The organism is Patescibacteria group bacterium (assembly GCA_041664365.1).
In the GTDB taxonomy this organism is placed as follows: domain Bacteria; phylum Patescibacteriota; class Patescibacteriia; order UM-FILTER-42-10; family UM-FILTER-42-10; genus JAHJEX01.
Genome location: JBAYKW010000004.1, coordinates 56341 through 99538, shown reverse-complemented (window position 1 = coordinate 99538; position 43198 = coordinate 56341). Strand labels below are relative to the sequence as shown.

Sequence of the window (43198 nt, the reverse complement as noted above, 5' to 3'; positions counted from 1 at the left end):
CGCCTTCGGCGGGACTCGTTGTCCGGGGTGCCAATCAATCCTGCGTATACTTGGATTGATTGTCGCTCGGCTTTGCCTCGCTCGCACCCGTTCGAATGCTTTTCTCAAAGAGACTGCGTACTACCTAATCGGTAGTCCGCACTCTCTTGGCGGAGAGAGAGGGATTCGAACCCTCGCGCCGGGAATAAACCCGACCTACAGGTTTAGCAAACCCGCCCCTTCAACCTCTTGGGTATCTCTCCATGTAGTTTTTTAATTTCTCTTTTAACGTGCTTTTACCTTTTCCTGACTTCAGAAATAATTCCTCTCTTAATGCATCTGTTTTATCTGCAAATACTTCATAGTAAATCAATTTCCATGGTCTATAACCCTTAGTCGACTTTGTTTTCCCTTCTGAATGCTCTTTCAATCGATTTTCTAAATCCGAGGTAAAACCTTTATACAAACGGCCATCTACTTTACTTTGAATTATATAAACATAATACATGTCTATTTTCTTTTAGCTAGCCCCTTTCGGCCCAAGGCCGACCAGCCTCGGGCTGGCAACCTCTTGGGTATCTCTCCGTGTGCTAAATATAGAAATATGATGTGCGAATCGAGTGGCGGAGGAGGAGGGATTCGTTTCCTGGGTAGCGGCAGATTTGCCACCGGCAATTCTGCCGGCGTTCCCTGAACTTTGTTCAGGATCACTGCTACCATTCGAATCCTATCCAATTTGCCAATTTTAATGCCTTGTTTTTTAAATGAAGCATGCTAGATTTGGCGGAGGAGGAGGGATTCGAACCCCCGAGACCCTTTCAGGTCTAACAGTTTTCAAGACTGTCCCATTCGACCGCTCTGGCACTCCTCCGTTTCAATTTTGAAATATGTTTTGGGAATAACAGTTTTTATCGTCTTTTATGGAACCACGCTCGCCTCGGCGAAGCTGGGTTGTTAGGCGGTAACTAGATTATCCATTCGTCCCGGGCACGTCGGTCCCGTGTGCGGGACATCTTCGTGCCCGTCTCGCGGTTCGCAAGCCAAGCAGTTGGCTTGCTTTTCTCCGCTCGACCCGCTCTGGCACTCCTCCATATTTTTGACTAATCTACTCTAACACTATTCGTTATATTTATCAACCCCGTTAGAGAAATTTCTCTAACGGGGTCAACTCCTTGGTAAATTTACTATTTCACCTCCTTTGGCCAGGACAATTGCTCTAACTGAACTGGAACCAGCTGCTTTAAGCGCCAACGCTGCCTCATTTAGAGTTGCCCCGGTTGTTAGAACATCATCAACGAGCAGAATATTTTTTCCTATCACTTGCCTCGAATCCGGACAAGTAAATGAGTTTTTCATGTTTTTCAGTCGGTCCTCTTTATTGAGTGTCATTTGTGATCTGGTATTTTTTGTTCTTTGAAGAATCTTTGTGTTGATTTCGACATTCATGATTTTTGCGATTTGTATCCCAATCAGCTCCGACTGATTAAACCCTCTCTCCGCGAGACGTTTTTTATGCAGGGGGATCGGAACAATTATGGAATTATTATTAATGAGATTAGTTTTATTTTGTTTGAAATACTTGATTAATAAAAGTTCAAATGCATTGATGGTACTTGTGGCAAAATTATATTTCAAATTATGCAATATATCTTGAAACAGGGGATTCTGATATGAAGTAACTGCAGTAATAGAAAGCAACTGTGATGAATTCTGACATGCCGAGCACATATTTTTACCTTCAATTTTTTTATTACACCATAAACAAATATTATTGGGAAAAAATGGAATTAAATCCGCGCATTTTTCACAAAGCCAAACACCTTCAATACCACAACCAAAACAATTTGCAGGAAAGATTAATTCAATGATACTCTGTAATAAATTTTTGTAATAATTCATATAATAACAAAAACCAGGCAAAAGGACGCCCGGTTATGATGTAATTTATTATAAACTATTTAATCTTCCAGTACAACTTCTTTTTGCTTTGTTTTTACTTTAATCGACTCACCCTTTCGTACATCATTTTTAAGTATTTTATCAGCAAGCGGGTTCTCGACAAATTCCTGGATTACGCGCCTTACTTCGCGGGCCCCTTTTTCCGGTATGTAACTTTTATTGGTCAGTAAGTCTATAGCTGTTTTGGAAAGCTCCATTTCAATTCCCTGTTCCCGCAATCTGTCTTTTAATCCGATTATCTGCAGTTCTACAATTTTTCTGATGGAATTTTTATCCAGCGGTTTAAATACTGATATCTTATCGATCCTGTTTAAAAATTCCGGTTTAAACTTTTTTTCCAGTTCTTTCAGTACCTGTTGTTTCAATGACTCATAATTAAGTTGAGATTCTTTTGCCTCGGATTCAAATCCAATCACGCCCTGGTTCAATAAAGGCAGTCCAATATTTGACGTGAGTATGATGATTGTGTTTTTGAAGTTGATTTTCTTTCCTACCGCATCGGTCAAGTGACCGTCTTCCAGAACTTGAAGTAGCAGATTAAAAATCTCCGGATGCGCTTTTTCTATTTCATCAAAAAGTACAACCGAATACGGTTTCCTGCGTACTGCCTCGGTAAGCTTGCCGCCGTCTTTGTATCCCACATAACCGGCCGGCGCACCGATTAATTTCGATGCCTGAAAACTCTCCGAATATTCCGACATATCGATCCTGATCAGAGAATCATCACTGCCAAATACAGTTCTGGCTATTGTTTTAGCTGTTTCGGTTTTACCGACTCCGGTCGGTCCTAAGAAGATGAATGATCCGAGTGGGCGGTCCGGATGGCTTAAACCAGCGCGGGATCTTTTAATGAATCCGCAGATATCATTAATTACTTCAGACTGTCCGATGATGTGCTGGCTTATCTCTGCTTCCAGATTAATAATTCTTTCTTTTTCTTCAACACTTAACTCGGTCAAAGGAATTTTTGTAATATTACTGATAACTTCAACAATGTCTTTTTCTGTAATTCTCCCTAAGGGTTTCTGGTTAAGCGCTGCTTGTTTCTTTTTTAATTCTTCTAAATCTTTAACCAGTGATATTTCTTTATTACGGATGCTCATTGCTTCCTCAAACCTTTCCCGCAGTACGGCTTCTTCTTTATCGTTATGGCAATTGCGCAAATCTTCTTCTACAGCGTTTAATTCCTGTGTAATTGGGTCCAATTTCTGGTGGATTCGGAATTTAGACGCTGATTCGTCTATTAAATCAATCGCTTTATCCGGGAGAAATTTATCCTGCATGTAGCGTTCGCTCATCTTGATTGCCGCTACCAGCGCTTCGTCTGTTATCGTAACCCGATGATATTTTTCATAATTCTTTCTTATTCCCTTCAGTACTTCCAGCGTTTCTTTAAAAGACGGTTCTTCAACGAGAATCGGCTGAAATCTTCGCTCCAGCGCAGCGTCTGATTCGATGTGCTTTCGATATTCGTCCAGCGTGGTTGCTCCGATACACCGTATTTCTCCTTTGGCCAACGCCGGTTTAAGTATATTCGCGGCATCCATAGAACCCGATGTAGTTCCGGCGCCAATAATCATATGAACTTCATCAATGAACAGAATAATATTTGGATCGGCTTTTATCTCGTCAATGATTTGTTTAATTCTTCCTTCAAATTCCCCCCGGTAAATTGTACCGGCAACAACCAGGCTTAAATCAAGACTTAAAACTTTTTTATTCTGCAGAATGACCGGTACATTGCCTTCTGAAATCCGCTTAGCAAGTCCTTCGGCGATAGCAGTCTTTCCGGTACCGGGTTCGCCGATCAGAACCGGGTTGTTTTTTGTGCGTCTCGCTAAAACATGGATCAGCCGGCTGATTTCTTCTTCTCTGCCGATTACCGGGTCAATGTTCTTTTGCACATCTTTGTTTGTCAGATCGGTACAGAAAAATTCCAGGGCAGATGCGGACAGATTTTCTTTCTCATCATTTTCTCCGGCTAATTTTAGTTCTTTATTGATTTCAAAAATTCGTGTGATATCCGGGAATTTTGATGTGCTTTTTAATACTGTATTTAAATGCTGAGTTAATTCATCTACTTTTATATTTGATTCAGCAAACATTTTTTCAATCTCGCCATTCTTTATCTCTATTAAAGCATGTAATAGATGTTCGGTACCGACATATTTATGCTGATGTTGGGAAGAAATAAGCGCGGATTTTTCCAACACTCTTTTACTAACTTCAGAAAATCTAGGTGTTAAATTTGACAAACCTTTTACAGAATCAATCGGATCAATTTTAGTGTGTGAGGAATTGATTATATCCATTGTCTTTTGCCGGAAACCGACTTTTGCTAAAACTTCAGAACCGATACTGCCTCTTTGCTGCAATAGTCCGTTCAAAAGGTCGATCGGATCAACAATTTCGCGCTTTGACTGCAATGCTAACTCAGCCGCGGTTTTAAGCGTGTTTTTGAGGTTAGTTGTAAATTTATTTATAATATTTGGATTCATGTAGTTGGATTGATTATGCCATCGCACGGAGAGCTGATATTCTTTCCTCAATCGGCGGGTGAGTGGAAAACAATTTTGCCAGACCTTTGCGTGCTTTTTGACCGAAAGGGTTAGAAATATACAAATGCGCGGTTGAATTATTTGCCCTCAACATTGGATCAATATTTTGATCATTAATCTTTTGCAGGGCATTTGCCAATCCGGCCGGATATCTGGTCAGGAGCGAGCCGGAGGCATCCGCCAGGAATTCTCTTTTTCTGGAAACGGCCAGTTTGATCAGTTGCCCGATGATTGGAGCAAAAATTAGTAATACAATCCCAATAACCATAATAATCAGTTGTATTTGACCTCCGCCTTCCCGAGAACTTTTTCTTCCGCCAAAAAAACTCATTCGAAAAAACCAGTTTGATAATAATGCAATAATCCCGACGCAAATAATAACCAGGGTCATCAGGCGAATATCATAGTTTTTAATATGTGATAATTCATGGGCCAACACTCCTTCTAGTTCTTCATTTTCCAGTTTCTCAATAGCGCCAGTGGTTACGGCGATAGAAGCATGTTCCGGATCCCGACCGGTGGCAAAAGCATTGATCGCGCTGTCTGAAATGATATGGACTTTTGGTATCGGAATTCCCGCAGTAATGCATAAATTCTCCACCATGCGATAAACGTAGGGGCTTTCCTCTTTTGTTACCTGCTTTGCTCCCGAAGTCCACAGAGCGACTTTATCGCCGGAAAAATAACCGTACAATGATGTTACAACTGCAAATATTACCGCCAGAAATAATCCTCCGTATCCCATGTCGGTAACAGCGCCAAATGCCCAACCAACCAGCCCGACGATAACGATAAACAGAGCAATTAATACTGCAGATTTTCTTTTATTGGAGTCGATTTGATTATACATTTTTTAGGCAATTGAAGCGCGGAAGACTATCCCGCGCTTCGTTCTGAATTATGATTTAGACTAGAATTTTACCTGGACATTTTCTTTTTGTGCCGCATCCTCAATCTCAAAAAATTCTCTGTTTTTGAAACCTAGCATATTGCCGACCATATTGGTAGGGAATACCTGCAGTTTTGTATTGAAGTCGCGGACATTGCCGTTGTAAAATCTTCTTGAAGCCTGGATTTTGTTTTCTGTGTCAGAAAGTTCATCTTGGAGTTTGGCAAAATTCTGATTCGCTTTCAAATCAGGATAATTCTCAGCAACAGCAAATAGCGATTTTAAAGTACCGGACAGCATATTCTCCGCTTTACCTTGTTCTTCCGGAGTTGTTGCCTGCATTGCATTACTGCGTGCCTGGGTGACTTTTTCAAAAAGTTCCTTTTCATGTGTCGCATAACCTTTAACCGCCTCAACAAGGTTGGGGATTAGGTCATACCTTCTTTTTAATTGAACGTCGATATCCGACCAAGCTTCGTCAGTCCTGTTTTTTAATTTAATAAGACCGTTGTAGGTGGCAACAAACCATAAGCCGACGACGGCAAGCAAACCTACTACGACCCATAACAATATATCCATATATTTTCCTTTCTTTAATTATTGATAGTTATTGTCCTGTTGAAAGAACCGTAATTTGATATGATCTAATGTTTGTCTTTCCAAAAATGTTTTCACTGGCATCAGCTATTATGTTATCTCCAATCATTATATCATTCAACCCAATTACCTTTTCACGGGCATTTTCCTGCTCGCCATTAACCTCGTCCGGATCAAAAGGGGGGATTGATAAATCAATTTTACGAAAAATTGTATCATCCGCTGTATTGATTGTAACAGTTTTATCAGTTATTGTTTCATTTGTATACACTTTTGCAGTGATATATAGCATATTTCCTTCAATTTTGACGACCGGACCTTGGTAAAGCCTTATTTCGTTAGCATCATCCACCCCGACACCGTTATTAACCGAAAACCCAGTATTTTCAAGTGATTTATGGGTTCCTTGATAATAACCCCAATTATATCCAACGGCAAGTGTAATGATTACAGCACAAACCGTTACAATTACTGTGGCCATGGCTCCATTTTGATTTTGTTGGCTATTCTGACTGCTGGGTATGGGTTTTTTTATTGACATTTCTTTTTACTTGTGTTAGAATAATGTGTAGAGACTTGGCTAATTCCAAATTATATTATATAATGTTATTAAACCTTTTGTCAAAGAATAGCAATTGACTTAAGAAACGAAGTTTTTACTTCAAATTAAACAAAAATGAAGATAAAAAGCAAAAAAATACTGAAAACAGCTTCCCTGAAGGTAAGTAAGGTAGCTGTTTTTTGCTTAATTATTGGTGTTTTTGCATTTTTTGGTGGAATAATGGCACCAAAATTTGTTTTTTCCGCTGTTTGGCAGAATCCAACGGTAACACCACCAAATTATCCTGCTGATTTACAGCCACCATTGAATACTTCTCCTTCTACTCAAGAGAAAAAGGGAGGACTATATGTAGCTACACAAGATGGCGCGTTGGTAATTGGTACTGCTCTCGATCCCGGAACAAATAAGTTATATGTTGACGGGACTACCACATTGGATGGTGATGTCCTTATGAATAGCAACCTATCTGTTTCAAATACAGCAAATGTTTCTAATTTAATTGCCGGTGACGCAACGATTTCAAATAGTTTGAATGTAAATAGTGGACTGCTCCGAACAGTAAATGATCAAATATTTATTAATACTGCATCTGGTCCTGGCAAGCTAAATATTACATCTGCCAACCAGTCGGCAATTGTAGCATACGGTTCAACCGAAGGCGCTATTATAACTGCAACTAACGTCGGAGCATCCGGCGGCGGGGGAGTCGATGCTACCGGTTTTGATTATGGAATTGCTGGGAGTTCAACTAATGGCTACGGAGTACTTGCCGATGCGGGGTCCGGTGGAATAGCCGGACTATATGCCAAGGCAAGTAATTCTGCTTATGGTGCTGTTGGGCGCGGACTGTATGGAGTTGTCGGTTTTGATAATACTGAGAATATTGATAATCCGGTCTTCAACGGCCCGGCGGGAACATTGGCAGCATTGTTTGAAGGATCAGTTGAAATTGTGCCAAGTGCTGGAGGGAATGCTGATTTTACTGTTGACACCAGCACATTTGTTGTTAATTCCTCCACTAACAGGATTGGCATTGGAACAATCAGTCCGTCGGTCAGATTGCACACGTTGGGCGTTGATAATCAGTCAGCGATTTATGCCCAGGCTGGTACAAATACCATATGGCAGAATCATGGCGGACCAACCGAAACAGTTTCCGGCGTGTATGGCGAAGGCGGAACAATAACATACAACGGCGCGGGTACCGGATGGAATTTTGGTGTTTTTGGTAAAGCAGGTAATCCGGGAACCGGCCGAACAGTCGGAATCATGGGCGTTGATTTTACTGGTGCTCCCAACTCTTATGCCGGCTATTTTGAAGGTAAAGTGGAAGTTGTCGGACAAATGTCAGTAACGGGTTCTGCGGATATTGGTGACACTTTGACAGTAACAGGAGATATTGTCGGCTACGGTGACTTAAATTTGATTGGCACAAATAGTGACATTAATATGACCGGCACTGACAGTGATATTACAATGACTGGCGGGATAAACGCTGGCGGTGACATAACACACTATGGAAAATTAATAATGACCGGAGGACTCCCGGCGTTAGCGGGTGGTGTTGCAACTGACTGTAACGTTGAGCCGGAAAATTATGCCGAGGGGACATTGTTTGTTTGTTATTGGTGTCCATCCCTAGTAACACAGCGGATGCATGCAGTAATGGCCAGGATGGACGGTAAATGGATAAATATCGGATATACTAAAGGTTCACTTTGCAGTATTCCATATGATCCTGAAGTTCCCCGTGATTCATTACCATAAACAGTTAACATGAAAAGAGTCCTTAAACAGATTAATAAAACAGCGATTGTCAGTGTTGCCGTTGTCCTAGTCAGCGCTTTTCTTGCTTTAGGTTTTAATATGGTAATTGCCGTAACGTGGCAGGACCCGACGGCAGTTGCTCCGAATTTGGGAAGTCTGGAACCACCTTTGAATACTTCTCTGCTTGCCCAGGAGAAAACCGGCGGGCTATATATTGCTACTCAGGAAGGTGGATTTAGAGTCGGGTCTGGCGTAGCAGGGGCAGAAAAATTCTACGTACTCGGTGATTCCTATATCAGCAACAATACCAGTATCAGCGGAAATTTAAATGTAGTTTCTGTAGCCGATTTTTCTGCAGCTAACGCGGGGGATGTGTCGGTAGGTAGTAGCTTAGACATCAGCAATGGATTAATAGAAGTAGATGATGTTTTGGATAAGGTTTTGATCAATAATGCATTGCCACTGGGACTGTTATCTATACAATCCGGTCCAGATCAGAATGTAACCGCAACAAGTGATTTTACGGGCGGTAATGCACTTTATATAATCAATCAGAATCTGACAGACGGTGGTGGTTTATCCGGAGTTGGAAAGAATTATGGGGTTTATGCCAGTTCAACCGGCCCATCCGGTATAGCAGTGCTGGGAGACGGAACAAGCCTGGTCAGTTCAACTGGTGGTGGTTTATATGCCAAGGGGAGAGATAGCGTTTACGGTTTGATTGGCAGGGGTCTATATGGAATAGTTGGACTTGATAATACCGAAGATGCAAATAATCCGGTGTTTGTCGGTTCCGGAAATACAGTAGCAGGATTGTTTGAAGGTTCAGTTGATATCATCTCAAGCACAGGTGGTAATAGTGATTTGGTAATTGATGGTAATAACTTCGTCGTCAGAGCTCTGACAAATAAGGTTGGTTTAAGTACGGATAGTCCGGCCACCAGGTTACACGTTGTAGGTGAGGATAATATCTCGTCAGTTTATGGAGTGGCTGGGGCGAATGGTTCCTTATCGGAATTTAGCACACCAACACAAACAGTAGCGGGTGTATATGGTGAAAGCGGAACTGTTACATATGCTGGCACCGGTACAGGATGGAATTTTGGTGTTTATGGTAAGGCGGGTGATCCGGGCAACAGTAGATCAGTAGGGATTATGGGTGTTGAAAGTGGCGTAGCTGGTGATACATATGCCGGATGGTTTGATGGGAATGTTGAGATTGAAGGCAATGCTTCTACAACTTCAATTCTAGATGTTTCCGGTACACTGACTGCAGATTTAAATATTAATGGTTCAGGTAATCTTAATCTCATAGGAGCGGAGAGCGATATTAATCTAACTGGAATAGACAGTGGAATTTTTCTTACCGACCAAGTGAATACGGACGGGGAAATCGAATATATGGGCAAGCTGAATATGTACGGTGGGTTGCCGGTGTATGGAACAAATGATACAACCTGCAACGTCGCTCCCTCCGAATTTAACGAGGGCACAATATACACCTGCAACTGGTGTCCTGTACCGGGAGGACAGCGTTATTTTGCAATTATGGTTCGGATGAATAAGTCTTGGGTGAATATTGGGTACGGTAAGAGTGCAGAATTCGTATGTTTTGGAGAGCCCTATATCCCCGAGCCAACACTTGTACCTCAGAATAACGGCCCAGATGGTGGCTAAGATATTTTTACTGCATTTAAAAAGATTTAATTATATAAATTATAATGAAAAAAATATTTTCCAGAATAAGTAAAACGGCAATGATCAGTTTCTGTGTCGCTATTGTCAGCATTATTGTCGGTTTAGGAATCAATATCGTATATGCCGCCTGGACGGCTCCTATAGGGACCCCACCGGCAGGGACTATTGCTGCCCCCATTAATACCTCCGCTGCGGATCAGTATAAAGTCGGTAGTCTCCGGCTGGGTAGTGCGGCATCGCCGAGTCCTTATAAGTTGTATGTGGAAGGGGACACTTTTTCTCAAGGAAACATTGTGCCTGATACTGCTGGTAATTATTCTCTTGGATCAGGAACATATTTAGCATCAGATACCTGGAGTCAGCTTTGGTTAAAATCAGATACGGCTAATTTCACCAACGGAATTCACTTTGATAATTCTCCTATCGACACCGGTATAAACTATAACAAAACCGATCATCGGTTTAACTTTATTAAAGGTGGAACCATTGCATATATTGGCAGTGACGGTACTTTTTATTCGGATGGGGATATTAATGCGATGAAAGGAATGAACATTGATTCCAACACTTTAACGGTTGATGCGACAAATAATAGAGTAGGTGTTGGTACTGCATCTCCAACATATGCCTTGGATGTTGAAAATGGGGATGCCAGTATTTCAAATGGCAGGGTGATTATTGGTTCAGGAACATTCCCAAATAATAATTCAACACTATATGTCGGTACATCAGGAACTCCCGTATCAACCCTAGGAGCTATTGAAGCATATAGTAATGGGTCTCTATCAACGATTTATGGGTACTATACTGGTGGGTCGGCAGGTAAAGCAGGTGTTGAAGGAGTATCAGTCTCAGGATACGGTGTAAAAGGAACGACAAGTTCAGTTAGTAAGGCTGGTGTTGCCGGCTTTAATGATGGCTATTCATTTAACAATAGCGAGGATATAGCGCCGGGAGTAATTGGAAAAAATACGGTAGATTTTGGTGCGGACACTTACGACCATGCCCAGTCGGCCGGTGTCTTAGGTGAAAGTTCCGGAACAGATCTTTCCCAAGGTTATGTGGATACATACGGTGTTTATGCAAAAGCTGGAACAGCAAGTGCGAATTCCCCGGCGGAATCTATTAAGACCTACGGACTTTTTGCTATTGAGGGTACAGAAATAAATGGTGGAGTGAGCTATGCGGGATATTTTTCCGGTGACGTGCATGTTACGGGTGATCTTACAACCAGTTACGGATCAAATGTAGGTATTGGTACAACCAGTTTAACAGATGCTCTGCGTGTCAGGGGAAATTTGCGAGTAGATAATGAAAATACCAGCACTGCTTATTTACAGATTGATTCAACGACAGCCGCGCCTGCCGCTGCTGATTGTGACGTTGCGGATGAAGTGGGCAGGATGGTGCTTGATGCGACAGGTAACAAATTATATGTTTGTGATGATACGGGATGGAAGTCAGTAGCAATCTAATGTCTACTGTTTAGCGTTAATTAGTTATGCAAAAACACAAAAAAAAATTAATAATCCTGAGTTCCGTAGTTATTTTTTCTGTGTTTGTTTTTCTAGCGGTCTTTAACATAAATAAAGTTGTTGCTGCTCAACCGCCTTGGGACGAGACAAACGTAACCGGCTGGAGTTGGTCGGGGATTTCAACCGATAACGGGTTCGGTGTGCCTGAATTTAGTCACATCGGCTGGTTCAGCAACAACTGCTATAACTATTTTGACTCAGGATTAACCAGCCGTTGCGGAACACGTTACGGTGTTCAAGTTGATCCCGTGACAGGTGAACTTTCGGGTTACAGTTGGAACGGAATAATGGATGATTCAGGTGCAGTAACTGGTGTGGGTTGGTTAGACTTTGCTCCTCAACCTTTTCCCGGACCACCGTACTATTCGGCAAGGATCGAACCAGTTGGCACAGGTTTCGCAGGACAAATTTCCGGCTGGGCGCGGATAAAATCAATCAAGGACGCGGGAGAGGAATTGGGTTATGAAGACTGGGGCTGGATTCTTATGGGACCGGCGCCCGCCAATAACCGCCAGTTTGGAGTAGAGATTAATTTTAACTATGATGATGGTGCACATGGAGGGCAAAATTGTGTACAAGCAAATTATTCCTGCCCACTTTCCGGCTATGCCTGGGCGGGAGGATATTTACCGGGCGATCAATTACCGAGCGATACTTATGAAAATGTTACTACTGGTTTGGGGTGGATAAATTTTGGTCCGGAATATCCTTTAGGAACATCTCTATCATCATATGATTCTGTATCTGGAGATTTAGGTGGGTATGCTTGGGTAGGAAATAATGAAAGTCTTGGTGTCAATATCGGTTGGATAGCCTTAAATTGTTCAACAACAGGAAATGATTGTGGAACCTCTGATTTCAAGGTAAATGCAGATTCTGCGACAGGTGATGTTTCCGGATATGCCTGGATCGGAGAATCAAATGGTGGTATCCCAATCGGCCGGATAGATTTTGACCCAAATCCGTATCCGGCAATTCCCAATCACTCGGCTAAAGTTTTATTAACAGATCAGGCTAAGGATGAATATAATACCCAAGGCTTTGGTACTTATGAAACAGGAGATGCGGTAGGGTGGGCAAGGTTAGTTTCATTACAAAAAGAGGGTGTAAAAGGGCATTTTGAAAACTGGGGCTGGGTTAAACTTCATGCTACTTCTGAAGACGCATTAGCTGGTGTGGATTATGGTGTTTCTATGCAGATTGTTTCAGGAATTTTTGAGGGAGAGGGTTGGTCAGGTGGGGGAACGGTATGTATAGAAGAGGGCTCCCCGTGCTATAATAACTCTGTGGGTTTGGGGTGGATTTCTTTCGATGATTTCGGCGTGGGAGAATATGTTCCGTCATCCTATATCGCACCGTTTTTAGAGACAGTCCAGGGGGATATTTATTCAACAACCGGTGTCGGATCGAATAGTATATTTGATCCTTCAACAAACCCGTTAACTAGAAATTTCTACAATTCGACCTTTTTAATACAGACAGCTGGCACTATTCAGCGTTACACCAGTGAAAATAATTATTTATTGCCATCAGATGATGGTTTGCGTCCGCCGTATGATCCTCTGATTCCGCCACTCGCTAGCAACAAATATACCAATGTGATGGGTAAACTGGATGTGGTCGGGATTACTACTGTTCCACCAGTTGTGCCACTAATAAATACAAATAAATTCGGGAATATTGTTGAAACTTCAAATAAAGAAACCATTTCTGAATATGCCTTATGGGAATCTGATGCGGTAGAATTAGCAGGCAAGGTTTATCATTTTAGTGGCAATCTCACCGTGGATGTGCCCATAGTGATCAAAAGGGGTAATCCAGATGATCAACTAAATGGCTCAAATGCCTCTGGTACGATCGTGGTAGATGGAGATTTGAATATTGAGCGGGACATTTCTTATTATGAACTGTTGGTAAACGAACATTATACTGAACTGAATGATATTCCTTCGGTGGTATGGATAGTTAAAGGCAATGTTAATATCAGTCCGAATGTAAAAAATGTAGCGGGAAATTTTGTAGTAGTAGGTAGCGATATTGAACCGGACGGCGTATTAGATAACGGGACAGGCGGATTCTATACCGGCGCCGGGGACGATAATTTGGTGATCAGCGGATTAGTAGTGGCGCACGAACTATTCCTTCAGAGATCCGGGATTGGGACTTTGGATGATATTCAGGCTTCAGAGCGCATATTCTATGACGGCAGGATTATTATTAATACTCCGCCGGGAGTCGGGGACTTTGCCAAAGCGCTACCCGTGGTTCGTGAAGTGGCACCAATAGAAATAACCACCCCTTAAACAAAATCGAAAAATACAGTAAAATATATATAAATCTATGGCACTATTCAACTCAAAAAAAAGTTATATCGGAATTGATCTGGGAACATCCAGTATTAAAGTTGTTGAATTAGAAAGCGAAAAAGGTAAGCCGAAGTTGATAACCTATGGTTTCGCTGAACAATCAACAGATATCATTAAAAGTGATTCTCAGGAAACACAAAAGGAAATAGTCACCGCGCTGAAAGCAATCATTTCGCAGGCAAAAGTTACCACCCTCAAGGCAGTCGCGGCATTGCCTAGTTTTGCGGTATTCAGTTCGATCATCAGTTTGCCGTCCATGTCAAAAAAAGACTTGGTAGCTGCGGTAAGGTGGGAAGCGAAAAAGTTTGTTCCGATGCCGCTTGAGGAAATGATATTGGATTGGAAGGTTTTAAATGCTGATAAAAAGATGATGGAGGAGGATGCTGATGACAAGGACAAGAAAAAGACGATAAATACAATCGATGCGTCTGGTGGATCAAAAAATATCAGAATACTATTGACGGCTGCTCCAAAAACCCTGGTTAAAAGATATGTCGATATCTTTAAGCAAGCGAATCTGCAACTCGTTAGTCTGGAAACTGAATCATTCGCCCTGGAACGTTCATTAATCGGTAATGATCGATCGGCAACAATGGTCGTGGATATTGGTGCCATCGCTTGTGACATCAGTGTAATTGTTGATGGCATTCCTATTTTAAATCGCAGTGTTGATATTGGAGGTAATACAATTACCAAGGCAATCGCAAATAGCTTGAATGTAAATTTAGACCGCGCCGAACAGTTTAAGAGAGACTTCGGTATCTCAGCCGGCGGTGATGCTTCGCAAGGACAGATTCCTAGAACGATTGAGTTTATTGTCAGTTCTATCATCAACGAAATAAAATTCGTACTCGGGTTATATCAGAATCAAGGTGAAAGGGCGATAGAAAAAGTTGTATTAGCCGGCGGATCAGCTTTTCTGCCGAATCTGACAACTTATTTGGAAAAGGCGCTTAATATAAAAGTTTTCATCGGGGATCCGTGGGCACGGGTTGTCTATCCGGTGGATTTAAAACCGGTACTGCAAGAACTCGGTCCGAGATTTGCTGTTTCAATAGGCCTAGCAATGAGAGAAATTATATAAATTAATATATGGGTGACATAAATCTGCTGAGAGATAAAGATTCGGTGCAGGAAAGGTCTAGAAAAAAGACCGGTGCTGTTGGTATTGAAATGACCCGGCCGAAAAAAGAAAAAGACGATACCGGTAAACAGGTAAAAAAGGGCGGTTTGGTTGAGTTTTTTGGAAAAATATTCAAAAGACAAAAAAAGGAAAGAATAATTTCCCAGAAGGTGATCAAAAAGGATGAAAAAGTAGGCAAAGTAAATTATGAAAGAATTAAAGAATATAAGCCGGAAAAAGTTGAAGATAATTTTCAGGTTGAAATGGAAAAGAATGTTGCCCCAGTGAAGAAAATAGTAAATAGTGAACCGACGCCGGTATTTTTAGAAAAACGGGAACAGAGGATTAATAAACAGAATGTGATACTGGAAAAATCCGGGGATGTAAAAACAGAAAAAGAGGAAGTAAAAAAACCTCGGAAGAAGTTTTTTACCTGGTCAGCTCCAAATGAAAACGCTGCCATGAAAAAAAATGTTTTGGTTGCCAAAAAAGGTGATTTGAAAATGAATGCTTCTGAAAATGCAGATAAATTAGTGCCTTTGGAAGAAAAAATACAGGCATTGGACGTAAACCTGATTCCGGAGGATGTTTTGGGGAAACTTGAGCCGAAGGCAAAACTCAAACAGATGGGGATTGGCGTGGGCATAGTTGTCGTACTGGTTGGGCTGGTTTATGGATATATGATGTATCGGGAATCAAAAATTGAGGGAGATATTGAAGAACTGACTATTCAAATTGACGGTATAGATCAGGAAATAAAAAGTTTGGGAAATGTCAGAAATGACGCGGAAACTTTGAGAAACCAAATTGATTCCATATCGAAGATTCTTGATGACCATATTTACTGGTCGCAATTATTGGCTTATCTGGAAAAATACACTCTGCCAAATGTTTATTATAAAAGTTTGTCAGCAACTCAATCCGGAGTGGTTACACTTTCGGCATCTGCCATAGATCTGGCGACTCTCGCTGACCAGTACATAGTATTCCAGAATGCAACAGATTTTGTGGAGAAGGTAACAATTGACAGCGCAATTTCAGCCGCAACCGAAGTTGATGATTTAAATGTTCAGAACTCGGTAGATTTTAACATCTCTTTAAAAGTTATTCCGGATATTTTCTTTCTTAAAGAAAACTTACCAATATGAGTTATTCATTTAAAAACACAGTATTAGTTTTTATCAACAAATATTTTAAATATATTCAAGTTGCTGTTATTGTTATTCTTCTGATATCAAGCGTTTATCTCATATTGTTGCCGAAATACAGACAAATCAGCGGTGAGGGTTATCTTGATTATGAAAATAAACAGCTGACGCTAGATGCTAAAAAGAAGCAGTTAGTAGAATTGAATGAATTAAAAAATGATCTTTCGCAAATTTCTACAGCGGAAACAGAACGTTTAGGAAAAATATTGCCGTCATCAAGTCAAATCCCGGATATTTTCCTGCAAATGGAAAGTTTGGCGCTGGAAAGCGGTTTAACAGTAAATAGCGTGAGTATCAAAGATAGCGGTGCTGCGCAGAATGCCGCAAGTTCAAACCAAACAGCACCAAACGGTAAAAGTGCTGTTACAAACAAACTGGGAGCCATCAAAACAATAACAGTATCATTATCAGTTAAAGGTGATACGACATATGAGTCGTTGAAAATTCTTCTGGATAATATTGAAAATAACATGCGGATTGTCGATCTTGATTCGCTTTCATTCGTACCGCCGCTGGATGAGGAGGAGGGGTCGTTTTCTCTCAATCTCAATACCTATTACTTGGAGTAATCACACTAAAATATGCTAGTTCAAAAAAAATCACAGAAAAAAAATTTTATTCTTGCCGGATCGCTGGTTCTACTGATTGTAGTAACACTGTTTGTTTTGCTGAAGGGTTCGGGCGGGTCAAATACTGATAATATGAATGACGGATTAGTTAATGGAGGTGACATTATCACTCCGATCACCATCGATATCGACAGCACATTTTTCGGAAAAAAGGATGTTGTCGGATTGAGGGACAGAAGCGGGCAAAGTTATACGGAGCAGTCATCAAGTACACCCACTGATTATCAAGTCACGCCTGCACCAAAAGGAGCATACATATTGAATCCGCAAGTCGGTCAAAAATTGATAATGTACTGGGATTTTGATGACAGATATGTCGCTGTTAAGATATTCCGCTCAGAAAAGCAGGAAGAACTAGGTGAACTGATCGCGGATGTTTCAGATAAAAACTATTATCAGGATACTGATATTAAAAACGGATTATATTATTTTTACACACTCATTTCCGTGGGTGCTAATGGACAGGAATCAGATGATGTGGCCAGATTGACCGGCAGTCCAAGCGATATTTTTGCTCCACAGAAACCGCAGGGGGTAGCAGCGGTTGATATTGAAAACGGAACACAGGTAAAAATATCCTGGGTTGATCCGAGAGATACTGACTTTGCTTATGTCCGGATATATCGGTCGCAAATTGAAGGTGACCTGGGCACTATTATATTAGATAAAGCTGTTGAGGATAATAACTATACGGATGCGAGTGTCATAGAGAATGTTGAATATTTTTATACTATTACGTCAGTGGATACGTCCGGCAATGAGTCTGAAAAATCATTACTGCCTTTGGGTGGGAATAAAAATCCATTTCAACCATCATTCTAATTAAAAATAAAGAGTATTAATGCCGACAAACACTACAAATCAGGGCACAACACTCGATCCTTTGGTGGAGGCTCTACTTGAGGGACGATACATCAGTCAGACACAATACGCGGATGTTCAAAAAAAGAGTTCAATATCCGGGCTATCTGAGATTGATGTTATATCTGAAGAGAATCTTGTTCCTGATGAAGAATTTGCTAAAGTGAAAAGCAGAATTTACGGTGTCCCGTTCATGGATCTGTTCGGTAAGATGATCCGTTCAGAGATTTTAAATATCATTTCACAGGAACTGGCGCAAAACTACCAGATGGTTGCTTTTGATAAAAAGGACAACGAAGTCAGTATTGCCATGCTTCAACCAAATGATTTCAAGGCGCTTGAGGCGACGGAATTTCTGGCAAGGAAAAATCAATACAAGATAAAATATTATGTCACTTCCAAAGGAGCTCTAAACCACGTTATCAAACAATACGCGACTTTATCTGAAGAAGTAGAACAAGCTCTGCAAGGGACGGAGGCGGAAGCTAGGGCTGCTGAAGAAGGAATAGAGCTGGAAGAAAAAGGGCTGGAAGAAGTTATTAAAAAGGCGCCGGTTTCTAAGATGGTTTCAGTAATTTTACGGCACGCCGTAGAGGGTAGGGCATCTGACGTGCATATTGAGCCGGTGGGTAATGAAACCCGTGTACGTTACCGTATTGACGGGGTGCTGCACACTTCGTTGATTCTACCTAAACACGTCCATCCTTCAGTAGTGGCCCGTATTAAAGTATTATCAAATTTAAAAATTGACGAAACACGCATTCCGCAGGACGGTCGTTTCCGCATGAATATTGACGGCAAGGATATTGACTATCGTGTATCAACACTGCCACTCATCAACTACGAAAAGGTAGTTATGCGTATTCTGGATACAACTGAAGGCAGTAAGAAGCTTGAAGATTTGGGTTTTGACGGCAGAAACGCGGAAGTAATGAGGGAAAACATTATTAAAAGCCACGGAATGTTTCTGGTAACCGGTCCGACCGGTTCCGGAAAATCGACAACCCTGTATTCAATTCTGACAGTTATGAATCAGGAGGGAGTGAATATTGTAACATTAGAAGACCCGGTAGAATACTATTTGGCCGGAATTAACCAGTCCCAGATTAATGCGGAAGTTGGACTGACCTTTGCCAGGGGACTGAGGGCAATTTTACGTCAGGATCCTGATGTTATCATGGTCGGAGAAATCCGTGACAATGAGACGGCGGAACTTGCTGTGCATGCCAGTTTGACCGGACATATTGTTTTGTCCACATTACATACGAATGACGCTTTCGGCGCTGTGCCGAGATTGATTGATATGAAGATTGAACCTTTTCTTGTAGCATCATCGACAAATGTTATTATTGCCCAGCGGCTTGTCCGGAAAATCTGCAATTATTGCCCGACTGAGATGAATGTTCCGGAAGCATTTGAAAATGAAATCTGGTCAGAATTGGAAAAAATTCCTAAGTCAGCTATTCCGAAAGATTTAATTATTGCACGACCGCTGAAATTTTATAAAGGACAAGGGTGCGCCCGGTGTGAGCATACGGGTTATAAGAGTCGTGTGGCGATATCCGAAGTTCTGGAAATAAATGAACAGTTGGAAAAAATAATTATGGCGGGAAGCAATACGGATGAAATAAAAGCTGAGTTTAAGAAACAGGGGATGATTTCAATGAAAGAGGATGGTATTATTAAAGCACTGCAGGGAAAAACAACGATCCAGGAAGTTTGGAATGTTACCAGGGAATAATAATTTATAAATTAGAATAAATTAATAGAAAAAATATGCAAATATCCGGCGATGAATCTAGTAAAAAGAAAATTGTTTTAGTGGAGGACGATTCTTTTTTGGCGGGAATGTATGTTTCTAAACTAAATTTGGAAAATTTTGAAGTGAAACTGGCGGAAAACGGTGAGGACGGATTAAAAACAGCTACCGATGAAATGCCGGATTTGATACTTCTGGATATACTTTTACCGAGAATGGATGGTTTTGAAGTGCTGAAGAAGTTGAAAAAGAACCCGGCGACGGCCGATATCCCGGTTATCCTTCTGACGAATTTAGGACAAAAAAAGGATGTTGACCGAGGAATGGCCTTGGGTGCGGTTGATTATCTGATCAAAGCGCATTTTATGCCTAATGAAGTCATTGCCAAAATAAAGAAAATTCTTAAAGTCTAAAATTCTTGCAACAACCAGACCCCACCCTTAGAACAAACGAACAGATAGAAATAAACAGGATTTTAACATCAGTGGCAGAATATAATGCCTCTGATCTTCATCTGTCTGTCGGCAATGTTCCTACGGTCAGAATAGACGGGGAATTGACCCCGTTGCGTGAGGAACAGGTGATCACTCCGGAATTTTTAGAGAAACTGACACTTTTTTTATTGGATGAAAAGCAGAGGGCGGAGCTCGAAAAGGAAAGAGAGATAATTTTTTCATACAATTTTCAAAATCGGATCCGTTTTAAAGTTAATCTTTTTTATCAGGAGGGATATTTATCTGCATCGCTCCGGCTGATAAATTCGGATATCAAAACACTTGCAGAGCTCGGGTTGCCCCGCGCGGTTGAGCAAGTTACTAAACTGAACAAAGGACTGGTTATCGTTTGTGGACCTTTTGGATCAGGTCGTACATCTACACTTGCGGCGATTTTGAATGAAATAAACAACACTAGAGATGAGCATATTCTGACGATTGAGAAGCCGATTGAGTATGTTTTCATGGATAACCGGTGTATAGTGGAACAGAGGGAGGTCGGAAGGGATACCCATTCGTTTGAAAAGGCCCTGCAGTCCGCTTTTCAGGAAGATGTCGATGTAATTGTGGTAAGTGACCTGAAACACAAGAATGTCGTAAAAAGCGTATTTGATCTTGCGGAAGGAGGAAGGCTGGTATTTGCCGGTATGGATACGGACTCTTCAATCAAGACAATAGAAAAACTGATTAATAGTTTCGATGCGCCGGAACAGCATCAGGCAAGAGTACAACTTTCTGAAGTGCTGGCAGGAATTATTGTACAGAGATTGATGCCGAGGGTCGGTGGCGGGAGAATCTTGGTGGCGGAAGTGCTGATACCGACACCGCCGGTCAGATCTGTTATCAGAGAAGGCAATCTGCTACAGCTAAATAACGTGCTCCAGACTTCCAGAGAGGACGGTATGATTTCCCTAGACCGGTCGCTGGCGGAACTGGTTCGAACCGGTGAAATACTGGCGGATAGTGCCATGCAATACGCTGTTGATAAAAATAATTTCCAAATGTTTGTGCAAAGATAACCAATATAAATATGGCAGTATACGATTATAAAGCGAAGGATTTAGAAGGAAACTCCGTTACCGGAGCAGTCGAGGCTTCATCGGAAGTAGTGGCTGTAGATATGTTGAAAGATAAGGAATTAATCGTCCTTTCTTTAAGTGAACGCAGAAAACGGACGCTTTTCCAATCTAGCCTGGGTTTTCTGAACAGAGTCCCGAGAAAAGAAGTGGTAATTTTTGCCAGGCAGTTAGCCGTAATGATTTCTGCCACCGTTCCGATCGTGAAGGCTTTGACTATTCTGACAAAACAGACAGATAATATTACTTTTAAAATTATCGTATCGGAAATTGCGGATGAAGTGGACGGCGGTGCAAGGTTGTCGGATACGTTAGGAAGATACCCCCAGGTATTTGACGATTTTTTCGTTTACATGATCAAATCAGGCGAAACAACCGGTAAGCTGGATGAAACATTAAACTATCTTGCGGACCAGAAAGAAAAGGATTACGATCTCACATCAAAAATCAAAGGTGCGATGATTTACCCGTTATTTATTTTAGGCGCTTTGTTGGTGGTCGGTGTAGTAATGATGATTTTCGTTATTCCGCAGTTGACAGCGGTGCTGGAGGAGGCAGGAGCAGAATTACCTTGGGCGACTAAAATGCTGATTGCAACCAGTGATTTTCTCAAAACTTACTGGTGGACTTTGATTATTATTTCTGTCGGAGGAATATTTGCGTATCGTGTTATTTATCGGACAGCAAAAGGCAAGAGCATTATTGATAAAGCAAAACTGAATGTTCCTGTCTTCGGCAATATTTATAAGAAAATCTATATTACCAGATTTGCCCGCAGTTTTTCCAACCTGATCACAAGCGGTATCCCCTTATCCAGGGCGCTCGGAATTGTCGCTGATGTTATCGGTAATCACACCTATAAAGAGATTACATTAGAAACTATTAAAGAGGTAGAAGACGGAAATTCAGTATCCACGGTGTTTTTGAAACATAAGGAAGTGCCAATCATGCTTTCCCAGATGATGAGTGTCGGGGAGCAGACCGGACGGCTGGATAAAATTCTGGCAAAACTCGCCGACTTTTATGCCAAAGAAGTGGAAAACTTGGTAGCCAATATGGTCAGCCTGATTGAGCCTTTGATTATCGTATTATTGGGCGGAGCAGTCGCGGTACTGGTTGTATCAATATTATTGCCACTATATAGCTTATCATCGGCAATTTAGAGTATTTTTGCTTTCTCTATTTACAATTGATAAAAATTCTGCTATAATAGATGAGTATCAGTCAAATATCGATAATTTTGACAAAACTGCAAAATTATAGTAATATATTAATATATAAAGGTTTTATTAGATTAATAAAATCAAAAAGAAAGGAAGGGAGGTGAACAAACAAATGAGAAACAAAAAAGGTTTTACATTGATTGAGTTGTTAGTTGTTATCGCAATTATTGGTCTTCTGGCCACAATCGCGGTAGTAGCATTGAACAGCGCAAGAACAAGTTCACGAGACGCCAAGAGAATTGCTGATGTAAGGCAAGTCCAAACAGGATTGGAACTTTATTATAACGCAAAGAGTGTATATCCTGTATCAGCAACTGTAGTACCAGTCGATTCATTAGATACACTTAGCACTGCATCAGGAATTACAACTTATCTTTCTGGTGTTGATAACGTCTATGATCCATCAGTTGCGAAAGCATCTGCGGCTTGTACCCTTGGTGAAACAGATCGATGCAATTATGGTTATACAGGTACAACAACCGGCTATAGCATCTACTTCAGTACTGAAGCTGCATCTGGAGCATTAGGGGCAGGTGCACACACAGGAAGTGATTCAGGTCTGATATAGTCGTTAGAAATATTTCGAAATATTTCATAAAGAACCTACTGTTCTAAACAGTGGGTTCTTTTGGTTTTCGGGGCTTAGTATTTGTGAGCATTATCCTATATAATAGGATTATGAATATCAGAAAAATTCTAATGTGTTTGTTGGCAGTTTTGATTATAGCATTACCACTTTTTATCAATACTACAACAAATACGGAATTCACTTTTAATAAAACAAGGATTTTTCAGCTCGGGATACTAGCAATACTATCCGTCATTTTTTTTACTAATAGTTTCAGTTTTAAAGCATTATTCCAAAAATACAAACGGATAATCATATTATTATGTTCATATTGCTTTGTATTAACACTAGCTACGATATTTTCAGAATCACCATATCTTAGTTTCTTCGGATCAGGGAGGTTACAGGGGTTAATGCAATATCTATTTTACCTGTCATTTGCTTTTGTTACATTAACTCTCATTACTAAAAAACATTATGTAGTAAATCTGATTTATTGGATTGTCGCCGGATCAGTTTTAGTCAGTATTTTTGGGTTTTTGGAACATGTTGGTTTAAATTTATTTATGTATACGGTCTTTGACAAAGGCGTTGCTTCAACGCTTGGTCACCCGAGCTTTTTAGGTGCGTATTTGGTAATGATAATCCCATTAACAATCGCTTTAATATTTTTTACTACATCCAAGATTAAAAGATGGGCAGTAATAATATTGGCACTGCTACAAATAGTGGTCCTGTATTTTACCTATACCAGAGGTGCGTGGATTGCTTTTATTGGAGCGACTATTTTTGCAGTGATTTTGGTTTTGATAAAACAAAAAAAGAGGAAATTGCTATATTCATTGATAGTTTTACTGGTTGTTAGCGGTGGTCTATTTATCGGCACCGGTTTATTTAAAACAGTTGTTGATTATCAGACAGGTTCGGGGGCATTAAGAGTGCTATGGGCAGAGCAGGCTACGCAAGCAATAAAAGAAAAGCCTTTAACGGGATATGGTTTGGAAATGCAGGAAGATGTTTTAATTCGCTATTATAACCCCTTGCAGGGAGTTTATAGTTCTTATAATGTTTTTGCTGATCGTGTACACAACGAATTTATGGATCAGGCGTTAACTGCCGGTTTGATTGGTTTGTTGGTATATCTTGCAGTTCTTATTTACACATTTTATCAGGCAATTAGGTATTTTCTTCTGAAACGAAATAACAAAGAATCAATCATCATATTAGCATTAATAACAGGAATGTTTGCATATTTAGTCCAGGGTATGTTCAGTTTTTCTGTCACGGTGCTCAGTGTATATTTCTGGTTATACATATCGCTTATTTTTATCACAATTTACTTTGGTAATAAAAATATTGATTCGGAAGAGAACGGGATTGTTAAAGGCAACAGAAGATGGAACAGTTTATTTGGAATTGTATTTGTCGTTTTGATCGGAGTAATTATTGTACGGCCAATTATTGCTGACAGTAAATTGAAGCAAATGATGAGCATAGATATAACTGACCGGTTTGCCTATTATGAAACACAAGACTTGCATGCAGGTATAGTTCCTTTTGTTGAAAATAGTTCAGGAGAAATATTATATCGTTTTCGGTATGTTGATTTACTGATTAAACTGGCATCAAACCAAAATGATTTAGAAAAAAAAGAAAACATTTTTTCCCACGCCGAAGCGGAGTTAAATATAATCAAACAAAAAAATCCGGTCAGCACTAATTATGATTATAAAATGGGTGAGTTGATGCGGGAGTGGGGGATGATCGATGCCAACAAGTTCGAGATTATGGATCAATCCTTTCGGCAAGCAACCATAAAAAGTCCCAATTATGCATCGGCTTATTTTTTCTGGGGTATGGGCTTGGAGACGGCGGGCAACGTGCCTGAAGCAAAATTAAAATATTTAAAAGCGATAGAATTGTTTGCCGATCCGAACACTTTTGGTATTACATTTGATGTAAAAAGGTATTTAACACTATCGATTGCAGATGTTTATTATAGGTTATCGGAAGTTGAGAATTCTCTTGGGAACACGGATTTTGCGGATAAATATTATAAAAAAAATCAGGAGCTGATTGCTCCATATTTATAGAATAGATTTTAGAATAAACTATTCTACTACTTGCTGTGTGACAATTGTTTCACGCAGTTTTCTAATAGACTCTATCTGTCCTAGTAGCTGATTCTGATCAGCATGCATTTTAATCACAGTTTCATCATTATAAAGTTTTAGTGCGACATCCAAGATTTCAATAGCTTGATTATATTTTTTCTGACGCTGAAGTATAAATCCAAGCAGTTGGTATTGGTATATTGTATTGGGGTCATAGACCATAGCTTTTTGTAATTCAATTTCCGCTTCCATAATTTCTTCATCTTCACCGGAACTCACGAAATTTAATGCATAACCCAATGCTTCATGTCTTTTTGCGGAGAGCGGGTCAAGTCTGACTGCTTCTCTAGCATATTTAATAATGTTGTATTGATTTTCTTCTCGTATACCTCTATGATCCAGTAAACTGATTTGGTAACTTTCAGCAAGATTTTTGTATAAATCTGCATTAATTGGGTTGATGGCAATTGCTTTTTTCAACATTGCGATCGAATTAATATTATCGCCAAATTCATTTTGTGCAATATCGACTTTTTTGTTCCATAAATCAGTTATTGTCGGCACAATAATCAGATAACCGAAAACAAGTGAGGAGATAAAAAATAATATCTGCGTTTTTACATTGCCTTTCCTGTCTTCAGATGGCTCTATATCTTTTCCGAAAGAAGTATTCGCTAAAGCATAGATCAATCCAGCCTCAATAAACCAAAGTAACAATAATGAAGGAACTTCCCAGTCAACATCAGTTAAGCTGTGCCCAAAAGATGCGACAATTCCTCCAAATATCCCAACGGCATAATAATATATTGACTTATCATCAGGTCTGTAATTTTTGAGCAATATCTTTGCTTTTCGAGCAACAGCAAAAAGGAAAGCAAGGAATGCAATTAGTCCAAATACTCCCAGTTCGGTCAGGAAAAGTAGCAGACTATTATGCGGGGAAACTGAGAAGGACCAAACGTTCTGCTGGTAGTGGGTATAGATGGTTTCAAAATTGCCGATTCCAACGCCTGCCCATGGATAGTTAGTAAACATCTCCAAGCTGGTTCTCCAATAATCAATCCGATTACCGACTGCAACAGACTGGATTACATTTGCATCCTGAATGGATTCACTGCTTAAAGGAGCATGGAGCTGTAATAGAGCTGTCACTAAAATTACTGAAATTAAAATTACGACGGAAAGTCTGATAATAAGTTGTTTGGCCGGCAATTTTCTTAAAAACCAAATTAGCATGAGGAGAACAAACGCCATTGCAATCCAACTGGCCTGGGAAAATGTGAAATACAAATTGACAGTTAATAAGATTGTGGCTACACCAAAAAAAATATTTTTACTTTTTCCTTTTTCAACAAGGAATTGGGTTAATGTAATTGGCAGAGTAAGCAAGATAAATCCGGCAAAAATATTACGCCACCCGAAAAAAGAAGCAACGCCCAGGCTGATATCACGAAGCTGAAAGAAATTTACAATTCCGCTGATCGCAGAAATAAGTGCTACCGATGATAGCACAGTTATAATAATTTTAATCTGATTGCCATTCCTGATAAATTTTGCAACCAGCCAAAATGCAACAATGAACAGCGTGTACATTACCAAATCCAAAATGCTATTGTACTTATAGACGGAAAAAACAGTTGAGAGGACAAGGAAAAAAATAAATGCACTCAGGGTTATTGGAAGTTTAACCTTTTCACTTTTTGTACGGGAAATGGTTAGTAAAAAAACTGAAAGTATAATTATTTCAATAATCGCCAAACCCCATACAGCACGGCTGGACCAGCCTAAAAGAGTAACTGCGATTATTGCACTAATGCCAAACAAAATTGTATATGAGTTTTTATTTACCAGTTGCATTGATAATGTTTTGATAAACCACCAGTGTTTTTTGAGCGGTTTTTCCCCAGGAGAAGTTTGCTAATATATGATTCTTTAGATTATCTGATTTTGGAGATTTTAATGCATCAAGCACGGAGTTTTTTATTGAGCTAACATCTGCCGGATCACAGTATTTTGCGAAATTGCCTAAATACTCTTTTGCGTAACCCCGGTCAGTGCTTACAACATTACAACCTGCCAGCCCCGCTTCTAAACTGACTAATCCGCATGTTTCGAACCAGCTGGGTAATACATGCACCTTGGCGGATGCATAGGCTGATTTTATCAAATCTTTTGAAGCATCGGTAATCAGTAAAATATTTGAATTATTGTTTGCTGTTTTATTAATATGTCGAAAATATTTTCTGTGATTTTTCTGTGGTTTTCCAATCAGTACTAATTTTATGCCGGTATTTTTTAATGCTTTGAGTGATTTAATATGGTTCTTAATGCTGGAGAAGTTGGCAACACAGAGCACAAAATCTTGAATACCATATTTTTGTCTGAATAAATCCGGATTAACATCTGCAAAATCCGCGTCAATTCCATTTGGTACAATAAAATATTTATTATGTATTCCTAAATCATTTTCCAGTAGATTCATTTCCAGTGTGGAGTTTAGAAGCAGGGCATTAACATTATTCAGTACTTTTTGCTGTTGCTGTACATAACCATTGATAAGTTGATAGAAGTATTGTTGATATAAATGAATATTTGTTATTGCTCTCAATGATAGCTTAAATAGTTCTTTACTATTTTTATCCGGAATTAACTTCATGAAAATACTTTGTAATCCATATCTGCCTTTACGGTCCCACTCGTCAAAATTTTGATAGAGGGGAGTAAGTACAACCGGCTTATTTTGATTTTGAGCATTTTGAAACTGGGCATACGTTTCATGCGGTCGGGTAATATTAAAAAGATGCACAATATCGTATTTCGACAAATCCGGCTGCATTTCCGTTGAAATATCAACAGCCACATCCAGCTTTCTCAGATATTCTGCAGTTTTATTTATTTGCAGGGTATCACCGCCCGGTTTACTGTTTAGGTCGGCCCTACTGTTTAAAAGAATTTTCATATTTTTTAGTTAAAATCATGTGTGTTATTATCGAGACAGAAAAAAGAAGATTATTTTGTAAGCGTTTGCCTACCGCCAACAAATAATGTATTTATGACTAATCTACCCATAAAAATAATTTACATTTAACTGGAATAATGGTATTATTATACCAGAAACTGGGCTTAAAATAAAGGTTAATTTTATTTTTCATGCAATTCTTTCGCAACCTGTTAAAATACATTTTTGATCTTGTTGTTGCTCTGATGTTGCTTATACCAGCGGTGCTTTTTAGTATTGTAATAGGGATGATAATTAAATTTGATTCTAAAGGGCCCGTGTTTTACAGACAGAAGAGGTATGGCAGAAATAACAAGCCGTTTATGATGTATAAATTCAGAACGATGATCGTGGGTGCTGACAAGCAACAAACCGCATTGCAATCCAAAAATGAAGCGTCCGGTTTTTTGTTTAAAATGGCAACAGATCCTCGGCAAACTAATGTCGGACGATCACTCCGAGGTACCGGGTTAGATGAAATTCCACAAATATTTAATGTTTTAAAAGGGGAGATGAGTTTGGTCGGCCCTCGCCCGCTGCCAACTAGTGATGTTGATTTCAGTAAATTACAGGTTCAACCGGACCTCTATCAAAAATGGGAAATACGTATGAAAGCCAGGCCGGGGATTACCGGATTATGGCAGGTGAACCCCGGCGATCATTCATTTGCTAATATGTTGGAATTGGATGAAAAATATGTTGAGAATTTTTCACTGGTGACTGATTTTGAAATCATTGTCAGAACTGCTCAGATGGCTTTAAGTGGCATTTTCCCGAAGCTTATCCGAAATCCTAAAAATGACCCCGGGATAAATAAAAAATTTCAAACTGTAAATAAAAAATAATGTTCGAAGTAATTGCATTAGTTTTCGGTCTGATCATTGGCAGTTTTTTAAATGTCGTGATCTATCGGATGAAACACAAAAAAAGCTTTCTGAAAGGAAGGTCTTTTTGTACGCATTGTAAAAAATCATTATCAGTTTTGGATCTGGTCCCTGTTTTCAGTTTTGTGTTTTTGCGCGGGAAATGCCGTTATTGCAAAAAAAGCATTTCCAAGCAGTATCCTTTGGTTGAGCTTGCGACTGGATTGGTATTTCTTGTGCTGTATCTAAAATTCGGTCTGACCTTGGAATTTTTTCTATATGCGCTGTATTCTGTATTTCTGATTATTATATTTGTTTACGATTTGCTCTACTATCTGATACTGGATTCTGTTTCAATCCCAGCGATTATTATTGGGTTTATCGGATCATTAATGCTTGGATTTTCACTGACGAATATCCTGATTGGTGGTATAATAGGGTTGAGTTTTTTCCTACTGCAGTTCGTAATTTCCAAGGGAAAATGGATCGGTGGGGGGGATTTAAGACTGGGATTGATGTGCGGGTTCATGGTGGGGTGGCCCAAAATTCTACCTCTACTTGTCATAACATATATCAGCGGTGCAATCATATCTGTTGGGTTGCTGGCATCCAAAAAAAAGAAATGGCAGGACTCTGTGCCCTTGGGAATATTCCTAACATTAGCAACGCTCATAGTGTTGTTGTTTGGGGATCAGATTATTGACTGGTATACTATTTACTAAAAAATACGATGAAGTATTTCAGTCTGAAAAAAAGAAACGGTTACACATTACTGGAATTACTGATTTCCATATCAATTTTTGTAATCATCTCCGTGGTGGTGGTGAACAACTTCCGACAAGGTCAGAAAATGGATGACTTAAGAACCGGTGCGGTGGAATTGGTTAATAATTTTCGTGAAGTCCAGAATTTGGGAATGTCCGGTCAGGTAGTAAAAGTCTGCAAAGGCGGAGATCGAAATTTACTGTCCTGTACGAATGATACTGAATGCGAAAGTTTAATCCCTCCAAATGGAACTTGCGGTTTGGTTCCGATCGGGGGGTTTGGTATAGTATTAGACAAGCTTGTTGATGATAGTTCTGCCAGATGTCATGAATCAACATTAATGGAGTGTCCGACAACTTATACACTTTTTGCTGATATCGGAGGTATAACGGGAAAGTTTAATGCAGGGACTGATATTCCATTGGATGGAAAAGAAAATTACTCTTTACCCAATAACGTTAGGATAAAAGACTATCTAATAAAGTGTTCCTGGATAAATTCTCCCGGGGATTCACTATGTCCCGATGCTGATTTTAATGGAATTGATGTTTCTTTCCGTCCCCCAAAACCAACACCATTTTTTGTTTTACATATAGATGATCCGGTAATTTATTATGAACAAACAATAAAAATATTGCTTGAGCACAAAACTACCCACAAATGTCGTATGGTTATGATTAATGGTGTTTCAGGTGAGGTAAGTGAGTCAGCAAACCCTGGGTGTTTATTACAGAATCTGTAATATATGATTATCAAACGAATCACAAAAAATAATAAGGGACAGAGTCTGATAGAACTGGTGGTTGCCATCAGTATCATTCTAGTTGGGGTAATCAGCACACTGGTTCTGACCATGGCTACGATCAGGGGAGGTACAGCGAGCGAAATGCAGACGATCGCCGGTAATCTTGCCCGCGAAGGTATGGAAGTAGTCAAGCAACAAAGGTACAACAACTGGTTAAAAATTGAATCTAATTCATTAGATTTTACGGCTTGGGACACTGGTTTAAATGATGTAACTCCAAGTTATGTTTATTTGGCCAGATTCAATCCCAATGTGACACCGGCGTCCTGGAGTTTGGACTCCAACGGTGAAGATACGACCGCGGACCCGTGTATCACTAGTGAAAGATGCCGAATTTATCTGGAAAATGGAATATACCGGCACAAGTTATCAGGGGAAACGATTGATGTAACTCTAGCAACACCTTTTTCTAGGACGATTATAATAAAATCAATATGTCAGAAGTCAGATGGAGCAGTAGAAAATTATCGAGAAGAAGCAGTTTGCCTTGCTGATGAAATAAAAGTTGGCGTGCAGGTGTTAATAAACGTTGTGTGGCAAGAAAGAGGATCAACTAATACAACTAACAGTGTAACTCTTGAGGATCATTTGTATAATTGGAAGTAGTATATAAGTAATTGGTAATTTGTAATAGGTAATTGGCAATAATAGATTAATCAGGATGATCAAAAAGATTGCTAGAAAAATACTGAATCAATCCGCGCCGGGATTTTCTTTGATGGAAATGGTGGTGGTTTTAGCTGTGTTTTCAATGACAGCACTGATGGCTGTTGATTTATTTGTGACCGTTACGAATGTTCAGAGGCAAGTGCGCAATCTCCAGGTAGTACAGAGTGATGCCAGATTTGTTATGGAGTCAATTGCCCGGGAGGCGCAGGTAGGCACTATTGATTATGATTTTTATCGGGGCCATTGCGAGGGGGGAACTGACGAAGAGGGAATTAACTATACTTCTTGTATTAGCGATGCAGATTGCAATGGGGTATTTGGCGAGTGCATAAACATTGATATATCTGCCGGACCTGTAAATATATTGGCCACAAAGGATCAGGAGAATAAGCAAGTGATTTATCGGTATGATTCAGCTAGTGAAGAAATAGAAGTTTGTTCCAACAGTTCTTTTTACCGAAATCGTTGTTCAGCGGAAATTAACTGGCAAGTGGTTACTCCGGAAAAAGTCAGAATTTCATTGTTATCTTTGTACATCTTTCCGCATTCCGACCCTTTTTCAATACCAACGGGTTGTTCGGTTGATTCTGATTGTTATCCGGAAATTTGTACTGATAATCTGTGTGCAATACCGGACGTCCAGCCGATGGTAACAATTGTTATGAACAGTAAAGTGGGTGAGGGGATAGAGGGGGAAGAGGTAAATCTTCAAACTACTGTAACTTCAATGATTTTCCGAAGATAAATGATATATACTTTTAAAAATTTAGGTAATCGTATCCTCAGATCCAAAGGCAGACCCGGACAGGCTTTGCTATTTTCTTTATTGATTATGGCCAGTATTACGGCGGCCGGAGTTGGATTTGCAACGCTGATTATCAGTCAAATCAGATCGGCAGAAAATATTGAAAACTCTATATCGGCTACATACGCCGCAGAAAGCGGACTGGAAAAAGCTTTACATATTGTTAAATCAAATCGGAATGATGCTGATAAGACACTTGATAATACAATTAATGATATCAAAGCAGTTTCAAAAACTTTTTCAACACCCGGATTAAATGTTGACTTTGATGAATTAGGAACGACCAGTGAGGAAATTAGCAATAAGTTTTCACTTGTGCAGGACGAGTCAAAACAGATAGATTTATATAATCCAGATATTCCCGACCAGAATAACCAAATCAAATATTTGTATTTATCGTGGGATAATAACCCGGTATCAACAAGTAAAACAAATTATAATGCCGGTTATGGGACTGGTTCAGAATGGGTTGAGGTCAGCTGGACGGGGTGGAATTTAGCGGGGGATTCTTTTGAAAACGTGGAAAAGGTATTGATTGCCAGTGACGGGCTTGTATACAGCGATGATCCTTCGGGAGGGTTATTATTTTCGTCACTTTGTCCTACGACATCATTTGTTCAATGTACGCTCGTTGATCTGGTTCTGCCGGTAACTCCGGTACTAACCAATTTCCAAGTCAGGATTAAAGCACTTTATACAAATATTGACGACATTGAAGTGAAAGCGCTTGATTCCGCGGGTCAATTTGTGAATATTCCGTCGAGAGTCAAAATAAAAACGATCGGCAATTACGGGCGTACTCAGCAGGCACTCAATGCATCCATGCCGTGGAAGATTCCGATTTCTGGGTTGTTTGATTATGTTCTTTTTTCTCAGGAACAGATAAATAAAGCGCCGGAAACAAACTATCAGACATCAGGGCCGATTGAAATTGAGCGGGGGATTACTTCGGGTGATTCGTGCGACTGTATCTCTCTTCCGGATCTTTGTTCTGACTATGACACTTGCCGCGGTTCGTATACGGGTTGCCAGGATGATTATCCTGGGGAAGGATTAAATTTCACAGCGGAATATTGGAGGCCTTGGTTGTATTGTGACAAAAACATAACTGCTGATATAGGGAATGATATTTCCGCAAGCGGCTGGGGTTCATGCCAATTATATTATCTTCCAGGGGCGTGTTCTGGAACTCAAGAAAAAGCACAGATCAAAAAGAATATCGAAGCTGATGATTTACCATTTGATGAGGGAGATTACTACGTATCATTGAGGGCTCTATATAATTCAAACCAGAATTCAGAATTATTAAAGGTTACTATTGAAGATGGCACTTGTGGTTTGGTTGATCCCTGCCAGACAATCAATGTGAAAGATTTGTTTGCCACGATGGCTAACCCGGCGGTGACGGAATACAAAACTTGTGTTTCACAAACAAAATTGCATTTGAAGCCAAATGATAAAATATTATTTGAATATGGGGATGGTGATGAGAAAAATACTGTAAATCTGGACTGGTACCAGTTTTCTAATGGCATCCCGCCGGGAGTGTCGGAAAGATGTGATTCCGATTTTACTCCGCTACGGATACAGGCGGAAGATGGAATACCGAGAGTTGAAACAGCTTCAGCCTGCTCATGCAATGATGTTGCTTGTAATCCATTAGGAGCTTGTATTGAACTTGGTTGGACACCTGCTTCATTTGGAGATTTGGAAACACCTTTAGCAGAATGTTTCAAGTATAATAACGAAACAATTTTCCCGCCTGAAGCATGGGATAAGGAGTTTAACCGTGCTAACGGTTGGGGCTCATGCTTATTAAACAGTGATCGGTGGATAAAATATGAGGTGCCAGCTGGTGTCAGTTCTGGTCCTTACTATCTTTCTGCGCGAGTTGGGTTCACCAACGATGCTGGAAATATTGTTAAAGCAGAGGTATATGATGAAGTGGGGGTATTAACTGAAACATTTGTATCAAATGATTTGTGGGGATCTGCAAATGTTCCTGAAAATGCATTTGTAGAATGTACATTCCCAAGTCATATATTCCTGGAATCAGGTTACGAAATTAAACTATCCGCAACAAACAGTGATGTTTTTATAGACTGGTTTGAAATATCAGATACTCCTCCCGGCTATCAGAGCTGTAATGGTTCGCCAATCCCACAAGGATAAAATCCGAACAAAGATATTTTTTGGTAAAATGAATAAAAAAGAAGCAAAATCGCGCATCGAAAAATTGAAAGAAGAAATCAACCATCACCGGTATCTATATCATGTTTTAGATAAACCGGTGATTTCTGATGCGGCTTTGGATTCTTTAAAACACGAATTAGAACTCCTTGAAAAAGCGTTTCCTGAATATTTAACACCTGATTCACCAACACAGAGAGTAGGTGGAAAGCCACTGGATAAATTCAGTAAAGTTCAGCACGCGACAAGAATGCTGTCACTTAATGATATTTTTTCCAAAGAGGAGCTTCTGGAATGGGAGGAGAGAAATAAAAAACTTTTACCGTCAACAAGTAAAATAAATTATTATACCGAAGTCAAAATGGACGGCTTGGCACTTTCATTGAAGTACAGTAATGGCCTACTGAAGCAGGGTTCGACAAGGGGAGACGGCAGAGTAGGGGAAGATGTAACTCAAAATATTAAAACCATTCAATCAATACCTTTGCGGATCAACATTGATTCATTGGATAAAAAAGTCAGTCTGCAGGCAAAAAAAGAAATAATCGTGCGGGGTGAAGTATTCATGGCGACGGCTGATTTTCAAAAACTGAATCAGGAGCAGGTAAAAAAAGGTGAGTCGGAATTTGCCAATCCCCGTAATGCGGCCGCGGGCTCAATCCGCCAATTGGATTCTAATATTGCCGGATCGCGCAGGTTAAGCTTTATGGCGTATGACCTTGTCACTGATCTTGGCCAGAAAACACATAAGGAGGCTCATAAAATTCTTCAGCGCCTAGGTTTCAGGGCGGGGGAAGAAAATAATGATTCGCTGAATAGTTTTTGTGATGATTTGTCTGCTGTTGAGGAATTTTACCGGAATATCAGCAAGAAAAGGAAACAACTTCCATTTTGGATCGACGGAATTGTAATCAATATCAATGATCTGAATATTTATCAGAGATTAGGTGTGGTCGGAAAGGCTCCGCGCGGTGCTGTCGCATACAAGTTTCCCAGCGAACAGGCCGTGACGATCGTCGAAGATATCCAGGTGCAAATCGGGCGGACAGGGGCGCTGACTCCCGTTGCACATCTTACGCCGGTTAGAGTTGCGGGCAGTACAGTTTCGAGAGCAACACTGCATAATGAGGATGAAATTGAAAGGCTCGGTTTGAAGATCGGCGATACTGTGATTATTCAAAAAGCGGGCGATATAATTCCTGACATTGTCGAAGTCCTGCCGAAAATGCGAACCGGAAAAGAAAAAAAATTTGTCATGCCAAAGATCTGCCCGATGTGCGGATCAAAGGTACTGCGTAAAGAGGGGGAGGTCGCGCATTATTGTACTAACAAAAATTGCTTTGCCGTACAAAGGGAAAGTATTTACCATTTTGTTTCCAAAAAGGCGTTTGATATTGAAGGATTGGGTCCAAAAATAATTGACAGTTTATTTGAAAACAATCTGATAAAAAATGTTGTAGATATTTTTGATTTAACATTTGATGAATTAAAATCATTGGAAAGGTTTGCGGAAAAATCAGCGGAAAATACTATTAAAGCGATTAATAATTCGAAAAACATTACACTGGCCCGTTTTATTTATGCCTTGGGCATCCGCCATATCGGAGAAGAAACTGCAATTGATTTGGCGGATAGTTTTGGTAACATTGATAAATTGAAAAAAGTAAATCAGGATGACTTAAGCAATATTCATGATATCGGCGGAGTAATGGCGGATTCAATTGTAAAATATTTTAAGGATCAAAATAATTTAGATATAATCAATGGACTGCTTGAAAGAGGTGTAAAACTGATTAATCCAGTATCCAGAAAACATACGGCAATTACAGGAAAGAGCTTTGTTGTTACCGGCACGCTCAACTCGCTTTCCCGGGAGGAAATAAAAGAAAAAATCAGAGTGGCAGGAGGTAAGGTGTCCAGTTCGGTTAGTAAGCAGACGGATTATTTGATCTATGGTGATAATCCTGGTTCAAAGTATGAAAAAGCGAAAAAACTTGGTATTACTGCTGTTTCTGAACCGGAATTTCTTGCCATGCTGGAGTAAATAGTGATAAAATAAAAAAATTATGAATCTGACAAAAGAAGAAGTTGAACATTTAGCAAAGCTTGCTCGGATCGATTTGACTGCCGAAGAGGTGAGTAGATTTCAAAAACAAATCACCTCAATTTTAGATTATATAAATATATTGAATAAGGTTACGGTTGAAAAGGGCGAGAAGATCGTAATATCGGACAATGAAAATATTTTAAGAAATGATATTGTGGTAGAGTCAAAAAATCAGGAAGCGTTAATCGGGCAGGCGCCGGATCAAAAAAACGGCCACATCAAGGTTAAGACAATACTGAACAAAAATGAAACTATCTGATTTGTCACTGAAAGAGGTATCTGAAAAAATTCGAGATCGGAAGATTTCTTCTTTTGAGTTAACACAGGAATATCTGGGAAATATTGAAAAAGCAGAACCGAAAATATCAGCATATCTTGAAGTGACAAGAGATCTGGCAATAAAAAGCTCAAATCTGGCAGATAAAAAAATAAAAGATAAACAATATGACTCTCCGCTTTTAGGCATACCGGCGGCACTGAAAGATAATATGCTAGCGGTCGGAACGCGAGCTACAGCCGGATCAAAAATTCTGAAAAAATACCAGTCCATGTATGATTCTACTGTGGCAGCAAAGTTAAATAAAGCCGGCATGGTACTTTTAGGTAAAACAAATTTGGATGAGTTCGCTATGGGTTCTTCAACGGAAAATTCGGCATTTCAAATCACAAAAAATCCATGGAATTTGGAAAAAGTTCCGGGAGGTTCATCCGGCGGCTCGGCTGCTGCTGTGGCAGCGAAGGAGTGTGTCTATGCATTGGGTTCGGATACCGGCGGATCAACCAGACAGCCGGCGGCGTTTTGCGGTGTGGTGGGATTAAAACCGACCTACGGGAGAGTATCACGCTACGGGTTGATTGCTTTAGCCTCGTCTTTAGATCAGATCGGGCCGATTACAAGGACGGTAGAAGATTCAGCAATAGTTTTAAATGCAATTGCCGGACAAGATCCGCATGATTCTACGACTGCTCACGTTCCATATGAAGATTTTACAAAATACCTTTCAAAAGATATTAAAGGTTTAAGAATCGGCATCCCGAAAGAATATTTTGTCGGGGGGATTAATCAGGATGTAGAAAAAGGTGTTCGTGATTCAATAAAACAGCTAGAAGAAATGGGAGCCAGCATCAAAGAGGTGAGCCTTCCCTATACCGATTTTGCATTGGCGGTTTATTATATTATTCTTCCGGCCGAAGCCAGTTCCAACTTGTCACGGTATGACGGCATCCGTTATGGATATTCAATCATCCAGGATGATAAAAACGTAAAAGATTTATTTTCAGTTTACAGCAAATCCCGGGCCAATGGATTCGGTGATGAAGTCAAACGCAGAATAATGATCGGTACCTTTAGTCTTTCCAGCGGGTTCTATGATGCATACTACCGCCGTGCCCAGAAAATACGTGAACTGGTAAAAAATGACTTTGCTGAAGTGTTTAATGAAGTTGATGTTCTGGTTACTCCAACTACTCCCACAACTGCTTTTGGTATAGGTGAAATGGTAAATGATCCATTAACAATGTACCTCTCTGACATATTTACCGTATCGGCAAATATCAGCGGTATCCCGGCCATATCCGTACCTTGCGGATTTGCAGGCGGCCTGCCAATCGGTCTGCAATTTATGGCAAAACCATTCGCAGAAAGCATACTTTTCCAGGTTGCCCATAATTATGAAAAAAATAATGATTGGTATAAAAAATGGGCGGAATTTTAACAGTATATTGCAGATTTTATATATTTGTGTTATAGGTAAGAGAGGGAGATAATTAATAAAACTAATAATCACAATCCAAATAACATTATGAGCAAGCAAAAAATCCTCCTAATTGAAGACGATAAAATGTTACTGGAGATGTATACCGCAAAATTTACCAGAGAAGGGTTTGAAATAGAAACTGCGGAAAACGGTTCTGACGGACTGAAAGCTGCGCGAAATGCAAAACCGGATATGATATTACTGGACATTATCATGCCGAAACTGGACGGATTTGCTACTTTAAAGGAGATTCGCAAAGACGAAAATATTAAAGATGTTCCGGTTATTTTGTTAACAAATCTCGGCCAGGACCAGGATATCCAAAAAGGAAAAGATCTGGGAGCGGATGACTATTTTGTAAAAGCAAACCATACACCGACAGAAATAGTCGAAAAGGTTCAAGACTTACTTAAGAAAAAAGGGAATATTCAACAATGAAACAAAGATCGCTAATTATCATAAAACCTGATACCCTGCAAAGGAATCTGCTAGGAGAGGTTGTTACACGTTTTGAGAGAAAAGGATTAAAAATTGTTGGAATGAAAATGATCTCAATAGATGATGCTTTGATCGCAGTTCACTATGAACATCACCAAGACAAACCTTTTTTTGAAGATTTAAAAAAATTTATGCAGTCTTCCCCCGTAGTTGTGATGGTGCTGGAGGGCTTCGGTGCAATTAATGCCATCCGTTTGATCGTCGGACCGACTTCCGGAAGAGAAGCGGATGCAGGAAGCATTCGAGGTGACCTTTCAATGAGCAAAGGCCATAATATTATCCACGCCTCGGACTCGCCTGAATCAGCCAGTAAAGAAGTTTATCGTTTTTTCAATGAGGACGAATTATTTAACTACAAGAAACTGGATTTTTCGGCGATCTATGATGACGATGAACTGAAAGAAATGGAAAAATAGCTTGACAGCAGATTCATACTGGCATAATATTCCAATCAACAATATGCAAAAAACAATTTCCATTATTAACCTGATTATTACCAGAATCTCTGGCTAGTTTTGCATTAATTCACATTAATTAAACTAGCCGAGAGGCTAGTTTTTTAAAATCCATGAACTACAAATCAAACCTAATTATTAAACTGATTACGATTATCATCTGCCATTGATGAGAGGTTTGGTATTAAAATTTTACAACCGGCCTCATCTCGCCGGTTCTTTGTTTGATGGTTGGTAAGGGTGCTTATTAAGTATCTTTACGAGCCATAAAACTCGATTTTGTACATTAAGATAATGGGAATAATGATTTCCCGATGCAATATTCACAATATCCGCAGTTCAGGATGTGAACTTCAACCTGAAGGGAAAAGGAATGGTCTACAGAGGACATAATTACCTCGTGCCCTCTGCTTCTAGCGGAGGGCATCAGCCAGACGCGCCGTTTGGGGCTTACTTCGATCCTGCCACCCAGAGATGGAGGTGTAAACACTGCAAACTCTCTCTGACCAATTGCGTTTGTCGAGTCGATTCCCGTCAGAGAATCACCAGCCAAGATGATGTTGGTAACTCCATGGAGGATGTGTGATGACTCAGAAGTTGCCGGAAATTGATTTCCAGAAGAAGGACGGAAGCCAGGGTCGTGCCCGTCTTGAGGATGACGGCGTGTACCGCTGTGTGGACTGCCGGACGCGGATCGATTTATGCGTCTGCCACTGTCCGGGTATTGACACTCTGAACGATCTGTTTGCCTAGGTTGCCGTTATGTAACCACAAGAACCGTTTCAAACCGGAAAGGAACAGCATGGATTCGCAAGCTGCCACTGTCTTTGACCAGGTACAGGACATCCGGTGTCCGGACGGCGTTATACTGACCGAGACCGGTCAGTACCAGTGCGCGGGATGCGGTCTGCATCCCAATAACTGCTGTTGCCCGGATATGCCAGAGGTTTATGTGATCGAGTTCGCTGGCGAGTTCGACATGACCGGCGGGGGATACACGGTGGAGCCCAATTGGGGTCCGGCGAGAGAACTGCGCACTGGGCTGGTTTGCCTCAATGGTGTGACCATTAATGACGGCGAGTCTCGGTGTGTTGACTGCGAGCTGACCCCCTACACCTGCTGTTGCCCCGACAAACCCATTGTCTATTTTGTGGAAATCGGTGATGTCCAGTATGCGACTCCCGATTATCATCCCGGCGGACACATGGACATGTAGTCCGTTTCCAAATCGCTCTTTCAGCCTGAGATTCTTGTAATCAAGGGCTTTTTTTATTTGGTAATTGGTAAATAGTAATTTGTAATAAATAATAAGTTCTGAGTTCAGTTTACGAATTACGAGTCTACCAGTTACGGATTACTCAGCCATATTTGACACAAAAAATCGATATGTTATTATTCATACCAATAATCCCATGAAATATTCAATTAACCTCAGCTCAGATAACCGAAAAACCGTTGCTTCCAGCAATTGGAGTTTCTTTTTTGGTTATTTTACCCATTGAGCTGATGGCTGATTAGTGTATTTCTAAAATATATTTATCCAGACCATCGGCAAGATGGTTTTTTTGATTATTGTACATTATACCCGGGTCACTAGCGGTCAACCCTAAACCAAGTGGAGGAGTAAGAAATGCCGAAGAACAAAGATGCCTCTAATGGGAATGAGTCGGATTTCCGCGATAAGCAAGCAGAAATCAAACCCACTTTTCATGGCTCTGTAACCAGCACTCCAAGGAGAAAGTATCGGCCTTATTTTGTCGGGATTCCCGGCTTGCCGAACACTCCTACGGAGGACGAGCAGGAGAAAGAAGACTGATTTCTTTCCAAGGAGGTGTTTTGTGACAAGCAACAGCACTGAACCTATTCCGGACGGAAGCTCCGGACAGGAAATCAGCACCAGGGTGGTTGGTGACACAGATCGTTCTTTGGGTGTGAATCCGGAACCGAATCATTGCCGGTATGAACTGGCTGATACGGGATGCGGGATGGTCTTCCTCAAAATTGAATGGGAAAACCACAGCACCAATTTGACCTAACTTAAGGCCTCGTTTGCAAACGCAACGGGCCTTTTTTTATTACAACATATTTTTGACTTGCCAAAGCACATTTCAAAAAGTATACTTAAATTGCTCTACTATTAGGTTCTAGTTTAATCCGGTTCTACAGGATTATCGCATCGGGAACCCTAGATCGCTATGTTCCGTGGAATATAGTTGCGGGTACCCACGTTCCTATCCGGAGCCAGTGCGATTATCTAGTCCTAAGGGTAGGGCTTCTGTTTTGTTAATATTAATAATTTCTAACGGGGTGTGGCCTAGTGGCTTAAGGCGCATGCACGGGGTGCATGAGATCGGGAGTTCAAATCTCCCCACCCCGACCAGTAAGATTTTTGAAGAGAAAACACTCTTGAGGTTTCCGCCAGAGGCGGACCCGCCTTGGGCGGGCAAATCCTCTCACCCCGACCACGGGTCATCAGACCCTTCACTTGTCACAACCAAGCAAGCTTGGTTGTTTTTGGTTTCGGGTCTGTGCCCCTTTCCTCGCAAATCCGTGCTCCCCGATGCAGTTGCTACGCAACTGCCCGGGTGTGCTCCTGATTTGCTCGGTAATATTTTCCAATGTTTGATGCTTTCCCAAAAACCGCTTCGCGATTTTTTGGGGGCCCTGTAAGGCCGGATTAATCCCGGTTTTTTTGTTTAGTATTATTGTTAATATAGTTTTTAGTGTGATAAAATATGACTATGGAAAAAGTTATAAAAACTGATAAATTATTAGGGTTAACCTCAGTTGAGGCGGAGAGAAGATTAGGGGAATTTGGAGAAAATGCCATCAACGGGAAAAAGAAAATTGGTCCCTTTGTGGTTTTTTTAAAAAAATTCAACAGCCCGTTATTAATAATTCTAATTGTTGTTTCGATAATTTCTTTTTTCCTTGGACAGAGAACCAATGCCATAATCATCATCTTTATGGTTTTTCTATCTGCTATACTTGATTTTGCCAATTCCTATCGATCGGAAAAAGCAGTAGAAAAGCTAGTACAAAAAGTATTGACTACAGTTACCGCTATTCGTGACGGAAAAAAAGTTGAAGTATCTTTTAAAAATATCGTTCCCGGAGACATAATCTGTCTAACTGCCGGTGATGTAACTCCGGCTGACTCAGTCGTCCTGGAAGCTAAAGATTTTTTCATCAATCAATCGGCACTAACAGGGGAGTCATTTCCTGTAGAAAAGTTTGTAACCGAAAGTTTTGACTATGACAAAATCAATTTTACTCCAGAAAATAAAAATATAATTTTCATGGGTACCAATACCGTAACCGGTTATGGTACGGTAGAAGTATTGCGAACAGGTCACAATACCGAGTACGGAAAAATCATCAAACAATTGAGCGATAGGTCCGACGACACGGAGTTTGAAAAGGGGATCCGGCAATTCAGCTATTTTGTAATGAAGGTGAATTTTGTATTAGTCGGTTTGGTGCTGATTATTAATACACTGATGGGACGCGGAATTTTTAACTCATTCCTTTTTGCTATTGCTATTGCCATCGGGCTCACGCCGGAATTATTGCCGGTGATTCTTTCGGTATCACTTTCCCGCGGGTCGATAAAAATGGCCAAGAAACATGTTATTGTAAAAAACCTTTCTGCAATACAGGATTTTGGCAGTATGAATATTCTATGTACAGACAAAACAGGAACTCTGACCCAGAATAAAATTACACTGGTTAAACATGTGGATTTTCACGGCAATGAGTCCGATGCGGTTTATCTTTATTCGTATATCAACAGCAGTCTGCATACCGGTGTTGTGAACCCGATGGATAATGCTATTGCTGAGTACAAAAAACTGGATATTTCCAGATTTAAAAAAATTGATGAAGTACCATTTGATTTTACGCGCCGCCGGGATTCGATTGTTGTGGATGATGCTGGGAAAAAAATACTGATAACAAAGGGGGCTCCGGAAAGCATTTTTCAAGTATGTAAAAGTTGTCACGATGAAAAAGGTAGCTTTGCTTTTAAAAGTGATACGGTAAAAACACTGTCAGACCAATACGAAGCACTTAGTAATGACGGATTTCGTGTACTCGCCTTGGCGATCAAAGAATTGGACCGTGATGACATAATCTATAATGTTGCTGACGAACAAAATATGATTTTTATGGGTTTTATGGCTTTTCTTGATCCACCAAAGGAAGGTGTAATTCATGCCATTGGGCAACTCGAGGATTCCGGAATTGAAATAAAGATTCTGACCGGGGATAGTGAATTGCTTACTCAGAAAATTTGCCGTGATATAAATCTGCAGGTCAAAGG

Annotated in this window: 38 protein-coding genes and 3 tRNA genes (1 of these 41 cut by a window edge); 30 read left to right on the top strand and 11 right to left on the bottom strand. The window is 40.2% G+C overall.

The annotated features are described in order from the left end of the window. Positions 1-147: 147 nt before the first annotated feature. From WCW66_03825 to WCW66_03790, 8 genes are all read right to left on the bottom strand, one after another. A tRNA-Ser gene (locus tag WCW66_03825) sits at positions 148-242 on the bottom strand. Next, positions 221-487: a GIY-YIG nuclease family protein gene (locus WCW66_03820; protein MFA6391849.1), complete on the bottom strand. Its 267-nt coding sequence runs from the start codon at positions 485-487 to the stop codon at positions 221-223. Before WCW66_03820 ends, WCW66_03825 begins: the two co-directional genes overlap by 22 nt. A 273-nt stretch (positions 488-760) precedes the next feature. After that, positions 761-850: transfer RNA gene (locus tag WCW66_03815), tRNA-Ser, on the bottom strand. Between the two features lie 293 nt (positions 851-1143). Beyond that, positions 1144-1878 (bottom strand): phosphoribosyltransferase family protein, encoded by a 735-nt coding sequence (locus tag WCW66_03810; GenBank protein ID MFA6391848.1) that lies wholly within the window; start codon positions 1876-1878, stop codon positions 1144-1146. Between the two features lie 59 nt (positions 1879-1937). Beyond that, positions 1938-4436 (bottom strand): ATP-dependent Clp protease ATP-binding subunit, encoded by a 2499-nt coding sequence (locus tag WCW66_03805; protein ID MFA6391847.1) that lies wholly within the window; start codon positions 4434-4436, stop codon positions 1938-1940. Positions 4437-4449: 13 nt separating this feature from the next. Next, entirely contained in the window at positions 4450-5346 is an 897-nt protein-coding gene (locus WCW66_03800; protein MFA6391846.1) for a M48 family metallopeptidase, read from the bottom strand. Positions 5347-5406: 60 nt separating this feature from the next. Beyond that, a complete protein-coding gene (locus WCW66_03795; GenBank protein MFA6391845.1) occupies positions 5407-5964 on the bottom strand; it encodes a LemA family protein in 558 nt (185 codons plus the stop codon). 28 nt (positions 5965-5992) lie between these two features. Then, complete coding sequence (locus tag WCW66_03790) at positions 5993-6523, bottom strand: hypothetical protein (GenBank protein ID MFA6391844.1); 531 nt, start codon at positions 6521-6523, stop codon at positions 5993-5995. Positions 6524-6658: 135 nt separating this feature from the next. On the opposite strand from WCW66_03790, the gene WCW66_03785 reads away from it, so the two are divergent. From WCW66_03785 to WCW66_03720, 14 genes are all read left to right on the top strand, one after another. Then, the gene (locus tag WCW66_03785; protein ID MFA6391843.1) at positions 6659-8311 is read left to right on the top strand and encodes a hypothetical protein; all 1653 of its coding nucleotides are present in this window, start codon (positions 6659-6661) and stop codon (positions 8309-8311) included. 9 nt (positions 8312-8320) lie between these two features. After that, positions 8321-9988 (top strand): hypothetical protein, encoded by a 1668-nt coding sequence (locus tag WCW66_03780; GenBank protein MFA6391842.1) that lies wholly within the window; start codon positions 8321-8323, stop codon positions 9986-9988. A 44-nt stretch (positions 9989-10032) separates the two neighbouring features. Further along, entirely contained in the window at positions 10033-11484 is a 1452-nt protein-coding gene (locus WCW66_03775; GenBank protein ID MFA6391841.1) for a hypothetical protein, read from the top strand. 26 nt (positions 11485-11510) lie between these two features. After that, positions 11511-13847 carry a hypothetical protein gene (locus tag WCW66_03770; protein MFA6391840.1) on the top strand — a complete coding sequence of 779 codons (2337 nt, stop codon included), beginning with the start codon at positions 11511-11513 and terminating at the stop codon, positions 13845-13847. Between the two features lie 37 nt (positions 13848-13884). Next, positions 13885-14994: a pilus assembly protein PilM gene (gene pilM / locus WCW66_03765; GenBank protein MFA6391839.1), complete on the top strand. Its 1110-nt coding sequence runs from the start codon at positions 13885-13887 to the stop codon at positions 14992-14994. Positions 14995-15002: 8 nt separating this feature from the next. Then, a complete protein-coding gene (locus WCW66_03760) occupies positions 15003-16181 on the top strand; it encodes a hypothetical protein (GenBank protein ID MFA6391838.1) in 1179 nt (392 codons plus the stop codon). Then, entirely contained in the window at positions 16178-16810 is a 633-nt protein-coding gene (pilO, locus tag WCW66_03755) for a type 4a pilus biogenesis protein PilO (GenBank protein MFA6391837.1), read from the top strand. The genes WCW66_03760 and pilO overlap by 4 nt, the downstream gene beginning before the upstream one ends. Positions 16811-16822: 12 nt before the next feature. Next, positions 16823-17692 carry a hypothetical protein gene (locus WCW66_03750; GenBank protein MFA6391836.1) on the top strand — a complete coding sequence of 290 codons (870 nt, stop codon included), beginning with the start codon at positions 16823-16825 and terminating at the stop codon, positions 17690-17692. Positions 17693-17711: 19 nt separating this feature from the next. Beyond that, on the top strand, positions 17712-19472 hold the full coding sequence (locus WCW66_03745) for a GspE/PulE family protein (protein MFA6391835.1): 1761 nt from the start codon (positions 17712-17714) through the stop codon (positions 19470-19472). 35 nt (positions 19473-19507) lie between these two features. Beyond that, positions 19508-19903 carry a response regulator gene (locus WCW66_03740; protein MFA6391834.1) on the top strand — a complete coding sequence of 132 codons (396 nt, stop codon included), beginning with the start codon at positions 19508-19510 and terminating at the stop codon, positions 19901-19903. Between the two features lie 5 nt (positions 19904-19908). Further along, positions 19909-21003: a PilT/PilU family type 4a pilus ATPase gene (locus tag WCW66_03735; GenBank protein ID MFA6391833.1), complete on the top strand. Its 1095-nt coding sequence runs from the start codon at positions 19909-19911 to the stop codon at positions 21001-21003. An 11-nt stretch (positions 21004-21014) separates the two neighbouring features. Further along, complete coding sequence (locus tag WCW66_03730) at positions 21015-22223, top strand: type II secretion system F family protein (GenBank protein ID MFA6391832.1); 1209 nt, start codon at positions 21015-21017, stop codon at positions 22221-22223. Between the two features lie 172 nt (positions 22224-22395). Continuing rightward, positions 22396-22851, top strand: coding sequence for a type II secretion system protein (locus WCW66_03725; protein ID MFA6391831.1), 456 nt, complete (start codon positions 22396-22398; stop codon positions 22849-22851). Between the two features lie 110 nt (positions 22852-22961). Then, positions 22962-24944 (top strand): O-antigen ligase family protein, encoded by a 1983-nt coding sequence (locus tag WCW66_03720; protein MFA6391830.1) that lies wholly within the window; start codon positions 22962-22964, stop codon positions 24942-24944. Positions 24945-24962: 18 nt separating this feature from the next. On the opposite strand, the gene WCW66_03715 is transcribed toward WCW66_03720, so the two are convergent. Then, positions 24963-26822, bottom strand: a complete 1860-nt coding sequence (locus tag WCW66_03715; GenBank protein ID MFA6391829.1) for an O-antigen ligase family protein — start codon at positions 26820-26822, stop codon at positions 24963-24965. After that, entirely contained in the window at positions 26806-27924 is a 1119-nt protein-coding gene (locus tag WCW66_03710; GenBank protein MFA6391828.1) for a glycosyltransferase, read from the bottom strand. Before WCW66_03710 ends, WCW66_03715 begins: the two co-directional genes overlap by 17 nt. Before the next feature lie 191 nt (positions 27925-28115). Here WCW66_03710 and WCW66_03705 point away from each other — a divergent pair, with 191 nt between their 5' ends. From WCW66_03705 to ndk, 11 genes are all read left to right on the top strand, one after another. Next, positions 28116-28808 carry a sugar transferase gene (locus tag WCW66_03705; GenBank protein MFA6391827.1) on the top strand — a complete coding sequence of 231 codons (693 nt, stop codon included), beginning with the start codon at positions 28116-28118 and terminating at the stop codon, positions 28806-28808. Then, positions 28808-29548, top strand: coding sequence for a prepilin peptidase (locus WCW66_03700; protein MFA6391826.1), 741 nt, complete (start codon positions 28808-28810; stop codon positions 29546-29548). The genes WCW66_03705 and WCW66_03700 overlap by 1 nt, the downstream gene beginning before the upstream one ends. A gap of 8 nt (positions 29549-29556) precedes the next feature. Continuing rightward, positions 29557-30333, top strand: coding sequence for a prepilin-type N-terminal cleavage/methylation domain-containing protein (locus tag WCW66_03695; protein ID MFA6391825.1), 777 nt, complete (start codon positions 29557-29559; stop codon positions 30331-30333). Between the two features lie 3 nt (positions 30334-30336). Then, the gene (locus WCW66_03690; protein ID MFA6391824.1) at positions 30337-31002 is read left to right on the top strand and encodes a prepilin-type N-terminal cleavage/methylation domain-containing protein; all 666 of its coding nucleotides are present in this window, start codon (positions 30337-30339) and stop codon (positions 31000-31002) included. A gap of 55 nt (positions 31003-31057) precedes the next feature. Further along, positions 31058-31810 (top strand): type II secretion system protein, encoded by a 753-nt coding sequence (locus WCW66_03685; protein MFA6391823.1) that lies wholly within the window; start codon positions 31058-31060, stop codon positions 31808-31810. Next, the gene (locus WCW66_03680) at positions 31811-34042 is read left to right on the top strand and encodes a pilus assembly PilX N-terminal domain-containing protein (GenBank protein ID MFA6391822.1); all 2232 of its coding nucleotides are present in this window, start codon (positions 31811-31813) and stop codon (positions 34040-34042) included. It begins immediately after the preceding gene. A 28-nt stretch (positions 34043-34070) separates the two neighbouring features. Next, complete coding sequence (gene ligA / locus WCW66_03675) at positions 34071-36104, top strand: NAD-dependent DNA ligase LigA (GenBank protein MFA6391821.1); 2034 nt, start codon at positions 34071-34073, stop codon at positions 36102-36104. Between the two features lie 22 nt (positions 36105-36126). Continuing rightward, positions 36127-36426 carry an Asp-tRNA(Asn)/Glu-tRNA(Gln) amidotransferase subunit GatC gene (gene gatC / locus WCW66_03670; protein ID MFA6391820.1) on the top strand — a complete coding sequence of 100 codons (300 nt, stop codon included), beginning with the start codon at positions 36127-36129 and terminating at the stop codon, positions 36424-36426. Next, positions 36413-37882, top strand: coding sequence for an Asp-tRNA(Asn)/Glu-tRNA(Gln) amidotransferase subunit GatA (gene gatA / locus WCW66_03665; GenBank protein MFA6391819.1), 1470 nt, complete (start codon positions 36413-36415; stop codon positions 37880-37882). The genes gatC and gatA overlap by 14 nt, the downstream gene beginning before the upstream one ends. A gap of 87 nt (positions 37883-37969) precedes the next feature. Beyond that, a complete protein-coding gene (locus tag WCW66_03660) occupies positions 37970-38362 on the top strand; it encodes a response regulator (protein MFA6391818.1) in 393 nt (130 codons plus the stop codon). Then, positions 38359-38838 carry a nucleoside-diphosphate kinase gene (gene ndk, locus WCW66_03655; protein ID MFA6391817.1) on the top strand — a complete coding sequence of 160 codons (480 nt, stop codon included), beginning with the start codon at positions 38359-38361 and terminating at the stop codon, positions 38836-38838. The genes WCW66_03660 and ndk overlap by 4 nt, the downstream gene beginning before the upstream one ends. 799 nt (positions 38839-39637) lie before the next feature. Here the strand turns inward: ndk and WCW66_03650 are convergent. Beyond that, positions 39638-39790 carry a hypothetical protein gene (locus tag WCW66_03650; protein ID MFA6391816.1) on the bottom strand — a complete coding sequence of 51 codons (153 nt, stop codon included), beginning with the start codon at positions 39788-39790 and terminating at the stop codon, positions 39638-39640. A 24-nt stretch (positions 39791-39814) separates the two neighbouring features. Between WCW66_03650 and WCW66_03645 the strand changes: the two genes are divergently transcribed. The 5 genes from WCW66_03645 to mgtA all read left to right on the top strand — a co-directional run. Further along, complete coding sequence (locus WCW66_03645; GenBank protein MFA6391815.1) at positions 39815-40093, top strand: hypothetical protein; 279 nt, start codon at positions 39815-39817, stop codon at positions 40091-40093. Between the two features lie 414 nt (positions 40094-40507). After that, entirely contained in the window at positions 40508-40693 is a 186-nt protein-coding gene (locus WCW66_03640) for a hypothetical protein (protein MFA6391814.1), read from the top strand. 22 nt (positions 40694-40715) lie between these two features. After that, positions 40716-40913 carry a hypothetical protein gene (locus WCW66_03635; protein MFA6391813.1) on the top strand — a complete coding sequence of 66 codons (198 nt, stop codon included), beginning with the start codon at positions 40716-40718 and terminating at the stop codon, positions 40911-40913. Between the two features lie 267 nt (positions 40914-41180). Further along, positions 41181-41257: transfer RNA gene (locus WCW66_03630), tRNA-Pro, on the top strand. Positions 41258-41618: 361 nt separating this feature from the next. Continuing rightward, positions 41619-43198, top strand: partial view of a magnesium-translocating P-type ATPase gene (gene mgtA, locus WCW66_03625; GenBank protein ID MFA6391812.1) — the 5' portion only. 925 nt of this gene lie beyond the right edge of the window; 1580 of the gene's 2505 nt are visible here — the first part of the coding sequence; it begins with the start codon at positions 41619-41621; its stop codon lies beyond the right edge, outside the window.

What these genes read in the sequence shown, in the direction of transcription:
- WCW66_03820 (MFA6391849.1), bottom strand. Translation starts at nt 487, where the DNA reads ATGTATTATGTTTATATAATTCAAAGTAAAGTAGATGGCCGTTTGTAT.
- WCW66_03810 (MFA6391848.1), bottom strand. Translation starts at nt 1,878, where the DNA reads ATGAATTATTACAAAAATTTATTACAGAGTATCATTGAATTAATCTTT.
- WCW66_03805 (MFA6391847.1), bottom strand. Translation starts at nt 4,436, where the DNA reads ATGAATCCAAATATTATAAATAAATTTACAACTAACCTCAAAAACACG.
- WCW66_03800 (MFA6391846.1), bottom strand. Translation starts at nt 5,346, where the DNA reads ATGTATAATCAAATCGACTCCAATAAAAGAAAATCTGCAGTATTAATT.
- WCW66_03795 (MFA6391845.1), bottom strand. Translation starts at nt 5,964, where the DNA reads ATGGATATATTGTTATGGGTCGTAGTAGGTTTGCTTGCCGTCGTCGGC.
- WCW66_03790 (MFA6391844.1), bottom strand. Translation starts at nt 6,523, where the DNA reads ATGTCAATAAAAAAACCCATACCCAGCAGTCAGAATAGCCAACAAAAT.
- WCW66_03785 (MFA6391843.1), top strand. Translation starts at nt 6,659, where the DNA reads ATGAAGATAAAAAGCAAAAAAATACTGAAAACAGCTTCCCTGAAGGTA.
- WCW66_03780 (MFA6391842.1), top strand. Translation starts at nt 8,321, where the DNA reads ATGAAAAGAGTCCTTAAACAGATTAATAAAACAGCGATTGTCAGTGTT.
- WCW66_03775 (MFA6391841.1), top strand. Translation starts at nt 10,033, where the DNA reads ATGAAAAAAATATTTTCCAGAATAAGTAAAACGGCAATGATCAGTTTC.
- WCW66_03770 (MFA6391840.1), top strand. Translation starts at nt 11,511, where the DNA reads ATGCAAAAACACAAAAAAAAATTAATAATCCTGAGTTCCGTAGTTATT.
- pilM (MFA6391839.1), top strand. Translation starts at nt 13,885, where the DNA reads ATGGCACTATTCAACTCAAAAAAAAGTTATATCGGAATTGATCTGGGA.
- WCW66_03760 (MFA6391838.1), top strand. Translation starts at nt 15,003, where the DNA reads ATGGGTGACATAAATCTGCTGAGAGATAAAGATTCGGTGCAGGAAAGG.
- pilO (MFA6391837.1), top strand. Translation starts at nt 16,178, where the DNA reads ATGAGTTATTCATTTAAAAACACAGTATTAGTTTTTATCAACAAATAT.
- WCW66_03750 (MFA6391836.1), top strand. Translation starts at nt 16,823, where the DNA reads ATGCTAGTTCAAAAAAAATCACAGAAAAAAAATTTTATTCTTGCCGGA.
- WCW66_03745 (MFA6391835.1), top strand. Translation starts at nt 17,712, where the DNA reads ATGCCGACAAACACTACAAATCAGGGCACAACACTCGATCCTTTGGTG.
- WCW66_03740 (MFA6391834.1), top strand. Translation starts at nt 19,508, where the DNA reads ATGCAAATATCCGGCGATGAATCTAGTAAAAAGAAAATTGTTTTAGTG.
- WCW66_03730 (MFA6391832.1), top strand. Translation starts at nt 21,015, where the DNA reads ATGGCAGTATACGATTATAAAGCGAAGGATTTAGAAGGAAACTCCGTT.
- WCW66_03725 (MFA6391831.1), top strand. Translation starts at nt 22,396, where the DNA reads ATGAGAAACAAAAAAGGTTTTACATTGATTGAGTTGTTAGTTGTTATC.
- WCW66_03720 (MFA6391830.1), top strand. Translation starts at nt 22,962, where the DNA reads ATGAATATCAGAAAAATTCTAATGTGTTTGTTGGCAGTTTTGATTATA.
- WCW66_03715 (MFA6391829.1), bottom strand. Translation starts at nt 26,822, where the DNA reads ATGCAACTGGTAAATAAAAACTCATATACAATTTTGTTTGGCATTAGT.
- WCW66_03710 (MFA6391828.1), bottom strand. Translation starts at nt 27,924, where the DNA reads ATGAAAATTCTTTTAAACAGTAGGGCCGACCTAAACAGTAAACCGGGC.
- WCW66_03705 (MFA6391827.1), top strand. Translation starts at nt 28,116, where the DNA reads ATGCAATTCTTTCGCAACCTGTTAAAATACATTTTTGATCTTGTTGTT.
- WCW66_03700 (MFA6391826.1), top strand. Translation starts at nt 28,808, where the DNA reads ATGTTCGAAGTAATTGCATTAGTTTTCGGTCTGATCATTGGCAGTTTT.
- WCW66_03695 (MFA6391825.1), top strand. Translation starts at nt 29,557, where the DNA reads ATGAAGTATTTCAGTCTGAAAAAAAGAAACGGTTACACATTACTGGAA.
- WCW66_03690 (MFA6391824.1), top strand. Translation starts at nt 30,337, where the DNA reads ATGATTATCAAACGAATCACAAAAAATAATAAGGGACAGAGTCTGATA.
- WCW66_03685 (MFA6391823.1), top strand. Translation starts at nt 31,058, where the DNA reads ATGATCAAAAAGATTGCTAGAAAAATACTGAATCAATCCGCGCCGGGA.
- WCW66_03680 (MFA6391822.1), top strand. Translation starts at nt 31,811, where the DNA reads ATGATATATACTTTTAAAAATTTAGGTAATCGTATCCTCAGATCCAAA.
- ligA (MFA6391821.1), top strand. Translation starts at nt 34,071, where the DNA reads ATGAATAAAAAAGAAGCAAAATCGCGCATCGAAAAATTGAAAGAAGAA.
- gatC (MFA6391820.1), top strand. Translation starts at nt 36,127, where the DNA reads ATGAATCTGACAAAAGAAGAAGTTGAACATTTAGCAAAGCTTGCTCGG.
- gatA (MFA6391819.1), top strand. Translation starts at nt 36,413, where the DNA reads ATGAAACTATCTGATTTGTCACTGAAAGAGGTATCTGAAAAAATTCGA.
- WCW66_03660 (MFA6391818.1), top strand. Translation starts at nt 37,970, where the DNA reads ATGAGCAAGCAAAAAATCCTCCTAATTGAAGACGATAAAATGTTACTG.
- ndk (MFA6391817.1), top strand. Translation starts at nt 38,359, where the DNA reads ATGAAACAAAGATCGCTAATTATCATAAAACCTGATACCCTGCAAAGG.
- WCW66_03650 (MFA6391816.1), bottom strand. Translation starts at nt 39,790, where the DNA reads ATGCAGACCGCATCCCGCGCACTGGTACTGACCGGTCTCGGTCAGTAT.
- WCW66_03645 (MFA6391815.1), top strand. Translation starts at nt 39,815, where the DNA reads ATGCCAGAGGTTTATGTGATCGAGTTCGCTGGCGAGTTCGACATGACC.
- WCW66_03640 (MFA6391814.1), top strand. Translation starts at nt 40,508, where the DNA reads ATGCCGAAGAACAAAGATGCCTCTAATGGGAATGAGTCGGATTTCCGC.